Here is a 54,331-nt window from a genome sequence, read left to right on the forward strand (position 1 = left end):
TGGGGGTTGAGCTCTCTCCCGTCACCCCCGGGGCACAGGGGGCGGGGCGGGCCGCCCACCAGGGCAGCCGGCCCGGCCGGGCGTCTCCGCCGAGGAAGGCACGTACCACCGATGAACCCACCCACCCCCCAGCCCGGCGGAAAGCTGCTGCGCCTCGGCCTCGGCGCGGCCGCGCTCGGCGTGCTGGTGCTCTACAACTCGGTGGACGCCAAACCGGTCGACGGAGCCTCCGCCCCGGCCGCGTCCACCTCCGTCTCCGCCCCCGCCACCCCGTCCGCCGCCGCGGCCGCCCGCGGGCCCCGGACGCCCGCGCTGCCGCGCTCGCAGCCCACCCGGATCCGGATCCCGCAGATCGCCGTCGACGCCCCCGTCACCCAGCTCGGCCTGGAGGCCGACGGGAGGCTCGCCGCGCCGCCCGTCGACAACCGCAACCTGGTCGGCTGGTACAGCGGCGGCGCCGCCCCCGGGGAGGCCGGCAGCGCCGTGATGGCGGGCCACGTGGACACCAAGAACGGGCCGGCGGTCTTCCTGCTGCTGAGCCTGCTGATCCCGGGCAACGCCGTCGACATCACCCGGGCCGACGGCTCGACCGCCACCTTCGTCGTCGACAGCGTGGAGACCTTCGCCAAGAACGCCTTCCCCGACGACCGGGTCTACGGCGACACCCCCGACGCCCAGCTGCGCCTGATCACCTGCGGCGGCGTCTACGACCACAAGGCCAAGGACTACACCGCCAACGTGGTCGTCTTCGCACACCTGAAGGCGTGAGGCGGCAACGCCGGAGGGGCCGCGCACGGCGCGGCCCCTCTCGCGTTGCCCGGGTCGGTCAGACCGTGCACTCGAAGGCGTGCAGGTACGGGTTGACGGGCTCGACCGCGTGCAGCCGCAGGCCGGACTGCTCGATCAGCGCGGTCATGCTGGCGGTGGTGTGCTTGGCGCCGCCGACGTTCAGCAGCAGGAGCAGGTCCATCGCGGTGGTGAAGCGCATCGAGGGGGTGTCGTCGACCAGGTTCTCCACGATCACCACCCGGGCGCCGGGCCGGGCCGCCCGGATCACGTTGGCCAGGGTGCGGCGGGTGGAGCCGTCGTCCCACTCCAGGATGTTCTTGATCAGGTAGAGGTCGGCCCCGACCGGGACGTCCTCCCGGCAGTCGCCCGGGACCAGCCGCGCCCGGTCGGCGAACTCGCCGCCGGGACGCAGCCGTTCGTCGGCCTGGGCGACCACCTGCGGCAGGTCCAGGAGCGTGCCGTGCAGGCCCGGGTGGGCGGCCAGCAGGTTGGCCAGCACCTGGCCCTGGCCGCCGCCGATGTCCGCGACCGAGGAGACACCGGTCAGGTCAAGGAAGGCGGTCAGGTCCTCGGCGGACTGGCGGCTGGACTGGCTCATCGCCCGGTCGAAGACGGCCGCCGAGTCCGGGGCGTCGTCGTGCAGGTACTGGAAGAACTCCTTGCCGAAGGTGTCGGTGAAGACGCTGCGCCCGGTGCGCACCGCGTCGTCCAGGCGGGACCAGGACTGCCAGGTCCACGGCTCGGTGCACCACAGCGCGATGGCCCGCAGGCTGCCCGGCTCGTCCTCGCGCAGCAGCCGGGAGAGCGGGGTGTGCGCGTAGCGGCCGTCCGGGGTCTCGGTGAAGACGCCGTAGCTGGCGAGGGCGCGCAGCAGGCGGCCCAGCGGGCGGGCCTCGACCCCGAGCGCGGCGGCGAGTTCGGCGGGCGTGGCGGGCTGCTCGCCGAGCGCGTCGGGCAGCCCGAGGCGGGCGGCGGCGCGCAGGGCGCCCGCGCAGGCGGCGCCGAAGACCAGCTCGCGCAGCAGCATCGAGGGCGGGGCGGCGGCGGTGGTGTCGGGGGCGGTGGCGGTGGCCATGGGGTGCGGCCTCCTTCGGTCGTGGGCGTGTCGTGGGCGTGGCGTGGCGTGTCTGGGTGTGGCGGGGGGTGTGGCGTGGGGGTCCGGGGCCGGTCAGCAGTGGCCGGCGGGCAGGGAGGTGCGGCAGGCGTTGCCGTCCAGCAGGTTGCCGGAGCCGGTGTCGCGGTCGGCGAGGTCGGCCGGGCCGTTGCCGCTCAGCAGGTTGCCGGTCACCGTGGCACCGGAGTTGGGCGCACCGACCAGCGAGTGGAACAGCACGATGCCGCCGGACATCGGCGAGGCGCCGGTGTTGCCAGTCACCCGGTTGCCGGTCACCACGGTGTCCTCGGTGCCGGTCAGCAGGATGCCGGTGCCCTGGATGAAGTCCAGGCGCGGATTGGGCGCGCAGTAGCGGTTGTTGGCGTCCACCGTGTTGTCGCGCACGGTCAGTGCGCCGGCCCGGGGCACGCCCTCGTCGCCGACCACGAACACCCCGCCGCAGTTGTCGCCGATCAGGTTGGCCTCGACCGTGATGTTCCGGACCCGGCGCAGCACCACACCGATCCGGTTGCCGGTCAGCCGGTTGCCGGAGACCTCGCTGCCGCCGGTGTCCAGGGCGCCGCCCTCGTGGTCCACCGAGTTGGCGACGAAGATGCCCGCCTGCCCGTTGCCGCTCGCCTGCACGGCGGTCAGCAGCGAGCCGGTGGACGCGTCGGTGGAGACGCCCTGCTGGCCGTTGGCCCGGGCGGCGACGGCGCGGACGGTCAGGGCGTCGGTCTGCGAGGCGTGCAGACCGTCCTTGGTGAAGCCCTCGACGGCCAGCGCCTCGATCCGTACGCCGTGCACCGGGCTGCCGGGCAGGCCGGTGACGCACAGCCCGTGCCCGGCGGCGGCGCAGGCACCGGTCGCGCCGGCGTCGGGGCGCAGCACCGTCCGGGCGGGGCCCTGGCCGCGCAGGGTGAGCCGGTCGACGGAGACGGTCAGGCCGCCGGGCACGGTCCCGGCGGGAAGTTCCACGGTGTCGCCCGGACGGGCGGCGTCCAGCACGGCCTGGACGGCCTGCGGGGTGACGCCCGCCCGCAGGCGGTGGACGGTGGGACCGGCCGCCTGGGCCGGTGCGGCGGGGAGGGTGAGCAGTGCGGCGGCCAGCAGGGCGGCCGGGGCGAGTCGTGCAGTCATGGGCGGATGACCCGCTTCGCTTCGGAGACGTGGGAACGCGGCCCGGTCGGGGCCGCCAGGTCGAAGCTAGGGTCGCCTCCGGGCGGGTTGCCACTTCTGTACAGCCGCAAGGGCGCTGCCGGTACCCCGGTCCGGCGCGTCATACACCCGATCGGGCGTCACCACGGCCCCGTTCCGGGCAGTGACGGGCGATCGGAGGGATCATGGGTGCATGGACACGCACAGTGGACGGGTCATCGACGAGCAGACCGAACTGGACGGCCTCCTGGCCACCTCCGCCTCCGAAGCCGACGCCGAGCCGGGTCTGGAGGCCCTCGCGGCCGACACCCTCCCGGACGTCGGCGACTACGAGGACGTCATCCTCCGCTCGGTGAACTGACCCTCAGCAGTAGACGCAGACCAGCTCGACGACCGGGGTGTCCCCGAGCATCCCGCCGACGGTCTCGCTGTACGGCTGCCCCGCCGCGATCGGCCGGTGGCAGTCCGAGCAGGCCAGACCGCCGGGGAAGTCCTCCTCGGTGACGAGGGCGTACGACAGCTGCACGGCGGTGCCTCCTTCGGGCGATGGGCGGACAACGGTTCGTCCACCCACGTAAGCAGGCGTGCGGCGGCCCTGTCGAACGCTCGGGCCGCGATGTGAGCAAGAGCTCAGGCGGCGGGTCACCGCGCGCGCCGCGCCGCCTAGGATCGTGCCCTGTCAGAGTGGGGAGCTCGGCGGGGGAGGCGCGGCGTTGCCGACAACGGGTACGACAGCGGGTACGACGACGGGTCCGGCGGCCGCGCCGGTCGAGGAGCGGGTGCGGGCGGCGTTCGCCGCCGGGGCCGCGATCGACCTGCGCGAAGGCCCGGACGAGGACGTCAGGGCCGGCGGAGGGTGGGGCGAGGAGCGGACCGTACCGGCCCGGCTGCTGCGGGAGTTGCTGCTGGGGGACGCCCCCGGGGCGCTGCGGCTGGCCGGGGCGCGGATCACCGGGGCGCTGGACCTCGGTGACGGCGCGGTCGCGCACGCGGTCATGTTCACCGGATGCCACTTCGAGGAGCCGGTGGTGCTGCGCGGGGCGTCGATGCGCTCCACCGGGCTGGTCGGTTGCCTGGTCCCCGGGCTGGACGGCTGGCTGCTCAAGGTCGACGGCAACCTGTTCTTCGAGAACTCGGTGATCGACGGGCGGCTCACCCTCACCCGTGCGCACGTCACCGGCGAACTGCGGCTCAGCGGCGCCCGGCTCACCGCCCGCGAGCTCCTGGACGGCGGACAGCCCGCCGAGGGCCAGGACGTGTGGGCGCTGTGGGCCGGCGGCATGGTGCTGGACGGCGGCTTCTTCGCCCGGCACGGGTTCGTCGCCCGCGGCGGACTGCGGCTGGTCGGTGCCCAGTTCAACGGCGGGCTGTTCATGGAACGGGCCGTGCTCGACAACCCCGGTCGGGAGGCCTTCAGCGGCGACGACCTGAGCGCCACCACGATGGTCCTCGCCGACGGCTTCGTCGCCCGCGGCGCCGTCCGGCTGCCCGGGGCGAGCGTGCGCAGCCTGCTCTCCCTGGACCGCGCCGTGCTCGACGGCGGGCTGCACGCCGGCCGGCTGCAGGCCGGCGACCTGCGGCTCACCGTCGCCGCCACCCCCACCGGGCCGGTCGACCTGGAGGAGGCGCAGGCCGCCGTGCTCCACGACAACGAGCACAGCTGGCCCGCCGACACCCGGTTGGACGGCTTCACCTACACCTCCATCCACCGGCCGTCCGGCGCGAGCGACCCGGTCGGGCGGCGCCTCGCCTGGCTGGCCGCACTGCCCGGGTACGCGCCGCAGCCGTACGAGCAACTCGCCGCCTGGTACCGGAAGATCGGGCACGACGACGACGCGCGGCGGGTGCTGCTGGCCAAGCAGCGCAGGCGGCGGCGCACCCTCGGGCCGCTCGGGCGGGCGTGGGGGCGGCTGCTGGACGTCACCGTCGGGTACGGCTACCGGCCGTGGCAGGCGGGGGTGTGGCTGCTGGTGCTCACCGCCGCCGGCACCGTGCTGTTCCGGCATGGGCACCCGACGCCGGTGCAGGCCGGGCAGGCGCCGCCGTTCAGCGCCTTCGTGTACACGCTCGACCTGCTCGTGCCGATCGGCGGCTTCGGGCAGCGCACGGCCTGGTACTGGACCGACTACCACCAGTCGGTCGGCTACGCACTGATCGCCGCCGGCTGGGTGCTCACCACCGCCGTCCTGGCGGGCGTCAGCCGCTCGCTGAACCGCGCCTGACGGACGCTCACGGCGCCCCCAGCAGGCCCTCCAGGAGCGGCGCCGCCACCAGCGCCGGCACGCCGGCGGCGGCCGTGAGGACGGCCGCCGTGACGCCGAGGACCAGGATGCCGGTGAACCCGCCGGGCGGGACGTCCTCCGGTACGGCGAGGTCGGGGCGGCCGGGGCGGTGCCGGACGGCTACCCGCGCACCGGGCGGGTGGCGGTGGGCGGTGCGGACGTGGTGCTGCTCGCCGTCCGGGGAGGTCAGGCACAGGGTGTCGGGGGCCACCGCGAGGGCGACGGCGCGGACCGAGGTCGCGGCCCATCGCCGACGCTCGTTGCGGACCCAGGCGACGGTGCCCACGAGCAGGACCGGCGCCGCGGCGAGGGCGGTCCAGCCCGCCACCGCGAGGGCGGTGGGAACGGTGTGCACGACTTCCCCCCTCCGGGCCCGGCGGGCCGCACGGGTTCAGTGTGCGGCGGCCGGGCCGGGAGGGGGAGGGGTCAGGCGACGAGCTGCCTGTTCTCGGCGGGGGCCGGGTCGGCCGGGGTGGCCGGGGCCTTCGGGGTGCGCAGGAAGTGCCAGCAGAGGGCGGCCGCGGCGAGCAGCAGGGCGGTGGCCAGCCAGGCGGCGACGTTCATGCCGTGGACGAAGGACGTCCGGGCGCCGTCCAGCAGCTGGTCGGCGAGCGGGCCGGGCAGGGTGCCGGCGGCCTCGACCGCACCGCCCAGCGACTCCCGGGCCTGCTCGCCGGCCTCGGCCGAGGCGCCCGCCGGGACGCTGAAGCCGCCCGCGTAGATGGCGGTCACCACCGAGCCGACCAGCGCGATGCCGAGCGCGGTGCCCAGCTCGTACGCGGTCTCCGAGACGGCCGAGGCCGCGCCCGCCTTGTCGGCCGGGGCGGAGCCCAGCACCAGGTCGGAGGCGAGCGTGTAGACCACGCCCTCGGCCGTGCCCACCACCAGGAAGGACGTGCCGAACAGCAGGTACGCGCTGTCCTGTCGGATCAGGCCGAGCAGGGCGATGCCCGCGCCCATCGCGAACAGGCCGCCGGCCAGCGCCGCCCGGGTGCCCGCGCGCCGCGCCAGCCGGGCGGTCAGCAGACCGCCGACCACCGCGCCGACGAAGGCCGGCATCTCGGCCAGCCCGGCGGTGAGCGGGGTGTAGCCGCGGACCAGCTGCAGGTACTGCGAGACGCAGAAGATCACACCGGACAGGCCGATCAGCGCGGTCAGCGAGGCCACCACGGCCGCGGTGAAGCGCCGGTCGGTGAACAGCCGGACGTCCAGCAGCGGGGTCTCCAGCCGCAGCTGGCGGCGGACGAACCAGAGCAGCGCGCCGGCGCCGAGCAGCAGCACCAGCGGGGACGACCAGGAGGACAGGCCGTCGGCGGCCAGCTCCTTGATCGCGTACACCACGCCGATCACACCGGCCATCGAGAGGAACACGCTCAGCACGTCCCAGCGGCCCGGCCGCGGGTCGCGCGACTCCGGCAGCAGCCAGGCGCCGAACACCAGCAGCAGGGCCAGCACCGGCAGGTTCAGCAGGAAGACCGAGCCCCACCAGAAGTGCTCCAGCAGCACGCCGCCGACCAGCGGGCCGAGCGCCGCGCCGGCGGTCGCGCCGGCGCCCCAGATACCGATCGCGGTGGCCCGCTCGCGGGCGTCCGGGAAGAGCGTGCGGATCAGGGAGAGGGTGGACGGCATGATCGTCGCGCCGGCCACGCCGAGCAGGGCGCGGGCCAGGATCAGCCAGCCCGGGCTCGGGGCGTACGCGGCGAGCAGCGAGGCCGCGCCGAACGCGGCCGAGCCGACCAGCAGCACCCGCTTGCGGCCGAGCCGGTCGCTGAGGGCGCCCATGGAGACCAGCAGGCCGGCCAGGACGAAGGAGTAGATGTCGCCGATCCACAGCAGCTGGGTGCCGCTGGGGCGGAGGGTCTCGCTGATGGACGGGATGGCAAGGGACAGCACCGTGGCGTCGACCGCGACCAGGGTGACGGCCAGGACGAGGACGCCCAGGCCGGCCCAGCGGCGGTTGGTGACGGGCAGGTTGGTGCTCATGGTGTATCGGGTCTCCGTAGGCTGCCGCCGAGGAAGAGCTCGGCGAGCGAGAAGGCACTGTCGCGCGGGGCGAGGCGTCCGTCCTGGACGGCCCAGCCGATGCCGGCCACGAGGTCGAAGAAGGCCTCGCTGAGCCAGCCGGTCGAGAGCTCCACCCGGAAGACGCCCTGCTGCTGGCCGCGCAGGAAGAGCGCGCGGACCCGGGCGTCCTGGAACTCCCAGAGATCGTTGATCTCCTGGTCGTCGTAGAGCTGGTTCTCGCCGGCGAGGAAGGCGCACAGTGCGGCGTCGGGCACGACCGCGTCCACCAGGCGGCGGAAGGCCTCCTGGGCGTCGCCCTCCTCGATCCGGGCGGTGTCCAGGGCGGCGGCGAAACGGCGCAGGCCGAGCGCGCCCACCTCGCGGATCAGCGCCTCGCGGCCCGGGAAGATCCGGTGCAGCGTGGCCCGGCTGATGCCGGCCGCGCGGGCGATCTCGTCGAGGTGGGCGGTCGGGCGTCGCGAAAGCACGCCGACGGCGGCCTCCAGCACCGAGTCGCGGTCAGTAGCCATGAGACCAGTGTAGGGCAGATGAGACGTCTGTGTCTCATTTTATTGATGCGGGTCTCAGGGGAGACTCAGGCGGTCGCTGTGCGGTAGTCGTGCAGGGTGCGGTCGAGGGCCTCGTCGAGCGGTGTGGCGCGGCCGCCGAGCTCGGCGCTGAAGCGGGAGCTGTCGACCACGAACGGCTCGGCGAACTCGTAGCGCATCTCCACCAGCTCGCGGACGGTCCGGTCGACCAGGCCGAGGGCGAACAGGGCGGCGGTCGGGACGGTGCGCAGCCGCACCTCCGGGCGGCCGGCCAGGCGGTGGACGGTCGCGACCAGCTCGCGGGTGGTGCGGGTGGCCGGGTCGTTGGGCAGGTGCCAGATCCGGCCCGGCGCGGCGGGATGGGTGGCCAGGGCGGCCAGCGCCTCGCCGATGTCCGGGACGAAGGAGTAGGTGTGCGGCTGGTCCGGATCGCCCAGGACGGACGCCGGGCGGCCCGCGAGCACGGGCGGGAAGACCCGGTCGCCGAGGTTGGACTGGGCGCCGCCGCCCGGGCCGAAGTAGTCCGAGGCGCGGCCGATCGCCACCTCCACCCGGCCCGCCCGGTGCGCGGCGAGCAGCTCGCCGGCCATCCGCGAGCGCAGGCGGCCCTTGCGGGTGGTGGCGTCGTCCGGGCTGTCCTCGGTGAACGCGCGGCCGGCCGGGCGGCCGTACATGTAGACGTTGTCCATCGACACCAGGCGCGCGCCGGCTGCCTCGGCGGCCGCCAGGACGCCGGCCTGGAGCGCCGGGAACTCCTGCGGCCAGCGGTGGTACGCCGGGTTGAGGATCTGGTGGACGACGGTCGCGCCCGCGGCGGCGGCGATCGTGAAGCGCGGGTCGCGGGCGTCGCCGGCCACCACCTCGACGCCGTCCGGGACGGGGGCGCGGCCGGAGCGGTTCACCGCGCGGACGCGCTCGCCGCGGCGGTGCAGGGCGCGGACGGTGGCCAGGCCGACGGCGCCGGTGCCGAAGACGACGTGGAGGGGGTCGGTCCGGCGGGTGGTGCTGCTCGGGGCGGGGCGGTTCACGGGGTGGGCTCCGTTCGGGGAGTGGCGGCGGCGGTGGTGGCCGTCGTCGCTGTCGGTGCGGTCCGGGCGGGGAGGAGGGGGTGGGCGAGCAGGGTGACGGTGAGGGCGCCGGTGGCGCCGAAGACGGCGTAGTGGGCGTCGACGTCCACCCCGGCGAGGGTGGTGACCGTCCAGCCGAGGGCCCACAGGGGCGGGCCGGCGAGCGCCCAGGCGGCGCGGCGGCGGGTGCGGGTGCCGGGCGGCAGGGCGAGGGCCTGGGCGAGGCCGAGCGGGATGCCGGTGAGGGCGCCGGCCGCGGCGAGGGCCGGGAGGGTGGTCCGGTAGCCGGTCAGCGGGGCGGCGAGGGCGAGCCCCACGGCGAGGCCGAGGGCGGTGGCGGGGATCCAGCGGCGGGCGTCCAGGCGGCTGCCGGCGGCGAGCGACTGGCCGACGCCCAGCAGCAGGCCGGCGACGGCGCCGCCGAGGGCGGCCGCGGCCGGGTCGGTGATCGGGCCGGCGGCGGCCCGGGCGGCGAGGCCGGCCACCGGGAAGGCGAGGAAACCGGCGGTCCAGCGGAGGTTGAAGGTCCGGCGGAGGGTGGAGGTGGTGGCGCGCATGGCTGTCACGCTCATTTCTGTACGGCGTGCAATTTGTGCTCTCGCTCGCAAATGTACGGCGTGCAAAAATGGGCGTCAATCGGTGGTGGCGCATGAAGGGCGGCGGCGGTGGCGGAGCACGGCGAGGCGGCGGCAGGGGCGGCGACGGGTGCGGCGGCAGGGGGCGCTGCGGCGCGGGGCCGGGGCCGGCCGGGCCGGCGGCGGGTGCTGAGCGAGGCGGAGATCCTCGACGCGGCGCTCGGGCTGCTGGGGGAGAAGGGCGCGGAGGCGGTCTCGGTGCGCGGGATCGCGGCAGCGGTCGGGGTCGCCCCGAACGCCGTGTACACCTACTTCCCGGACCGGGCCGCGCTGGTCGGGGCGCTGGTCGAGCGGATCCTCGGCGAGCTCGACCGCGCCGCCTTCGCCGACCCCGGACGCCCCTGGCGGTACCGCGTGCACGCGGTCGCCGCCCAGTTGCGCGAACGGCTGATGGCCCGGCCCGGCGCCGTCGACCTGCTGCTCTTCGGTCCGATGGACGGACCCAACGCGCTGGCGCTCGGCGAGACCCTGCTGGAGATCCTCGCCGAGGCGGGCCTGACGACGGAGGACGCGGCCCGCGCCTCGTACCTGCTGATCGTCCAGGTGCTCGGGTTCGTCGCACTGGAGGCCGCCGAGGTGGACCGGGCGGCGCCGGTGCCGTCCGAGGCGGAGCGGGTCGCGGCCCGGGCGGCGGCGCTGCGCGCGGTGCCGGCCGAGGCGTACCCGAGGACGGCCGCGAGCGCGGGGACCGTCGCGCGCTACGTCACCGGGGAACAGTTCCGCTGGGGCCTGGACCGGGTGCTGGACGGGCTGGTCGCGGGCCGCTCGGTCAAGTAGCGCGCCGGCCGAGCGTGGGGGCCGGGGCATGCGTGAAGGCCGGGCGCCGCGTCAGGCGGCCCCCGGCCCGGGGTGGTGAGGGCGGGTCAGCTCTGGTTGTAGAAACCGGAGTCGTCGAGCGGGCGGTCGATCACCATCACCTCGACGTCCGCCGGGGTGAGCAGGAACACGCGGCGGGCGATCCGCTCGATGTTGCCGCGGGTGCCGAAGATCAGGCCGGACGCGAAGTCGACCATGCGCTTGGCCTCGGCCTCGTCCATCTCGGTGAGGTCCATGACCACCGGGGTCGCGGCGCGGATGTGCTCGCCCACGGTGCGGGCGGCCTCGAAGCCGGTCGGGCGCAGCGAGACGATCCGGGCGGGTGCGGGCTGGGCGCTCGGCAGAGTGTCCTCACCGTCCCACTGATCCTCGTACACGGCGGCCGGGTAGCTGCCGGAGGGCATCAGCCATCCGTTGTGGTGCTCGTCGCGCAGTGCTCCCATTGCCGCGGCCTCCCTGTCTCGTCCCGTACTGGTCCCCCGGGGCGACGGGTCGTTTTGACACGTCATCCACTTGTTGGAACTGTCCGAGTATCGCACTGATCATCGCTCTGGTGCCCGCTCGCGACCGCCGGACGGGTCGTGGCGTGCAGGAAATACCGGAAAGTCCGGACAAAAGCCTGTGACGCCGCTGGTCGCCCGACGGTTGCGCGCGTAGACCATATCGGTGGAGGTCAGACCGCAGTTGACTGTCTGTCAACAATCACGTAACGGGTTCACTCCCCGGTGGCGCCGTCGATCCGCTCGCGGAGCAGGTCGGCGTGTCCGTTGTGGCGCGCGTATTCCTCGATCATGTGCACCAGGATCCAGCGCAGCGAAACCTTCTCGCCGCGCCGCTCCCGCTTGCCGACGGCGTCCAGCGGCAGGCCGGCGGCGGCCGCGCGGGCCAGCTCGATCTGCTGCCGCCACACCGCGAAGTCGGCGGCCGGGTCGGCGGTGTCGACGTTGTTGAAGTCGCCGTCCTCGTCCTCGCGGGTCCAGTAGATGCCGTCCTCGCCGAGATCCTGCCCGTCCAGGATCGCCAGGAACCAGAACTGCTCCACCTCCGCCATGTGCCGGACCAGGCCGAGCAGGGAGAGCGTGGACGGCGGGGTGGATCGTTCGCGGAGCTGCTCGTCGCTCAGGCCCTCGCACTTGCGGGCGAGCGTCGCGCGGTGGAAGTCGAGCCAGCTGGTCAGCATGGTGGTCTCGTCGGCGGACAGGGGAGGGTCTACGCGCTGCGTCGTCGTGGTCATGACGGCCAGTCTGGGGCAGGTGGCGGGCGTCCTGCCAGTGGATTTGCCGGGAGCCCCTATCCTGTCCGGGCGCCGGCGGCGAGGGACCGGCCGGCGCCCGGACGGGGAACCGAGGGGGAGCTGTGCGAGGAGTACTGACCGGGGTCAACCTGGTGGGACGTTTCCTGCTCGAACTGGCGGCGCTCGCCGCCCTCGCGGTCGGCGGGTACGCGGTGCCCGGGCCGACGGCAGTGCGGGTGCTCGTCGCGCTGGCGCTGCCGGTCGGCGCGGCGGTGCTGTGGGGCCGCTACGCGGCGCCCAAGCGGTCGGTGCCCGACGCGGTGGCCGCGTGGTACCTGACCCAGGCGGTGGTGTGGGGCGGCGCCGTCGCGGCGCTCGCCCTGAGCGGGCACGGCACCTGGGCGGTGGTGCTGGCGGTGCTGATGGCGGTCAACACGGTGGCGCTGTGGGCGCTCGGGGAGTGGAGTCCGTCGGTGCGGCGGTGAGCCGACGAAGCGGGCAGGGGGCAGGGGTCAGGCTGCGGTCGACGCCGTGGTGGCCGGTGCGGTGGTGGTTGCTGCCGTGGTGGCGGTGCGGCTGCGGCGCCGGGCCCGCCAGAACGAGTAGCCGCTGAACAGGAACATCGCGACGATCACCGAGGACGAGATCAGGAAAGCCGGCGAACCGGGGTGGCCCGCGCTCGCGCCCGCCACCACGTGCGCGGTCGTGGTCGGGATCACGCCGAGCGCGGTCGCCGCGATGTACGGCAGGAACCGCACGCCGGAGAACGCGCAGACGAAGTTGCCCGCCTGGAACGGCGCCCCCGGGAACAGGCGGATCAGCAGGACGCTGCGGAAACCCTGATCGGTGAGACCGCGGTCGATCGCGGTGAGCACCCGGCCGCGCAGGAACCGGCGCAGCGCGTCCCGGCCCAGCCCGCGCCCCAGCCAGAACGACACCGCCGCCGCCAGGACCGAACCCGCCACCGCCAGCGGCACCCCCCACACCGCGCCGAACAGCAGGCCCGCCGCCGCGTTCAGCGCCGGGCGCGGCAGGAAGGCGACGGTGCCGAAACCGTACGCCGCCAGCGCGATCGGCATCCGCCACGGGCCGGTCGCGGCGGCCAGCACCTGCGCGGGATCCCAGAGCAGCAGGGAGGCCGCCGCTGCGGCGAGGACGACGAACAGCAGCGCGAGACGCAGCCAGGGGGAGCGGAGCACAGGCGTGAGCCTAACCCGGGCGGGAAGCCGGCCACGTTCCGGGGAAGGCGGTGGCACCGTACCGGCCGCTACGCGCGGAGTGACTTGAGGGTGGCGATGTCGCGGGCGTGCAGGGCGCCCTCGACCCGGTCGGGGTCGTGACGGCCGTCCGGGGTCTCGATGACGAGGGGCACACCGGCGGTGGCGGGGTGGGCGAGGAGCTCCCGGAACGCGGACCTGCCGATGTGGCCGGCGCCGATGTTCTCGTGGCGGTCCTTGCGGGCCCCGGCGACGTCCTTCGAGTCGTTGGCGTGGATCAGCCGCAGGCGTCCGGGCCCGACCGCGTCGGTCAGGGCGTCCAGCATCGCCGCGACACCGCCCGGTGCGGCGAGGTCGTGGCCGGCGGCGAACGCGTGGCAGGTGTCCAGGCAGACGCCGAGCAGCGGATGGTGGTCCAGCGCCTCGGCGTACGCCGCCAGGTCCTCCATCCGCGAGCAGAGCGAACTGCCCTGGCCCGCGGTCGGCTCCAGCAGCAGGCGCGGGGCGTCCGGGCCGAGCCCGTCCAGTTCGTCGAGCAGCGGCAGGACGCTCTCGCGGACCATCGCCAGCGCCTCGGCGCGGGTCCCGCACAGCGCGGAACCGGTGTGCACCACGGCGCCCTCGGCGCCGATCGCGTGGGAGCGGTGCAAGGAGTGCCGCAGCGACTCCGCGGACCGCTCGCGGGTCGCCGCCGAGTCCGAACCGAAGTTGATCAGGTACGGCGCGTGGACGAAGGAGCGGATGCCCTGCTCCGCGCACGCCGTACGGAACGCCTCGTCCTGCGAACGGTTGCCCGCCGGAGTCGCCCAGCCGCGCGGATTGGCGACGAACACCTGCACCGTCTCGGCGCCCACCCTGGCCGCGTACGGCAGGCCGGTGCCGGCCAGACCGCGTCCCGCCACGGGGATGTGGGCGCCGATCGGATTGCGCAGTTCAGGGCTGTTCACGGCGGTGAGCATCGCACGGGGCACGGCCGGCGGGGGAATCGGGTGGTCAGTGGTCAGTGGGCGGCGAGGCGGTGGGTGGTCCAGGCGGTGTGGCGGGCACGGAGGTCGGCGGTGGTCAGGTCGATCCGGCCGAGGTCGTGGTAGTTGGGGAGCCACGTCTCGACGGAACGGTGGGAGTTCGCCAGGGCGAACAGGTCCCACAGGGCGAGGTCGGCGACGGTGGTGCCGGCCGCGCGCTGGTAGGCGGCGAGGAAGGAGCCGGCGACGTCCGGGCCGTGCAGGACGGCGAGGTCCAGGCGGCACCAGCTGACGTCGAAGCCGCGAGGGGCGCGGCAGGCGCCGGACCAGTCGACGACGCCGGTCAGCTCGGGGCCGGTCCACAGGACGTTGCCGGTCCAGAAGTCGAAGTGGGTCAGGACGGGCGGCTGCGCGGCCAGCCGGTGCCGGCCGGCGGCAACCGGCGGGCCCGCCGGGCCGGCGTCCGGGGCGGGGCGCTGAGCGGTGTTCGGGGCCGCCATCGCGTCGCGGAGGGCCGGGAGGCGGGAGAGCGGGACGGCGTGGACCCGGGCGAGGGCGGCGCCGAGAAGGGCGGCGGCCGCGTGCGGGTCGCGCGGGGTGATGTCCGCGCGACCGCGCAGCCGGGAGATCAGTACGGCCGGGCTGCCCGTCCGGCTGCCGTCCGGGTCGGCGGCGACCAGGCGCGGCGCCCAGCCGTCCAGGCCGTCGAGCCCCCGCAGGACCAGGGCCTCCTGCACGGCCGCGGCGTCCCCGGCGGGGAAGCGGCGCAGCACCAGGTCGGCTGCGCCGATGCGGAGCAGGTGGGTCGCGGCATGGGCGCCACCGGCGAGTCGGCGGACGGTCGAGGCTGAGCCGGGACGGCCGCCCACGGCTTCGGCGGCCCAGGCGAGCGCCGCATCGGACGGCGGGGAGACGATCACCCGAGCATGCTGCCCCGCGGGGCAGGCCGGTGGCCAACGGGTTTCGCGGCGCGACGCGCTGCCGTTCGGCGTGCAGGGTGTGGGCCGGTCTTCGGCCCGGGGCCGCACAGGCCTGGGAGGGCAGCCCGCGGGTGGCGGCAGGTGGGGCTGGTGAGGGCGCCCGGCGGAGGGCCTGGGCGGTGGGGGAGGTGGGGAGCTGGGCCTGGGTGGGAGCTGTCGCGGGCGGGTGGCCGTCGGGTACCGGGGTGTAGGCCGGCCTCCGGCCGGGCGGCCTGGGCCTGGGAGGGCGCCTGCGGGTGGCGGCGAGGTGGGCCTGGGGTGGGGAGGCCCGGGTGGACCGGGCGGGGCGGGGCGGGGCGGACGGGGTGGGGAGTTGGGCCCGGTCGGGGGTGGGGGCGAGGTGGCGCCATGGGCCGGCGGGGTGGGTGGCGGTCGGGCGGGTGGTCGGCGGTGGGGGCGTGCCTAGGGTGGGGGGAGGTGAGTGGGAGGAGCGACGGATGGGTGGCGGGCTGGGGCGGGTGCAGCGGGAGCACTGGCAGCGGACGTATGCCGAGCATCCGGGGATGTACGGGGAGGAGCCGTCGGAGGCGGCGGTGTTCGCGGCGGGGGTGTTCGCGCCGGGCGGGGTGGTGGTGGAGCTGGGGGCGGGTCACGGGCGGGACGCGTTGTTCTTCGCGCGGGAGGGGTTCGCGGTGCGGGCGGCGGACTTCAGCGCGGTGGGGCTGGCGCAGCTCGCGGAGCGGGCGGCGGCGCAGGGGCTGGCGGTGGAGTGCGCGGTGCAGGACGTCCGGGAGCCGTTGGGGTGGGCGGACGGGTCGGTGGACGCGGTGTTCGCGCACATGCTGCTGTGCATGGCGCTGTCCACGGCGGAGATCGAGGCGCTGGTGGGGGAGGTGCGGCGGGTGCTGCGTCCGGGCGGGGTGTTCGTGTACACGGTGCGGCACACCGGGGACGCGCACTTCGGGGAGGGGGTGTCGCACGGGGACGACATCTGGGAGCACGGCGGCTTCGCGGTGCACTTCTTCGACCGGGCGCTGGTGGACGGGCTCGCGTCGAAGGGGTGGGCGTCGGTGGACGTCCACCCCTTCGAGGAGGGTGCGCTGCCGCGCCGGCTGTGGCGGGTGACCCAGCGGCGGGCGTGAGCCTCAGACGCGCTCGGGGACGTTCGCGGCGACCGGGCGCTCGCTGCTGCGGCGGCGCAGGGCGGTGGCGCTGGGGACCAGGGCCGCGGTGAGCACGGTGACCACGGCGAAGGAGACGGTGAGGGAGGTGGCCTGGGCGATGCCGCCGATGACGGCGGGGGCGACCAGGCCGGAGGTGTAGGTGATGGTGGCGACGCCGGCGATGGACTGGCTGGGGTTGCTGCCGGCCCGGCCGGCGGCGGCGAAGGCCAGCGGGACGACGACGGCGATGCCGATGCCGATCAGCGCGAAGCCGGGGATGGCGAGGTACGGGGTGTCGGCGAGGACGACGAGCAGGCCGCCGGCGGTCGCGACGGCGCCGCTGATGCGGACGGCGCGGACCGGGCCGAGGCGGCGGACCACGGCGTCGCCGCAGAGCCGGGCGAGGGTCATGGTGGCGGCGAAGGCGGTGTAGCAGGCGGCGGCGGTGGAGGCGGAGGAGCCGGTGACGTCGCGCAGGTAGACGCCGGACCAGTCGGCCGAGGCGCCCTCGGCGAACACCGCGCAGAACCCGACCAGGCCGATCAGCAGTGCCTCCTTGGGCGGGAGGGCGAAGCGCGGCGGCGCCTCCTCCTCCGCCGCGGGGCGGACGTCGAGGACGCCGCGGCAGACGATCTGGGCGAGCACCGTGAGGACGACGGCGGTGACGGCGAAGTGCACGCGCGCGTCGAGGTGCTGGTGCGCGGCGAGCACGCCGAAGGCGGAGGCGACCAGTCCGCCGAGGCTCCACATGCCGTGCAGGCCGGACATGATGGAGGTGCCGAGCCGCTCCTCGACCTCGACGCCCTGGGCGTTCATCGCCACGTCGGACATGCCGGCGGTGGCGCCGAAGAGGAAGAGGCCGAGGCAGAGCAGCGCCAGGTTGGGCGCGAGGCCGGGCAGCACGATGGCCAGGCACCAGAGGGTCAGCAGGCCCTGGAGCGCGGCCCGGGCGCCGAAGCGGTGGACGATCCGGCTGGCCAGCGGCATCGCGAGCGAGGCGCCCACGGCGGGGAAGACCAGGGCGAGGCCGAGCTGCCCGGGGCTGAGGTCGAGGTGGTCCTGGATCCACGGGATGCGGGTGGCGAACGTACCGGTCACCGCGCCGTGCACGGCGAAGACCAGCGCGACGCTCACCCGGGCGCGGCGTACGTCCTTCAATGCGTCACCCATGGCTGGGCTTTCCCCCTACTGCGGTGCTTGTGGGTGGTTGTGATGCCGATAAACTATCAGGAAGGGATCCTGATAGAAACCTCTGGAAGGATGCAGGCTCATGACGACCGCGCGTACGGCCACGCCGAGCACCGCCCGCGCCATCAACGACCGGCTGGCTCTCGACCTCCTGCTGGAGCGGGGGCCGCTGACCGCGTCCGAGCTGCGCACCCTGACCGGGCTCTCCCGGCCCACCGTCGCCGACCTGTTGGAGCGGCTGCAGCGCGGCGGCCTGGTCGCCCCGGCCGGGGAGAGCGCGCAGCTGCGGCGCGGGCCGAACGCCCGGCTGTACGCGCTGGTCGCCGACCGGGCGCACCTGGCGGGCATCGACGTCCGCTCGACCGGCGTGTCGCTGGTGGTCGCCGACCTGACCGGGCGCACCCTCGCCACGGCCGAACTGGCCGCGGAGGCCGACGACGCGGACCTGCCGGAGCGGGCGGTGAAGGCGCTGCTCGCCGCCGCGGAGGATGCGGGCGCGCGCGAGCTGCACACGGTGGCGGTCGGCATCCCCGGGCTGGTCGACCCGGCGACCGGCGAGCTGAACAACTCGGGCAAGCTGCCGCGCTGGCACGCCGGGCTGCTGGAGGCGCTGCGCTCCCGGCCCGGCACCGACGTGATCCTGGAGAACGAGGTCAACCTGGCCGGGATCGCCGAGCACCGGATCGGCGCCGCCAGCGACCGCGACGACTTCGCGCTGCTCTGGCTCGGCCTCGGGGTCGGCGCGTCGGTGGTGCTGGGCGGTCGGCTGCGGCGCGGCGCGTCCGGCGGCGCCGGCGAGATCGGCTTCCTGCCGGTGCCGGGCGCGGTCGGGCTGCCGAGCGCGACGGGGTGCGAGGGCGGCTTCCACTCGCTGGTGAGCAGCGCGGCGATCTGCGCGCTCGGCCGGCGGCGGGGCCTGACCGTGCCCGAGGGCGGGGTGCTGGCCGCGGCGACGGCGCTGGTGACGGCGGCGGTCGCGGGCGGGGCGGAGGAGTTCCTGGAGGAGCTGGCCGGGCGGATCGCGCTCGGCGTCTCGGCGGTCACCGTGGTGCTCGACCCGGGCTGCGTGGTGCTGGGCGGCGAGCTCGGCCGGGCCGGCGGGCCGGTGCTCGCCGCGCGGGTGGAGCGGCAGTTGGCGGCGCTCGGCCCGATCCGCACCGAGGTGCGGGCCGGTACGGCGGGCGGCGGCGCGGTGCTCGCGGGGGCGGTGCTCACCGCCGGGGACGCGGTGCGGCGGGAGCTGTTCGGCGGCGTGGAGGCGTAGGCCCGGGTGCGGCGAGGGAGGCCGACGGGGCGTCAGGGGCGGGTGTGTCGCCCGGCCGGGGCCCGGTAGGGCAGGATGGCGGCGAGCGGCGGGGATCCCGCCGCACCCCCGACACGCAGGAGCAGCGCGCCATGGCCAAGCCCGACCGGCCGGTCCACTCGTACCGCATCGGCGAGGCCGCCGCGATGCTCGGTGTCAGCGCCGACACGATGCGCCGCTGGGTGGACGCGGGCCGGCTGCCCGCGGAGCGCGACGAGCACGGCCACCGGATCATCGGCGGTGCCGAACTGGCGACGTTCGCCCGCGAGTTGGCCAGGCCCGAGACCGCCGAGGCGGAGGGCCGCTCGTCGGCCCGCAACCGCTTCCCCGGGATCGTCACCAACGTGGTGCTCGGCGACGTGGCCGCGCAGGTGGAGGTGCAGGCCGGGCCGTTCCGGGTGGTCTCGCTGATCAGCCGGGACTCCGCGGAGGAGCTGGGCCTGGTGCCGGGGGCGCCCGCGACCGCCGTGGTGAAGTCCACCAACGTGGTGATCGAGCGGCGCTGAGCGATGGAGAGAGGTCTGCTGCCCCCCATGTCCCGTACCGTCCTGGCGGTCGCCCACCGCGGCGACCCGTACCGGTACCGCGAGAACACCCTGCCCTCGATCGTCTCGGCCCTCGCGGCCGGTGCCGACCTGGTGGAGGTGGACGTCCGGCTCACCCGCGACCGCGTCCCGGTCCTGCTGCACGACCCGACGCTGGAGCGCCTGTGGGACGACCCGCGCCCGCTGGCCGGGGTCACCGCCGAGCAGCTGGCCGATGTCGGCAGCCCCGGCCTGCGGGTGCCCACCCTGGCCGAGGCGCTGGAGACCGCAGCGGCGAGCGGCGGCCGGCTCCTGATCGACCTGGACGACGCCGGCCCGGTCGCCGCCACCTGGCAGGCCGTCACCGAGCTCGGCGCCGAGGACCGGGTCGGCTTCTGCGGCCCGGTCGGCGCGATGCTGGCCGTCCGGGAGCTCGCGCCGCACGCCGAGCTGTCGCTGACCTGGAAGCAGCCCCGGCTGCCCGGCCGGACCCTGCTGGACGAGCTGCGCCCGCACTACCTCAACCCGCCGTTCGCGATGGCCGAGCCGCGCCTGGTGGATGCTGCGCACGACGCGGGCCTGCGGGTCTCCGCCTGGACCGTCGACCTGCGGCGGACCATGAACCGCCTGCTGGCCGCCGGCGTCGACTCGCTGACCAGCAACCGCCCCGCGCTGCTGCGCTCGACCATCGACCGGCAGGCGGCCGCGCGGTGAGCGCGGTGCTCGGCCGACGGGCGCTCGGACGGGCGCTGCTGGCCCGTCAGCACCTGATCGAGCGGGTCGACCTGCCGGTCGGCGCGATGCTGGAGCACCTGGTGGGCCTGCAGGCACAGGCCGCGCCGGAGCCGCCGTACCTGGGGCTGCTGGCCCGGATCGACGGCTTCCGGCCGGAGCCGCTGAGCGGGTTGATCGAGCGGCGGGAGGCGGTCCGGGTCGCCCTGCAGCGCGGCACCATCCACCTGGTCACGGCCGAGGACTGCCTGGAGCTGCGCCCGCTGGTGCAGCCGGTGCTCGACCGGGCCATGCGCGGCAACTGGGGCAAGCAGCTGCCCGGGATCGACTACTCGGCGCTGGCGGCGTCCGCCCGGAAGCTGGTGGAGGCCGAGCCGCTGACCTTCCAGCGGCTCGGCGAGCTGCTGGCCGAGGAGTTCACCGGCCTGCCGGCGGCGGCGCTGGCGCAGGCCGCGCGGTCCGAGCTGACGCTGGTCCAGGTGCCGCCGCGCGGGCTCTGGGGCAGGGGCGGCCCGGCCGCGCACACCACGGCCGAGCTCTGGCTCGGGCGGACGGCGCCCGCGCAGGAGCCGTCGCTGGAGCGGCTGGTACTGCGCTACCTGGCCGCGTTCGGCCCGGCGAGCGCCGCGGACGTGCAGAAGTGGTGCGGCCTGACCGGCCTGGCCGCGGTGCTCAAGCGGCTGGCACCCGACCTCGTCCGGTTCGAGGACGAGGCGGGCCGCACGCTGTACGACCTGCCGGACGCGCCGCGGCCGTCGGCGGACCTGGCGGTGCCGGTCCGGCTGGTCGCGCCGTTCGACAACCTGATCCTCTCGCACGCCGACCGGACCCGGGTGCTGCCGGAGGAGTACCGGCCGCTGGTGATGACGCAGAACGGGCTGGTCGCCGGCACCGTCCTGGTCGACGGGCTGGTCGCCGGGCAGTGGTGGCTGGACCAGGACCGGGTGCGGGTGCGGCCGTTCGCGCCCTGGGGGAGCGCGGTCGACCGGCAGGTGGCGGCGGAGGGCCGGCGGGTGCTGGAGTTCGCCGGGCGCGAGGGCCCGGTGGAGGTGCAGGCGGGCTGACGGCCCGTCGGCGGGCACGCCCGGTACGGGGCGATTCAGGGCATTCGATCTCTTGTGTGCTGATATGTCTTCATGAGAGACCGGCTGCCGCCCCCCGTACGCCTGGCCGCGGCCTGGTCCGCGGCGGTGATCCTCTTCATCGCCGTCGCCGCCTTCGTCGTCTACGCCTTCGTCGCGCTGCGGGCCGCCACCATCCCGGTGATCATCTCGCTGCTGGCCACCTCGCTGCTCTACCCCGTGATGCCCTGGCTGGTCGAGCACCACGTCCGCCGCGGCCTCGCCGCCGGACTGACCTGCGCGGTGCTGGTGCTGGCGGTCGGCGGCGTGCTCGCCCTGCTGGTCAACTCCCTGGTGCACAGCGCCCCCGAGATCGCCTCCGCGCTCACCGAGGCGGGGGAGCGGATCGCCGAGTGGCTCGGCCCGCTCGGCGACCGCATCCAGCAGGGCATCCAGCAGAGCGCCGGCAGTGGCAGCACCCTGGTCACCCAGGTGGCCAACGGCGTGATCTCCGGGCTCGGCTTCGTCACCCAGCTGGCCACCGGAGGCGTACTGGCCCTCGCCCTGGTCTTCTTCTTCCTGCGCGACGGCCACCGCAGCGGCGACCTGGTCCGCGACGTCCTGCCGCCCGCCCAGGCCGAGACCGTCGTCGCCTGCGGCCGGCAGGCGTTCAACGCGATGGCCGGGTTCATGCGCGGCACCACGCTGATCGCCGCGATCGACGCAGTCTTCATCACCATCGGCCTGGTGGTCCTCGGCGTCCCCGGCGCGCCCGGGCTCGGCGCGCTGGTCTTCCTCGGCGCCTACATCCCGTTCATCGGCGCCTTCCTGTCCGGCACCGTCGCCGTCCTGGTCGCGCTCGCCGACGGCGGGCTCGGCACCGCGCTCTGGGCGCTCGGCGTGGTGCTCGCCGTGCAGGCCGTCGAGGGCAACGTGCTGCAGCCGCTCATCCAGAGCCGCACCGTGGAACTGCACCCCGCCACCATCATGATCGCCGTGGTGGCGGGGGCGGGCGTCGCCGGGATCATCGGCGCGCTGCTCGCCGTCCCGGTCTGTGCCGCGGGCATGGGCATCGTCTCGGTGCTGCGCGGCCGGACCGGGGAGGGCGGGCGGCGCGGCCGCCGCGGCGACGGGGGGACCGGGACGGCCCAGCCGGGCCCGGTCACGCCGTGAGCGGCTCCGTCACGGCGTGAGCGACTCTGTCACGGCGTGAGCGGCTCCGTCACGCCGTGAGGGCCTGCTCGCGCCAGTACTCGAACTGCTGCAGCGGCTCGCCGTCCAGCGCCCACGGCCAGGGTGCCACCGTCGCGCCGAGCACCTCGAACACCGTCGCCGCCTCGCGCAGCCGGCCCGCCTGCACCAGCGCGTACGCCAGCAGGTTGAGGTCGGCCGGGGCCCCGGCGTGGGTCAGCGCGTCCGGCAGCGTCCAGGTGAGCGCGCGCTCCAGCGCCGCCTCCGCGTCCGGCCGGGCCCAGCGGCGGCGGGCGCCCAGCGCGGTCACCCCGCCGGCCGCCAGGGTGGCCCGGTAGCGCTCCAGCAGCAGGGCCAGCTCCAGGCCGGCCACCGCGGAGTTCGCCGGGGCCGCGGCCCGGACCGCGTCCACGAAGTCCAGCGCCTGCGCGTGCGAACCGCACTCCGCCGGCGACAGGTACCCCAGCATCTCCAGGTGCGCGGCGCGGTTCCACGGGTCGCGCGCGCCGATCTCCCGGCACACCGGGTAGACCTCCTCCGCCGGGCGGCGCAGCAGGCGCAGCGCGCCCAGCTGGGCGATCCACGGCGTCGGGTCGGCCGGGACCAGGTCCGCCGCGCGGCGGCAGCGCTCCAGCAGGCCCCGCGGGTCCTCCACCGCGCCGTCCCGCCGGGCCTGGGCGAGCTCGGCCCAGACCTGGAAGACCAACGGGTCGGCGTCCTTCGGCCGCTGACGGCGCCACACCTGCGCCAGACCCGGCGACGCCGCCTCCGTCAGCACCGCCAGGCGGTGGGTGCGCAGGTCCCAGTCGGAGCGGGTGTCCCGCAGCAGCTGCTCCACCAGACCCGCCGACAGGTCGAGCTGCCCCTGCACCTGGGGGGCCGTCAGATGCTTGCGGACCCGGCCGAGCTCGGCGTCGTCCAGCTCGGGCGCCAGGCGCGGGGCGGAGGTGCGGCGTCGTCCAAAGATCGGCATGCCGAGGAAGCCTAGGCGCATCCGCAGGGCGCGCGACAGGGGAGATCGCGGAACGTTACCGACCTAATGCCTGGGGCCGTCAGGATCCGGGGCCGGTCGTCAGGACCCGGGGACGGTCGGCCGCGGGTCGTCCGCCAGCAGGCCGAACACCAGGTCGTCGGTCCACTCGCCCTTGAACCAGGTGTGCGCCCGACGCAGGCCCTCGCGCCGGAAGCCGACCCGCTCCAGCAGCCGCGCCGAGGACGTGTTGCGCGCGTCGCACTCGGCCGACACCTTGTGCAGACCGCCCGCGAAGAGCGCGTCCACCAGTGCCCGGACCGCCTCGCTCGCGTAGCCGTGCCCCTGCCGGTCGGCGGCCAGGGTGAAGCCCACCTCGGCCTGCCGCAGGTTCTCGTGCAGGCACACCCCGAGGTCGCCGATCAGTCGGCCCTCGGCGCGCAGTTCGATCGCGTACTGGAACCAGCCCGGCTGCCGAGGGTCCCCGGCGGCGTACGAGGCGACCTGCGCCTCGGCGGCCTCCGCGGAGAGCGGCGACTCCCAGCCCTGGTAGCGGGCCACCTGCGGGTCGGAGCGGTACGCGGCCATCGCCGGCGCGTCCTCGGGGCGGAAGCGGCGCAGCCGCAGGCGGGGCGTGTCGATCACCGCAGGAGCATGGCACGCCCGGCCAGGGTTGCCAATTGAGTTGCGGCGGGCGGATCGTGGTCGATAGCAATGTCACATGTTGCACGGAGAGAAGGTCGGGCTGCGAGCCCGCCACGACGAGGACGTCCCCGTCCTGCTGGACGAACTGCACGGTGACGTGGTCACCCGGACCCGGGGCGACGACCGCCCGTGGCGGCCGGTGGCGCCGGGCGCCACCACCGGCAACCCCTTCCGGGTCGACGACCTGCCCGAGGACGTGGTCTGCTTCTCGGCCGTCGACCTCGCGAGCGGCGAACTCCTCGGCGAGGCCGTGCTGTGGGGCATCGACCCGCACAAGCGCTCCGCGCACCTCGGCCTCGCACTGCGCCCCGCGCACCGCGGCAAGGGGCTGGGCACCGACGTCGTCCGGGTGCTCTGCGACTACGGCTTCGCCGTACGCGGCCTCAACCGGCTCCAGGTCGAGACACTCGCCGACAACACCCCGATGATCAAGGCCGCGGAGCGGGCCGGCTTCACCGTCGAGGGCACCCTGCGCAGCTCGACCTGGGTGTACGGAGGGTTCGCCGACGAAACGATCCTCGGCCTCCTCGCGGCGGAGTGGACGCGCTGACCCTTGCTACCGGACGGTATCGTCGGCACCGGGCGGGCCGGCAGGCGGCACGCCCGGTGAGGGGCACGGGAGAGAGCGCATGGAGTTTCGGACGGACATCCTCGGCGACCCCTACGAGGCCGTGGAACTGCCGCTCAGCCCCGACGAGGAGGGCGCCGTCTCCGCCACCCTCGTCCGGCGCCTCGTCCCCGGCTCGGAGAAGGCCGTGCTCTACGTGCACGGCTACGTCGACTACTTCTTCCAGACCCACCTCGCCGACCACTTCACCGCCGCCGGCTACTCCTTCTACGCGCTCGACCTGCGCAAGTACGGCCGCTCGCTGCGCCCCCACCACTCGCCGAACTTCATCCGCGACCTCGCCGCCTACGACGAGGAGCTCGACGAGGCCGCCCGGATCATCCGCGAACTCGACGGCCACCGCACCCTGGTGGTCAACGGCCACTCCACCGGCGGCCTGGTCACCGCCCTGTGGGCGAACCGGCGCGCCGGGCGGGGCATCGTCGACGGCCTGTTCCTCAACAGCCCGTTCCTGTCGATGCCCGCCGCCCCGGCCGTCCGCACCCTCGGCGCCCCGGCCGTCGAAGCGATCGGCCGGCTCTCCGCCACCCGCAAGCTGCCCACCACGCTCAACCCGCACTACGTGCACAGCCTGCACCGCAAGCACCGCGGCGCATGGGAGTTCGACCTCACCCTCAAGCCCGCCGAGGGCTTCCCGCTGTACGCCGGCTGGCTCGCCGCCATCCAGCGCGGCCACCGGCAGGTCCGGCGCGGCCTCGCCGTCGACTGCCCGATCCTGCTGATGTCCTCCACCAACTCCATCGCCACCACCAAGTGGCACCCCGCCCTGCACAGCGCCGACGCCGTGCTGCGCGCCGACGACATCGCCGCGCTCGGCCCCCGCCTCGGCCGGCACGTCACCGTCGTCCGGATCGAGGGCGGCGTGCACGACCTGGTGCTCAGCGGCGAGCAGGCCCGCGACCAGGTCTTCGCCGAGCTCGACCGCTGGCTCGGCGCGTACGTGCCGGGTGCGGGTGCGGGTGCGGAGTGAGTGACGAGAGCGAGGTGAGCGAGCCGCTGCCGGTCCAGCGGGCCGTCGCGCTCGGCACGGCGAAGCTGATGCCCGATCTGGACCGGGACGGCGGCTGGCTGCTCACCCTCGACGGCACGCCGCAGTCGTACGTCGACCTGGCCGACCCGACCCACCTCGAGTTCGAGTACGTCCAGCGGATCGCGCACCTGGTGGACACCGGGTTCCCCGCCGGCGACGCCGTCGACGCGCTGCACCTCGGCGGCGGGGCGCTCACCCTGCCCCGCTACCTGGCCGCCACCCGGCCCGGCTCGCGGCAGCGGGTCGCCGAGATCGACGGGCCGCTGATGGACCTGGTCGGCGAGGTGCTGCCCTGGCCGGACGGCATCGAGGTGCAGGTCGGGGACGCGCGCGAGGCACTGGCGGAGGCCGGTGAGGCGGCCTATGACCTGGTGGTCGCCGACGTGTTCCGCGGCTCCCGCACCCCCGGGCACCTGACCAGCGTCGAGTTCCTGCGGCACGCGGCGGCCGCGCTGCGCCCCGGCGGGCGGTACGCCGCCAACCTGGCCGACGGCCCGCCGCTCGCCTTCGCCAAGGCGCAGGCCGCCACCGTCCGGGAGGTGTTCGGGTACAGCTGCCTGGTCGCCGAACCCGGCGTGCTGCGCGGCCGGCGCTACGGCAACATCATGCTGCTCGGCTCCGACCGGCCGCTGCCCGAGGCCGAGTTGGCGCGCAAGGTCGCGGGCGACCCGTTCCCCGCACGGCTGGTCGGCGACGAGGAACTGGCCCGCTTCGTCCGCGGCGCCCGGCCGGTCACCGACGCCGAGGCCCAGGACTCCCCGCCGCCGCCCGCCGGGGCGTTCAGCGTCGGCTGAAAACCCGTTGGCCCCGGGCCGGGGAGCCGGTGAGAATCGGGCTCCGACGAGGAGAGGGGCAGCCGGGTTGGCGGTGTTCGGGTGCGGGGAGTGCGGTGCTCGGTTGACGGCGGCGGTGTCGGAGGTGGCCCTGCCGATCCATCTGGCCGGTACCCACTGGGAGCGGCTGCACCCGCCACTGCTGGAAGCCGGCACCTACGCCGTCGACCCCGATCCGTGGGGGCCGCCCTGGCGGCTGTGGGACGAGGTCGGCGAACGGGAGGCGGCCGAGCGCGGCTACTACCTGCCGCGCTACTCGGTGCCCTACGGGCCCGCCGGCAACCTCGTCCTGACACCCGGCGACACCCGCGGCACCGTGTTCCTCCCGGACCGCCTCGACGGCTACTGCATGGGCATCGACGGGCGGGCCGGACCCAACCTCGCGTGCGCCGGATGCGGACGCGAGGTCGGCTACCGGATCGACGACTGCGGGCACTGGCAGGTGGTCCGGCTGCTCGCGGGCGCGGTGCGACGGTTGCCCGGGCCGCAGGAGCGGCCGGTACTCGAGTGGGAGGACCTGTTCGAGGACGGCGTGCTGTGGACCCGGCCGGCCGACTACCGGGACATCCCCGCCGGCGTCGCGCTCGCCCACGTGGTGGCGGCATCCGGGGGCCGGCCGGTGATGCCGGCACCCGGACGGGTCGCCAGGCTGCTCGGGCGGGCGATCGAGACCCGGTTGCCCACCGGCGACGGTGGTCTGCGTCTCGACCTGGCCGGGCCGGGCATCGCGGAGCCGGACGCCGAACTGCTCCTGGTACCCGTCCACCCGCAGACGGGGGAGGTTTGGCAGCCGCGCGGCCCGGGGCTGGCCGTGCCGGTCGAGGCCGCGCTCTGGGCCGAGCTGGCCGCGCCCGCCGGATGGTCCCGGCGGCCGTGGCCCGTGCTCGGCAGGCTGCCCGCGGGCTGGGAGCCCGACGACCTCGTGCCGGACGTGCCGGTGGGCGCCGTGCTGCCCTCGGGAGAGGCGTACATCGGCACGCTGGAGCGACTGCCCGTCGCCCGGGAGCCGTGGCTCAGGGAACTGCTCCGGATCACCTGACCCGTCAGAGGGTGTGGCGGACCCAGACGTTCGGCTCCAGGTAGACGGCGCTGTCGGCGGCGAGGTCGCAGTGGACCGGGGCGAGGGCGGTCGGGACGGTGACCGGGCCGTCGGTGTCGAAGGGCAGACCCGTCCACTCGCGCCACTCCGCGAGCGAACCGGCGATGGTCATCGACGCCGGGGCGACCTTCTCCACGGTCGCACCCGCGCGGACGTGCACCCGCAGCCACGGGTCGTGCGGCAGCCCGTCCTGCTCGCGCACCCGGAACGCGTACTCCGACATCGGGGACTGCGGCTCCAGGTGCTTGGCGCTCGGACGGACCGGGGCGACCACCGCCGGGAAGCCGTGCCGGCGCGCGTTGTCCCGCATCGCGCCGAGCAGGACGCCGGACAGGCCGCGGCCCTGGAGGTCCGGGCGGACCGCGATCTCCAGCGCCGTCACCAGGTCCGGACGGTCGCCGCGGGCGTGGTCGGCGAACGCCCAGAGCAGCACCATGTCCCAGCCCCGGTCGGGGAGGCCGGCGGCGCGCTTCGGGTTCGCCTGGTGGAACGGGACGCTCAGGCCGCGGCCGACCAGCTCGCCGTCCGCGTCCGTCGCCACCAGCACGAACTCGGGGAACAGCTCCGGAACCCGGCCCAGATGGGCGCCCGCGACCGGGTCCTGCAGCATGAACGGCTGCCAGCTGTCCGGCATCTGCCACAGGGCCGGGGTGAGGTGCGGGCGGTCGGCGAGTGTGGTGACGGTGAGCGCGTTCATGAGCAGCACCCTAGGCGGGCCGGTGGAGGGCGGGCATCCGGTTTGTTCGCGTGGTGTGCGTCACTCCGTGGCTGTTCGGTCACCCAACGATCACAGTGGGGTTGTAATGTGACATTGCATTCGCCGGAAGGTCCGGAAATGCGAAGTTCCCAGGGGAGGACCCTTCTCATGTCTCGCAAGCTCGTGCTCGCGGCCGGTGCCGCCGGCCTCGCGCTGATCGCCGTCGCGCCCGCCACCGCGTCTGCCCAGACCGCCGCCACCACCACGGTGTGCGGCGCGTCCGGCCTGCAGGCCGGCCTCAACACCCGCGTCTGCGCCGACATCACCGGCGACCAGGTCGAGGTGTACGGCCGCGTCTCGCTCGCCGGCCCGCCCAGCCCCGGCAGCCCGTCGCCGTTCGGGCAGGAGCTGTTCACCACGCTGACCAGTGAGGCGCCCGCGGGGACGCTGAACCGGTCGGTGATCTTCAACTCCTCGATCGTCGAGGTGCGAGGGATTTCCGGGACGGTCGCGTGCGGCTCGACCGTGAAGGCCGGCTTCGCCGTGGCGAGCTACCCGTGGTCGCCGCGACCGGTCAGCCTGGAGACCACTGTCACCTGCTGACACCCGCACCCGCCGACCCGGCTCGCCCACCCCTCCGGAGGGCGAGCCGGGCCCGGCGTGGTCAGGGCTTGGGGGGTGGGGCGGTGGTGGCGCGGATGACGAGTTCGGGGTCGAAGAGGAGTTCGCCGAGGGGGACGTCGCGGCCGGTGACGAGGGCGAGGACGGAGCGGCCGACTTCGAGGGCGAGGCGGTCGGCGGGCTGGCGGACGGTGGTGAGGGGCGGGTTGGTGAACTCGGTGATCGTGGTGCCGTCGTAGCCGACGACGGAGACGTCGTCCGGGACGGTGCGGCCGTGGCGGCGGATGCCGCGGATCGCGCCGAGGGCCATGAGGTCGCTGGCGGCGACGATCGCGGTGGCGCCGAGCCCGAGCAGGGTGGCGGCGGCGGCCTGGCCGCCTTCGACGGTGTAGGACTGGCGGATCACCCAGCGTTCGGCGTCCTCGATGCCGCGTCGGCGCATCGCGGCGAGGAAGCCTTCGACGCGCCGGTCGGCGGGGTGGTTGCCGGCGGGGCCGGAGGCCATGCCGATGGTGCGGTGGCCGAGCCGGTGGAGGTGGTCGACGGCGAGTTCGGCGGCGAGCCGGTCGTCGGTGGAGTAGACGGGTGCCGGGTGGCCGTCCGCGAACGGGCCGTTGATGCCGATGTACGGGATGCGGCGGTCGCGCAGCATGCCGTAGGTGGCGGTGTCGGCGCCGACGAGGGTGTTGCTGGCGGAGAGGAAGACGACGGCGGCGATGCCGCGGTCGACCAGTTCGGCGATGAACTCGCGTTCCTGGACGCCGCCGGGGAACGCCGGGCAGAGCACCGTCTTGAGGCCGTGCGGGGCGAGCGCGGACTCGATGCGTTCGGCGACGTCGGCGAAGAACGGGTTGGAGATGTGCTCGGTGACCACGGCGATCAGCTGGCCGGGCCGGGGGCGTTCGTAGCCGAGTTCGGCCATCGCCTCCTCGACGGCGTCGCGGGTCTTCTTGGCGACGCCCTGCCGCCGGTTGATCACCCGGCTGACGGTCGCCTCGCTGACTCCGGCGCGTGCGGCGACCTCGGTGATCCCGACCTTCATACGACCCCTTCCACGGCGGCGGTGACCTGCATCATACGGCTGCCGGGCGACGCGTGACGGACTCGGGGAGGCTGCTTGCAGAGCGTGGATGAAAGTTTTCAACACTCAAAGCTATGAATGTGAGAAAGATTCCACCGATCCATTGCAGGCGCCCGAGCGTCGCTGTTAGCGTCCCTCGCGGTCCACCCACCGTCACCCTCACGTCCGGGAGAACCCATGAGGCGCGCACGCCTGCCGCTGCTCACCGCGATCGCCCTGCTTGTCCCGCTCGCGCCGTACACCGCCGCCACCGCCGCGCATGCCGCGCCGGCGAAGGGGGTGGTGCCGCTGACCGTCGCCAACCCCGGGTTCGAGAAGGGCACCAAGGGCTGGAGCTTCAGCGCCGGCACCGGTGTCGGCACCAACTACCCGCACGGCGGCGCCCGGCAGGCGTACCTGGACGGGGGTGCGGGGAAGCGGGTCAGTCAGACCGTCACGGCGGCCGCCTCCGGGCGCTTCGACATCTCCGCGTGGATCGCCACCGGCGGTCCGAACGGCCGGTTCACGGTGAAGGTGAACGGTGTCGGGGCCGGCTCGGTGGCCCTGCCGGCGCGCACCGCGTACGCCCGCTACACGGTGAGCCGGGTCGCGGTGGAGCGCGGCGACCGGCTGGAGATCGCGTTCGAGTCCGGTGACGCCTGGGTCAACGCGGACGACGTGATGGTCTCCCCGGCGGCTCCGGCCGACCCGGTCGCGACCTCCTCCGACCCGAGGGTCGTCGAGATGTTCGACTGGGCGAAGCGCAAGGCCAACTCCTGGGTGCAGCTGCCCGGCACCGTCGGCGCGATCAACGTGGACGAGAACCGCACGACCGGCAGCGGCACCGGCGCGTACGGGCCGTCGTACTGGGCGGGCTACGCCAACCGCAGCGGCTACTACTCGCGCGACATGACGCACCAGCTGGTCGGCGCCCAGGTGCTGGGCCTGAACGCCGAGAACCGCGCCATGCTGCGGTCCTTCGCGGCTTCGGCGACCGCGGCGCACAAGTACTACCCGGTGTGGGCGCTGAACTTCGACACCACCACGTACCTGGCGATCGACTACCAGAACTCCGGCAGCTTCGTGCGGGAGGTGCCGGCCACCTTCGAGCTGGTGGAGAAGGCCAACCAGGCGTACCGGTGGAGCGGCGACCGCGCGTACGTCGAGGACCCGGCGCTCTGGGACTTCTACCGGCACGCCACCCAGGAGTTCATCGACCTGCACAACGGCGCCAAGGACAACGGCCCGGGCGTCGCGGTCGCGGAGGGCACCGGCGGCGGGATCTTCCAGGGCACCGCCAGCTACGACGAGCAGGGCGGCGAGAGCCTGGCGGAGGCGGGCGACGGCATCGCCTCGCAGTACCAGGCGCTGCTGGCGGTCGCCTCGCTGGCGCGCGGCCGCGGTGACACCGCGGTCGCCGAGGCGTACGACGCCCGGGCGGCCGCGTTGAAGGCGTACTTCAACGACGACTGGAGCGGCGCCGGCTCGGGCGCGGAGATGGTGCGCGGCTACTCCACCGACGGCCGGGTGTTCACCGGCTGGGGCAAGGAGAACAGCTGGTTCATGCCGATGAAGCAGATCATCGACCCGGGGCCGCGCAACGACGCCTACCTCGACTACATCGACCAGCAGGCGCAGGGTCCGGCCCGCCCGCGGAACATCGAGGCGTACACCTACCTGCCCGACACCTTCTTCGCCAACGGCCGGCCCGACACCGCGTGGAAGTGGATGGGCTACGTCTACGACCAGCGCGACACCCAGCACATCAACGCCGCGCAGGGCCCCAACGGCGACTACCCGGAGGTGTCGTTCACCCTGGTCGGCCAGACCGTGGCCGGCCTGCTGGGCCTGACGCCCGACGCGCCGAACCGGGCGCTGACCACCGTCTCCCGGCTGCCGGCCGGCATGGGCTGGCTGCAGGTGGCCGACATCCCGGTCGGCGGGGACACCGTCACGCTGCGCCAGGACGGCGCGACCGGCACCACCCTCACCAACAACTCGGCGACCGGGGCGTACACCTGGGAGGCCCGCTTCCCCGGTGCGCACGCCACCGTCACGGTGGACGGCGTGGTGCGGCCCGCCGTGGCCGGCAGCGACCACGGCGTGGCGTACAGCTCCGCCACCGTCACCGTCGCCCCGGGCGCCACGGTCACGGTGACCGTCGGCTGATCGTCAAAGGCGCCTGACGCATCGTCAACCCCCGTTCGCCGGACATCTGTTCGGCGGGCGGGGGTTCTTTCCTGTCGGGAAAGTCCGTGCTACTTTCCTGAGAGGAAAGTTGACTCCGACGCCGCGGAAGGCGGGCAGCCGTATGAAACCCGACGAGGCTCGAGCCGCGCTCGACGACCTGCAGTACCGGCACCGGCAGACCCGCGCCGCCTCCACGCGGTACGGGTTCTCCGGGGCGAACGTGCTGGTCGCGGCGGTGGCCCTGTTCATCTCCCTCGCCTCCTTCGACCTGCCCAACCCGTGGGGCGGCGCCGTGCTGTTCCCCGCGGTGGGCCTGCTGGCCGTGCAGCTGACGGTCTGTCTGCGCCGGGCCCCGGTGCGGGTGCCGCTCGGCGGGCGGCAGGCGGTGCTGGCTTCGGCGGCGGGCGTCGCCCTGGTGGCCGTCTTCCGGCTGCTGGCGGGTGCGGCGGACGCGGCCGGGGTGCCGGCGCCGCACGCGGTCGCGGCCGCCGCGGTCTGCCTGGCCGGCCTGGCGGCGGCGGGCCGGGTGCGGGCCGCGGCGACGGTACCGGGCCGGGCGCCCGCGGAGCCGGATCCGGGCACCGATGGACAGTGACTTCGACGAGTTCCTGCACGTCCCGGCGCGGCTGGCGATCGTCGCCCTGCTCGCGCCGGCCGGCTGGGCCGAGTTCGGATTCGTCCGGGACGCGGTCGCCACCAGCGACTCGGCCCTGTCCAAGCAGCTCGCCGCGCTGGCCGGCGAGGGCTACGTGGAGATCCGCAAGCAGAACGCGCCGGGAGCGCGCCGGACCCAGGTCCGGCTCACCCCGCAGGGCCGGGAGGCGTTCCGGCGGCACGCCGCCGTCCTGGAGCGGATCGCCGCCGCGGCGAGAGCGGGCAGCGCGTGATGGCCGTGTTACCGACACGATGGGGGCAGACGTGATCGAGGTACAGCGACTCACCAAGTACTACGGGCGGACCCTGGCCGTCGACGACCTCAGCTTCCGGGTCGAACCGGGCCGGGTGACCGGGTTCCTCGGCCCCAACGGCGCGGGGAAGTCGACCACCATGCGCGCCGTCATCGGCCTCGACCGGCCCAGCTCGGGCCAGGTGCTGATCGGCGGCCGGCGCTACCAGGACCTGGACGCGCCGCTGCGGACCGTCGGCGCGCTGCTGGACGCCCGCTCCGCGCACGGGCGGCGCACCGTCCGGGCCCACCTGCTGGGGCTGGCCCGCAGCAACCGGATCCCCGACCGCCGGGCCGACGAGATGCTGGAGCTGGTCGGCCTCGCGGCGGTCGCGGACCAGCGGGCCAAGGGCCTGTCGCTCGGCATGGCCCAGCGGCTCGGCGTCGCCGCCGCGCTGCTGGGCGATCCGCAGGTGCTGCTGCTGGACGAGCCGGTCAACGGGCTCGACCCCGAAGGGGTGCTGTGGATCCGGCAGTTGATGAAGGGCCTGGCCCAGGAGGGGCGGGCGGTGCTGGTCTCCAGCCACCTGATGAGCGAGATGGCACTGACCGCGAGCCACCTGGTGGTGATCGGCCGGGGCCGGCTGCTCGCGGAGATGTCGGTCGAGGAGTTCGTGTCGCAGGGCTCCCGCGGCGGGGTGGTGGTCACCACGCCGCAGCCGGAGCGGCTGCGCGAGGTGCTGGCGGCGCGCGGCCTGGAGCTGCGGGACGGGCCCGAGCGCAGCGTCGTCGAGGTGCACGGCGCGGACGTCCGGACGGTCGGCGAACTGGCCGCCGAGCACCAGGTCGTGGTCTACGGGATCAGCCCGGCGACGGTGTCGCTGGAAGAGGCGTTCATGGAGTTCACCGCCGGTGCCGTCGAGTACCGGGCGCGGCAGCAGGGGGCGGAGTGATGGCGGCGACCGTGGAACGGCTGAGGCCGGCCGTGGCCTTCGAGTGGACCAAGGTGCGCACCCTGCGCTCGCTGTGGTGGAGCCTGGTCTGGTACGTCCTGCTGAGCGTCGCGGTGGGGCTGCTCACCGGCCTGCTGCTGCGCCGCAGTTACGCCGACCGGCCGGCGCCCGCCTCGTTCGACCCGATCTCCGCGGGCCACAGCGGCCTGCGGCTGGGGCTGATCGCGCTGGTGGTGTTCGGCGTGCTGATCGTCACCAGCGAGTACGCCTCCGGGACGATCCGCAGCTCGCTGGCGGCGGTGCCCCGGCGCGAGGTGTTCTACACCGCCAAGCTCGCCACCGGGGCGGCGGCCGCGCTGGCCGCGTCGGCGGTGGCGGTGCCGGTCGCGTTCTTCACCACGCAGGCGACCGCGGGCGGCGCGCCGACGGCCGGCCCGGCGGACACCGGCGTGCTGCGGTCGCTGGTCGGGGCGGTGCTGTACGCCACCCTGCTGTGCCTGTTCTGCATGGGCCTGGCGGGCGTGCTGCGCAGTTCGGCGCTGACCCTGGGCGTCCTGCTGCCGCTGTTCTTCACGGTCTCCACGATGCTCAGCAACCTGCCCGGGGTGCGGGTGGTGGCGCAGTTCCTGCCGGACGTGGCGGGCGGGCTGGCGCTGTACCGCGACCCGCCGGGGGACACCGTGCTGGGCCCCTGGAGCGGTCTGGGCGTGCTCGCGGTGTGGACGGCGCTGGCGGTGGCCGCGGGGTACGCGGCGGTGCGGCGCAGGGACGCCTGAGCGCGGAACGACCGCAGGGGCCCGGGGAGTTCGCTCCCCGGGCCCCTGCGCGTGCGTGCGGTCAGCCGTGGATGATGCCGGAGATGCCGACGGCGGTGGTCTCCGCGTCGGAGCCGGGGCCGTACTTGGCGCGCCGGCGGGCCTTGCGGGCGGCCTTCTCCTCCTGCCGGCGGCGGGCCTCGTCGGCCTGCTGCTCGGAGCCCCCGGCGGTCTCGGAGTTCTTGGACTTCTTTCCGAAGCCGAACATGATCGCATTTCTCCTCGTGCGCGACGGTGCGGTCTCCGGAGTTCTACCCGCCCGTGCGCGAACCCATTCACGGCGAACTCGAGCGGAACTCGAATACCAATTGAATTCCGCTGTGTGATCGGCGTCACATGACACTTTCCGTTGTGTCGAGTGTGAACGGCATGTAACTTCATTTCCGGCGGCCTGACCGAGGCGCGTCAAACGGAATTCGGGATTCGAATCGGAGGTGATTTCCCATGGCTTTCGACGGCGACGTTTCTCTTGTCGAGGAGATCGCGGAGCAGGACTTCGACGGTGTCGCGTACGGCGCGTGCACCACGAACACGTTCTCGCTGAGCGACTGGCTCGGCAACAAGGGTGGCTGGTGCACCCTGACCAAGGAGTGCCAGCCGAACTGCAACTGACGTTGCGGTGCGGCAGGTCCGGAATTCAACTCGGCTGAGGAGTTCGACAATGGAGAAGCAGGATTTCCTGGGCGCCTGGGACGAGCTGGAGCTGATCGAGCTGGGCGAGGAGGACGCGCACGGCGGTACCACCACCGTTCCGTGCTCCATCGCCATCACGGTCGCTGCCAGCAGCGCCTTCTGCCCCACCACCAAGTGCACCAGCAAGTGCTGACGCACTCCCGGTGATCCAGGCATGAGAAAGCCGGTGGAGTGGGGATCCCGCAATGATCCCCACTCCACCGGCGGACTGTTTCCCTTCCGCGCCCACGTCTGACGGAGCACAGAACAGGTGAATTCTCTCAACAGTTTTTATCCGGAGTTCGACAGCGCGGAAATCCAGGAGACCATCGAGCCGCTCGCCGCCTTCGACGGCGACGTGCTGCCGTATCTCACCGCCGCGCACATCCCTCCACCTGACAGTCTATCACCGACCGTTCGCACATGGACCGGTGCCGACGAGGCGTACCCGTTCCAGCGGATCGTCCGCGCGCTCGCCGCCGGCGTCCTCGCACCGGACCCGGTGAGCCGGTACGCGGCGCTGTTCCACGACCCCGAGCAGGTCACCCGGGAGCTCCTCGCCCGCGCCGAGGCGCGGCTGAAGGACACCTGCGCCCGCGCGCTGGTCGCGGCCGTCAACAAGGCGTCCGCCGAGGGCCGGCTGACCGGAGACACCCCGCAGGACCGCTACCGCTGCTTCGTCACCGGGGCCTGGCAGGACTCCCTCGCCGACTTCCCGGTGCTCGGCGCGGCGGTCTCGCACATCGTCCGCAACACCGTCGACGCCTTCACCGAGCAGTGCGAACGGCTGACCGCGGACCGCGCGGCGCTCGCCGAGCACTTCGGCATCGCCGCCGACGACCCGGTCGCCTCGATCGGCCGCAGTGACGGCGACAGCCACGCGCACGGCCGCAGCGTCGGCGTCCTCACCTTCGCCTCCGGCGCCCGGCTGGTCCTCAAGCCCCGCGACGTCTCCGGCGAGGCCGGGTACGAGCGGATCGCCGCCCACGTCAACCGGACCGCCGGCACCCGGCTGCCGGCCGCCCGCACCCTGGTGCGGGCCGGCTACGGGTACGTCGAGTTCGTCGAGGCCGAGGACGTCCGGGACGACGCCGAGCGCTTCATGCGGGCCTGCGGCGAACTCGGCGCGCTGCTGCACCTGGTGGACGCCCGGGACATGCACTTCGAGAACATCGTCGCCACCCGGCGCGGCCCCGTCCCGGTCGACCTGGAGACGCTGCTGCACCCCGCCCGGGTCCACGCCGGCGCCCGGCCGGAGGCCGAGGGCAACGCGTACGACACCATCGCCCGCTCGCTGTACGGCGTCGGCATCCTGCCGCTGGTGCTCGCCGGGAAGGACGGCGACGCCGGCCACGTCGACCTCGGGTTCCTCGGCGGCGACAACCAGGGCACCGCGCCGTTCAAGGGGCTGACCTTCGAGGAGCCGTTCACCGACCGGGTCCGGATGGTCCTGCGGGCCCAGCCCGCCGAGCCGCGCGGCACCGTCGTCCCCGCCGCCGACGAGCAGCAGATCCTGCGCCTCGCCGACGCGATGGCCGAGGGGTTCACCGCCGTCACCGACGCGGTGCGGCGCGACCCGGACGGCTGGGCCGCGATGCTGCGGGAGGTCGCCGCGACGCTGCGGGTGCGCTACGTCCACAATCCGACGGCGCTGTACGCGCAGACCCTGCGGATGACGGCCTCGGCCGCCGCGATGGCCGACCCGGCGACCAACCTCGCGCTGCTCAAGCGGATCGCGATCGCCTCCAAGACCAGCGACCGCGGCATCGTCGCGGCCGAACTGCGCCAGCTCGCCGAACGCGACGTCCCCTACTTCACCGCCGAGGCGACCGGCACCGCGCTGTCCGACGCCGACGGCACGGACACCGGCGCCCGGCTCGACGCCTCGCCGCTGGACCGGGCGCTGGCCAAGGCGGCCGCCCTGGACGAGGTCGCGGTGGAGCGCCAGCTGACGCTGCTCTACTCGACCTTCTGCGCCCGCTTCCCCGACAACCACCTGAGCGGCGCCGCCGCCTGGAGCGCCCACCGGGCGCCCGCCGAGCAGCGGGACCTGCGCGGGCTGGCCCGCCGGATCGCCGACGAGCTGGTGGCCACCAGCCTGCCCGACAAGTTCGCCCACCTGCCGCGCACCTGGATCGGCCCGCTGGCCTCGGCCGCCGCGCAGCGCCCCTGGCCGTGCGGGGTGCTCGGGTACGACCTGTACACCGGGCGCAGCGGCCCGGCCCTCGCGCTCGCCGCGGCCGGCCGGCTGCTCGGCGAGGAGCGGTACGCCGACGTCGCCCGGCAGATCTTCTCCACCAGCGCCGACATCCTCGCCTCCCAGCGCTACGAGCAGCGCAGCGTCGAGCAGACCGGCCCCGGCGCGTACACCGGGATGACCGGCCTGCTGTTCGCCCTGCACGCGGCCGGGGAGCTGCTGGACGAACCCGCCTGGACCAAGGCCGCGCAGGAGGCGCTGCCGCTGGTGCTCGCCCAGCTCCCCGCCGACGGCGGGCCGGCCGACGTGATCGGCGGTCTGGCCGGCACCGCGCGGGTGGTCGCCGCGGTCGGCGGCCCGCACGCCGCCGCCGCGCTGCCCGGGCTGGTCGGGCGGCTGTGCGCGGCCGTCGAGCGGCCCGACCCGGCGTGGGCCGGGCAGTCCGGGTTCGCGCACGGCGTCGCCGGGATCCTGCACGCGCTGGGCGTGCTGCGCGCCCCGGCGGGCGAGGAGGCGGCCGGGCGGGTCGGGGCCGCGACCGGCCTGCTGCTGGAGCGCCTGGAGGCGTTCCACGACCCCGCGGTGGGCGACTGGTTCTCCAACACCGCGACCCCGGACCGGTTCTCCACCGGCTGGTGCCACGGCTCGGCCGGCATCGCGCTGGCGCTGGCCGCGCACCCCGGCGCGCCCGACCGGGAGCGGCGGCTGGAGCAGGCGGTGGCCAACACGCTGCGGGTCGGCTTCGGCCGCAACCTCACCTGGTGCCACGGCGACCTGGGCAACCACGACGTGCTCACCGGCATCGCCGCCGCCCGCGGCGACCGGGAGCTGGCCGGCCGGCTGGCGGGGGTCGAGCGGGACTGGCTGCGCGCCGAGGTCTTCGAGCGCAAGCTCGCCGACCGGCACAGCCGCTACGCGCACACCAACAGTGTCATGGTCGGCACCTCGGGCGTGCTGCTGCACCTGGTCAACCGGCTCGCGCCGGAGCTGCGGACCTCGCCGCTCGCGCTGACCGGCGGGGGTGCCCGATGACCCGCCGGGTCCCCACGGTCACCCAGGTCACCCAGACCGAGTGCGGCCTGTGCTGCTGCATCGCGATCATGCGCCACTGGGGGCGCACCGAGGACTTCGTCACCGTCCGGCAGGACCTGGAGGCCGGCCGGGACGGGCTCGGCGCCAAGCAGCTCGCCGACTTCCTGCGCTCCCGCGGCATGCGGACCAAGATGTTCCGGGCCCGGCACATCGACGCGCTGAAGGGCTTCACCACCCCGGTGATCCTCTACTGGGAGGAGTACCACTTCGTCGTCCTGGAGCGCTTCGACGGCCGCACCGCGACCGTGATGGACCCGGCGGTCGGCCGGCGCCGGCTGACCCGCGCCGAACTGGAGCGCGGCTTCAGCGACGTGGTGATCGCCCCCGAGCCCGGCCCGGAGTTCCGCCGGCAGACCCTGCCGGCCACCCGCGACTGGCGCACCGTCCCGCTGTTCGCCGAGAGCTCCCGGCCGCGGATGGCCCTGGTGGCGCTGCTGTCGCTCGGCGGGTACGGCGCCGTGCTCGGCGTCCCGGCACTCACCAAGTGGGCGGTCGACCGGCAGGAGCACTGGCAGGACGCGGCCGGGCTCGCGGTGGTGATCGGGGCGCTCGGCGCGGCCGCCGCCGGCTACCTGCTGCTGTGGCTGCTGCGGGTGGTGGTGCTCTCCTCGCTGATCTCGGTGATGGGCCGTCACCTGATGGCGCACACCTTCCGCCGGCTGCTCGCGCTGCCGTACAAGTTCTTCACCACCCGGCAGCCCGGCGAGCTGCTGTTCCGGCTCAACACCGTCAACGCGGTGCGCGACCTGCTCTCCTCGCGGATCGCGCAGGGCGTCCTCGACGTCGGCACGCTGGTCTGCATCGGCGGCTACCTGTTCTTCGTCGAGTGGCGGCTGGGGCTGGTCGCCGCCGGGCTGTTCGCGGCCAACGCGCTGCACCTGTGGCTGACCCGCACCCGGGTCAAGGAGGTGACCGACGCGGAGATCAGCCAGGTCGGCCGCAGCCAGTCCACCCAGCTGGACGCGATCGTCTCCATCCCGACGATCAAGATGGGCGGCTACGCCGAGCAGTTCGCCGACGAGTGGGAGCAGACCTACCGGGCCTCGCTGGACGCGATGCGCGCCCGGATGCGGCTGCAGCAGGGCTGGATCGCCGGACTCGCCGGCACCACCCAGATGTTCGGGCCGCTGGTGCTGCTGCTCGCCAGCCTCTACCTGGTCTCCCGCGGGCAGGTGACGCTCGGCTCGGCGATCGCCGTCCAGTCGGTGTCCGCGACCTACTTCTCGCTGTCCGGCTCGGTCTTCCAGATGTTCACCGAGTTCTCCGAGGCCTCCCGCTACATGGCCCGGATCAGCGACATCACCACCCACGAGCCGGAGCCCGCCGGCGGCGGGCTCACCGTGCTCGCCGACACCTCGATCCGGCTGCGCGAGGTCGGCTTCCGGTACACCCGGCACAGCGACCCGGTGGTCAAGGAGGTGTCGCTGGACATCCCCGCCGGGGCCCGGATCGCCCTGGTCGGCGCCTCCGGCTCGGGCAAGTCCACCCTCGGCCGGCTGATCTGCGGGCTGCACCGGCCGACCGGCGGGGCGATCGAGTTCGCCGGCCGCCCGGCGGACGACTACGACCGCACCTTCCTGCGCCGCCAGATCGGCTACATCCCGCAGGAGGTCCACCTGCACAACCGGACCATCCTGGAGAACCTGACCCTCGGTCAGGACATCGACCCGGCCACCGTCCGCGAGTACTGCGCCTCCGTCGGCATCCTCGACTTCATCGACGACCTGCCGATGGGCCTGAAGACCCTGGTCTCCGAACTGGGCGCCAACTTCTCCGGCGGCCAGCGCCAGCGGCTCGCCATCGTCCGGGTCCTGCTCCAGCGGCCCAGGATCATCGTCATGGACGAGGCGACCGCCTCGCTGGACACCCTGAACGAGCGCCGGGTCGCGCAGATCATCGAGGAGCTCGGCGCCACCCAGGTGATCATCGCGCACCGGCTGGCCACCATCCGGCACGCCGACCGGATCTACGTCTTCAGCGGCGGCCGGGTCGTCGAGCACGGCACCCACGAGGAACTGATGGACAACCAGGCGGCCTACGCCGCCCTGTACACCGACGCGGACACCACCACTCTCACGGGCGGGACAGCATGACCGAGCCAGCCGTCACCATCCGGGCCTTCCTGCCCTTCTACACCCGGGCGCTGCCGCTGCCTCGGCTGCGCGAACTGCTCGGCGCCGACTTCGAGGACGCCGTGGCCGCCGAGCACCGCGACGCGGTCGCCCACCGGCTGTGGGAGGTGGCCCTGTCCACCGTCGAGGGCCACGCCTACCGGACGCTGATCGCCGAGTTCCACCGCCACCGCGAGGCACTGGGCCTGCCCCCCGACCCGGACGGTGCCACCGCCCTCGACGCCTTCACCGCCGAGCCGACGGCCGACCGGCGGTACGCCGAAGTACTGGAACGCCACCCCGTGCTCGCCCGGCGCCTCGCCTCGGTCACCCGCAACACCGCCGCCGCGTACGGCGAGATGTTCACCGCCCACCGCAAGGACCGCGCCCTGCTGGCCGCCGCCCTCGGCCCGGCCGCGGCGGGGCGGATCGCGGCGGTCGAGCCCGCCGGGTCCGACCCGCACAACGACAACCGCAGCGTCCTGTTCGTCACCACCGAGGGCGGCCGGCGCCTGGTGTACAAGCCGCGGCCGCTCACCGCCGACGACTTCGCCCGCGACCTGCTGGCCGCCGCCCAGCCCCACCTCGCCCACCCGATGGACGGCTGCGTCCCCGACTCGGTCACCGCCGACGGCCACGGCTGGCAGCTCTTCACCGCACCCGAGCCGATGCGCGCACCCGACCAGCCCGCCCGCTACTTCTACCGCTTCGGCGCGCTCACCTGCCTGCTCAGCGCGATCGGCGCCACCGACCTGCACGACGAGAACCTGCTGGCGCACGGCGAGCACCCCTGTCTGATCGACACCGAGACCCTGGTGCGGGCCGACGCCGGCGTGGACAACGACACCCTGTCCAACACCCTGATCAACCACATGAAGAACTCGGTCACCTCCACCATGCTGCTCCCGGTGGTCAACCCGGGCGCCGTGATCGACGTGATGGTCTCCGGCGCCGGCGTGCTCGGCGAGCAGCAGTCGAACATGCGCAAGCCCCAGGTGGTCGACGCCGGCACCGACGCCGTCCGCGTCGAGTGGGGCGGCATCAGCTACAGCCACCGCCTCAACGTGCCCCGGCTCGGCGACACCGCCCTGCCGATCACCGCGCACGTCCCGGACCTGATGGCCGGCTACCGCGACGCGCTGGCCTTCCTGCGCTCCGGCGGCGCCGAGCAGGTCCTGGCCCGCCACCCCGAGCTGCCGGTGCGCTGCGTGCTGCGCACCACCGAGGTGTACGCCCGCTACCTGGACGCCTCCACCCACCCCAAGTACCTGGTCTCCCAGGCCGAGACCGACCGGCTCCACGGCCACCTGCACCGCTTCCCGCGGAAGCTGGAGAGCCGGCAGGCCGCCTGGCTGCGCCGGGCCGAGGCCGAGTCGCTGGACGGCGGGAACATCCCGTACTTCCTGACCCGCGGCAACTCCACCGGGCTCGCCGCGCACACCGGGGACATCGAGGACTTCTTCACCGTGTCGGCCCTCGACAACGCCCGCCGGGGCGTGCGGATGGCGGCCGGCCGGCACGAGCACTACCACCAGTTCCTGATCGAGGAGTGCCTCGGCGACCTGACCGGCACCCCGGAGGGCCTGTCCGCGCACGGCGTCTTCCACGGCGCGCCCCTGACCATGGCCGCCCCCGGCGCCTGGGGCCCGCGGATCGCCGAGGTGATCGCCGACCTCGCCGTACGGATCGACACGCCCGACGGCCCGCAGGCGGGCTGGCTCGGCAGCATCGGCCCCGACCGGGGCGCGGCCACCGTCACCCCCGGCAACCACATCGCCTTCCACGACATGGGCGGCATCGCCCGGCTGTACCGCACCGCCGCCCGCCGCGGCGCGCGGTTCGCCGAGCTGCGCGAGGCCTCCGACCGCGGCCTGGCCGCACTGGTCGCGGACTACCCGCACACCCTCGCCACCATCCCCGAATCGGTGTTCTCCGGCCTCGCGTCCCTGCTGCTGGCCCGCCCGCACGCCGTCGACCGGGCCTGGCTGGACGCCCTGGTCCACGAACTGGAGCAGCGCGGCGAGAAGCTGGAGGCCGACGTGGCCAACGGCCCGGCCGGCGTCCTGATGGTGCTGCTCTCCCGCGCCGAGCGCGGCCTGCCGGTCGACCGGGCGCACCTGGACGCCGTCCGCCGCCTCGCCTTCGCCCCCGACCGCGCACGGCCCAGCGGCGCCCCGATGGAACTGGCCCACGGCGAGCTCGGCCTGTGGTGGGCCCGCGCCCGGGCCGGCCGGGTGCTCGACGAGCCCGCCGCGGCCCGGGAGGCCTTCGACTGGCTGGCCGAGCGACTGCCCGGCCACCGGTCCGCGGTCACCGGCTGGTGCAAGGGCGCCGCCGGGGTACTGCTGGCCGCCGCCGAGATCTGCCGGGCCGCCGGACGCACCGACTGGCTGACCCGCGGCCCGCTGGCCGCGCTGGTCGCCGCGGCCACCGAGCTCCCGGACGGGCCGGTGGAACTCTCGGTCTGCCACGGCAGCAGCGGCGTCGTGCAGTCGCTGCTGGCCGCCGCCGCGCTCACCGGCGAGCGCACGCTCGCCGAGCAGGCCCTCGCCCACCAGGGCCGGGTGATCGAACTGGCCCGGAAGCACGGCCACTACACCGGCGCCGCCGGCCGGACCTCGCTGATCGGCTACCTGCTCGGCTGGTCCGGCGTCGCCGACACCGACCTGATGCTGCTCGACCCCGAGGGCCTCGTCCACGGGATCCCGGCCGCCCTGACCTGTTAGGAGACCCGACCGTGCGCCACTCGATCGTGCTGCCGATCACCGCGGTCCGGCCGGAACAGGCCGTCCCGTTCGCCAACCTGGTCCGCTGGACCCGCGCCGCGCGGTTCTGGCAGGGCCAGTCCCAGGTCATCGACAACCACCAGCTGGTCAGCTGGCTGGCGGGCATCGGCATCCGGGTGCCCAGCGGCTTCGGCGTGAACCTGACGCCGCTGCGCTCCCCGTACCACGCCGCGATGGAGGCCCGCAGCACCGCCCTGACCACCGGGCAGCAGGTGCTCGCCGCGTACGGGCCCGGCGCGGTGGACTACCAGCGCGGCATCCTCGGGCGGCCCTACCGCAGCCCGCTGACCGCCGTGCGGGAGTACGTCACGACGGTCCGCGCGCTGGTCAACGGCGAGTTCGTGGAGAGCGAGGGCGCGTACTACCCGACCACCGCCCGGATGGTGCCGATCCGCTCCGCCGACGTCCGGATCGGCCTCGGCGTGCTGCGGCCCAGGATGGCCGAGCTCGCCGGGGAGATCGCCGACGACGCGGTCGCCTGGCTCTGCCCGCCCGACCACCTGCGCGACGTCCTGGTGCCCGCCGTGCGCAAGGGCAGCGCCGCCGCCGGCCGCGAACCCGTCCCGGTCACCGCCATCGTGCCCTGCGCGCTCGCCCGGGACGGCCGGGACGCCGAGGAGCTCGCCTTCGCCACCTGCGGCATGCACCTCCAGGCGCCGCACTACCAGGACACCCTGCGGCAGGCCGGGATCCGGGTCACCGGCGAGCGCTCCGACGCCCGCAAGCTGATCGACGCCGGACTGTTCCCGTACGGCACGGCCAAGGACGTGCGGGACGCGCTGCGCCGCTTCGCCGACGCCGGGGTGGAGGAGGTGGTGCTCAACGTCGTCGGCGTGGCCGCCACCCTCGGCGCCCGGGCGGCGGCCCAGGACCTGGAGGACATCCTCACGGAGGTGTAGCCGCCGTACACCCCGAGGACGATCTTTCGGACCGGCGGAACTGGGGCGGTCGGGTAGGTGGTGAGAGCGGTTAGTCTGGCCCCACCCGCCCTTCCCGACGGAGGTACTCCGCCTTGCTGCACCTCGACCAGTGGATCGAGAGCGTCCCACCGACCTCGGTGTACGCGCTCATCGGACTGATCATCGGCCTGGAGAGCCTCGGCATCCCGCTGCCCGGCGAGATCGCCCTCGTCACCGCCTCCCTGCTCGCCGCCCAGGGCGTCGTCAGCCCCTGGGGCGTCGCCCTGTGCGCCATCGCCGGCGCGATCATCGGCGACACCATCGGCTACGCCATCGGCCGCAAGGGCGGCCGGCCGCTGTTCGAGAAGCTCGGACGGCGCTTCCCCAAGCACTTCGGGCCCGAACACCTGGCGACCGCCGAGCGGGCCTTCGACAAGTGGGGCATGTGGGCGGTCTTCTTCGGCCGCTTCATCGCCCTGCTGCGGATCTTCGCCGGGCCGCTGGCCGGCACCCTGAAGATGCCGTACTGGCGTTTCCTGATCGCCAACGTGCTCGGCGGCGTGGTCTGGGCCGGCGGCACCACGCTGCTGGTGTACCAGGTCGGCAAGGTCGCCGAGGAGTACCTCAAGGGCGCCTCCTACATCGGCCTCGGCGCGGCCGTGGTGTTCGGTGCCGGCTCCGCGCTGGTCCTCAAGCGCCGCGCCGCCAAGTCCCGGGCCGCGCACCCCGAGCAGTCCGGCGGCCCGAGCGGCGAGCCGGTGCCGCCGATGCAGCCCGCCCAGCCCGTCGAGCAGCCCGCCGACTGACGGGCTGTCGCCGCCGGCCGTGATCGCCCGTCGGCTAGGGTCGGGGGTCGACGGAGCGCACACGGAGCCAGCCCTGGAGGCAGCGGTGAGCCAGCAGCAGTGGACAGCGGTCGACGAGTACTTCAGCGAGGTGCTGATCGGCCACGACGAGCCGCTCGAAGCAGCCCTCGCCGCGGCCGACGCCGCCGGGCTGCCGCACATCAACGTCGCCCCGAACCAGGGCAAGCTGCTCCACCTGCTGGCCCGCACCGCCGGCGCCCGGCGGATCCTGGAGGTCGGCACCCTCGGCGGGTACAGCGCGATCTGGCTGGCCCGCGCGCTGCCCGAGGACGGCCGGCTGATCACCCTGGAGCTCGACCCGGCGCACGCCGCCGTCGCCACCGCCAACCTGGCGCACGCCGGCTTCGCCGACACCGTCGAGGTCCGGGTCGGCCGCGCCGCCGACAGCCTGGAGCAGCTGGTCAAGGAGGGCGGCGAGCCCTTCGACCTGGTCTTCATCGACGCCGACAAGCCCAGCAACCCGCTGTACTACCAGCGCGCCCTGGAGCTCACCCGCCCCGGCTCGCTGATCGTCGTCGACAACGTGGTGCGCGGCGGCGCGGTCGCCGACGCCGACAGCACCGACCCGGCGATCGTCGGCACCCGGCACATGCACGACCTGATCGCCGCCGAGCCGCGGGTCAGCGCCACCTCCGTCCAGACCGTCGGCACCAAGGGCTACGACGGCTTCACCCTGATCCGCGTGGAGGGCTGACCCGTGCGCATAGGACTGCTCGGCACCGGCCCCTGGGCGGGCTTCGTGCACGCCCCCGCCCTCGCCGCACACCCCGGCGTGGAGTTCGCCGGCGTCTGGGGGCGCCGCCCCGAGGCCGCCCGCGAACTCGCCGAGGCGCACGGCGTGCGCGCGTACGGGAGCGTCGAGGAGCTGCTCGCCGACGTGGACGCGGTCTCCATCGCCCTGCCGCCCGAGGTCCAGGCGCGGTACGCGGTGCAGGCCGCCGAGGCCGGGCGCCACCTGCTGCTCGACAAGCCGGTCGCGGTGACCGTCGCCGACGCGGCCGCGGTCGCCGGCGCGGTGGAGAAGCGCGGCCTCGCCTCGGTGGTCTTCTTCACCGTCCGCTTCGGCGGCGAGCAGGCGCCCTGGCTGGCCGAGCAGGCCGCGCGCGAGGACTGGTTCACCGCCCGCTGCGAGTGGATCGGCGCGGTCTTCACCACCGACAGCCCGTACGCCGCCTCCGCCTGGCGGCGGGAGAAGGGCGCGCTGTGGGACGTCGGCCCGCACGCCCTGTCCGTCCTGCTGCCGGTCCTCGGCGACGTCGAGAAGCTGACCGCCGCGCCCGGGCCCGGGGACACCGTCCACCTGGTGCTGCGGCACGCCGGCGGCGCCTCCAGCACCGTCACCCTCAGCCTCACCGCCCCGCCCGAGGCCGCCGTCGACGGCGTCGCCTTCGAGCTGCGCGGCGCCGGCGGCGTGAGCGCCATGCCGGGGCGCGGCGAGCACCCGACAGCGGCCTTCGGCCGGGCCGTGGACGCGCTGCTCACCGCCGCCGACGGCGGCCCGGCGCACCCGTGCGACGCCGCCTTCGGGCTGCGGGTGGTCGAACTCCTCGCCGAGGCCGAGCAGGCGCTGACCGCGTAGCGGGGATCAGTCCGAGGGGCGTTCGAAGACCAGGTCGCCCGCCCGGGCCAGCACCTGCGGACGGGTGCGGCCCGGGTGGTCGGCGGCCAGCCAGTGGTGGCCGATCGCCACGCAGAAGGCGATCAGCGCGCGGGCCTCCACCTCGTCCGGGTCGGCGCAGAAGCCGCCGATCGCCTCGCGCAGCAGCGCCATCCGCCGGTTGTCGACCCGGCGCAGCCGCTCCGCCACCCCGGCGTCCCGCCGCGCCCAGTCGCGCACCGCCAGGTCGACCGGCAGCAGCCGCTCGGAGAAGGTCAGCGAGCCCGCCCGGGTCGCCCGGGTCCGCGGGTCGCCGCCCTCGCGCTCCACCTGCGCGACCACCTCGTCGACGCTCTCCCGCTCCCAGGCGTCCAGCACCTCGGTGAGCAGGGCGTCGCGGTCGGCGAAGTACCCGTAGAAGCCGCCCTTGGTGACGCCGATCCGCTTCGCGAGCGCCTCGACGCGCACCGCGTCCGGCCCGCCGTCGGCCAGGGCCCGCAGGCCCTCCTCCACCCACCGCTCGCGCGGGGTGCGCGCTGCCGCTGCCACGGCCCCTCCTGCCTTCCTCCCGCCGCCCGGCGGGCCGGTGTACGCCACCGTATACATGGGTCTAGCCTGGTTCTGTACGCAAGCGTATACATGGGGGAGGCAGTCATGAAACGTGCCCGCACGGCCTACACCGCGCAGCCCTGGCGGATCCACGAGTACACCCGCGACTTCCGGGTCGAGGACGTCTGGTCCTTCCGCACCCCCGGCGCCGGGCCCGAGGACTTCCCGGTGATGCTCGACGCGATGCGCTCCGACGGCGGCTTCGGCCGGCAGACGCCCGCCGCGCGCTTCCTGTTCGCGGTGCGGTGGAAGCTCGGCGCGCTGCTCGGCTGGGACGACGACCGGGCCGGCCTCGGCGCCCGGGTCCGGTCGCTGCGCGAGCGGATCCCCGAGGAGCTGCGCCGCACCACCGAGGGCGTCGCCTCCGACGGCACGCCGTTCAGTCCGGTGTACCTGCTGCCGACGGAGTCCGCCGCCGAGATCGCCAACCGGACGGTCCACGCGGTGATGCACCTCGGCTGGGCGCCGGCCGACGCCGGCGGGTACGAGCTGCGGATGGCCGTCCTGGTCAAGTCCAACGGGCGGCTCGGCCGGCTGTACATGGCGCTGATCGCCCCGTTCCGGTACCTGGTCGTCTACCCCGCGCTGACCCGGCAGTGGGAGCAGGCCTGGCGGGAGCGGGGGCGCGGTCGGGGTTAGGGCTTCGGTCGGCGGTCCGCGGGGCGGCGGGGCGGGATCGGGACGGACGGGAAGTCGCGGGCGCCGGTCCACAGGGCCGGCACCGCGTCGCTGCGGCGGGCCAGCTCGTACACCAGCGCCTCGTAGTTGACCCGCCAGCCCCGGAAGTGCGGCCACGCCTCCTCGGCGGTCCGCTCCTTGCGGAAGCCGCTGGCCACCACCATCGCCACCGCCGCGTCGAACTCGTGGAAGCTCAGCCGGATCGGGCCGTCCGGGTCCGGGTCCGGGTCGAAGTCGATGCGCAGCGTCCGGGCGATGTCGCGCAGCGCGGTGAAGCCGGCCCGCAGCACCAGCCGGGCCTCCGGCGGGGCCGTGCGCGGGTCGAGGGCCAGCTGCATCGCGGCCGCGTCCAGCACCGCGGTCAGGCCGACCACCCAGCTGCGGTGCGGCTGCGGGGAGCGGAAGGAGATCAGCACCGGGTAGTTGGAGTGGCTCTCGCCGAGGTCCGCCGCCAGTCGCTCCCAGTCCCGGTACAGCTCCGGCAGCGCGGTCTCGGTCGACACCAGCGACTGCCGGGCCAGCAGCTCCGGCCCCCAGGCCGGCTCGCCGGCCCGGGACTGCAGCAGGGTGACCTCCAACTCCCGCCGGTTGTACGCGCCGTACAGCGTCGGCAGGTAGGCGATCAGCAACGCGATGATCAGCGGGCCGGTGGCCGCCGCCATGAAGTCGATCACCGACAGGTGCAGCCGGTCGCCGCTCGCGAAGCCCAGCGTGAACAGGCTCGACCCGGCCTCCCGGAAGGACACCGACCAGCTGAGGTCCGAGGTGCCGTGCAGCAGCAGCGTGTACGCCAGCAGCATCCCGCCCAGCCAGGTGGTCAGCATGCCGACCAGGATCAGCGGCGCCAGCCAGGTCTGCGCCCGGTCGATCGCCGGGTACCCGCCGCCGAACGGCGTCGTCGCCAGCCGCAGCCCGCCGCGCAGCAGCGACCAGATCCGGAACACCAGCGCCGAGTACAGCCCGCGCGGCACCACCAGGGTGCGCAGGATGCCCGCGATGGTGATGCCGAACAGGGCGAGCCCGGCCAGGGTGAAGATCACGCTCATGGCGCCATTGTGTCGTGTCCCGGTGCGAGGGCCGAGGTCAGGCGGCTCCGACCGGCCAGACCACCGTGCCCCGGCGGGTCAGCAGCGGCTCGGCGACCTCGCTCGCCGGCGAACGGAGCTGGCCCAGCACCACCGGGCCCTCGATCCCGGTCAGCCCGGCGAGCTCCGCCAGCAGCTCCCCGAGCGGCCCGAACTCCTCGGCGCGGACGCTCCGATGGGCCGTCAGCACCCAGCCGTCGGGCACCTCGGTGAGCTCGCCCGCGCAGTCGAGCAGCGCGGGGGAGGACGGTGCGGCGTCGAGCGTGGCCAGGGAGCCGGGATCCCCGAGGTGGCCGCGGAGGGCGGCCAGCCGGTGCTCGGGGGTGGTGGCGGGGAGGCGGACGGACAGCGTCAGCTCGTAGGCGTCGGTCATCCGGCTCACGTTAGCCGCTGGGCGGCCAGCGCGGCGGCGTCCGGCCACACCAGGCGGAGCTTGTACGGGGTGCCGGCGAGCCGCCCCGGCACGCCGCCGGGCGGGGACACCGCGACGCGTTCCGCGACCCTGCCGCCGAGGGACCGGTAGAACGCCTGGGCCGCGATGTTCGGCTCCAGCACCCACAGGTACAGGGCGGGCCCGGCGGCCCGCTCGGCGGCCGCGGCGGCGGCGCGGGTGAGCAGTGCCCTGCCGAGGCCGGAGCGGTGGCGGCCGTGGACGACGTGCAGGTTGTCGACCAGGCTGCCGTGCACCGCGTCCTCGTCCGGCACCAGGTGGACGAAGCCGAGCAGCGACCCCGGCGGATCCTCGGCGAGCAGCGTCACCGTGCCGGCCGGGGCGGCCAGCCGTGCGGACCAGACCGTGCGGCGGTCGGAGAGGATGTCGCCGTCCAAGTATGCGTCGGCGTACGCGCCGCGGTAGTGGCGGCGCCAGCTGTCGGTGTGCAGCAGCGCCACCTGCTCGGCGTCCTCGGGGCGGGCGGGGCGGAACTGCGGCGTCGCCGGCATGGGGCGGGTCCTCCTCGGCGGTCCGGGGTTTCGCCGCAGGCTAGGCGGGGTCTCGGTGGGGCGTCCACGCAGTTTCGGTCCGTGGAACGGCAGCTGACGTGTCGTCGGCCGCCCGTGCAGGAATCTGTCAGGTGTGCGTCAGACCCATTGACCGCTCCGCCGGCGGACCGGAAGGATGCCCGCCAATCCGCTTTCCCGTCTCCGACACCTTCGGACGGTCCCATGACTACGCGCGTAAACCTCCTTCCCCGCTGGCTGGTTCGGCCGCTGCGGTGCGCCGCGGTGCTCTCGGTGCTCGCCTCGTTCGCGGTCTTCTTCGCCGGTGTCCAGCAGGCCCAGGCCGCCCCCGCCTGCGCCGTCCTCTCCTCCGGCGCCGCCCCGCAGGCCGAGGCCGCCGTCCGCTCCGCCTGCGGCCTGATCGGCACCCCCTACTCCTGGGGCGGCGGCCACGGCGCCACGCCCGGCCTCACGTACGGCATCTGCGACGCGTCCAACGGCGCGCCCAACGACTGCAACGTGCGCGGACTCGACTGCTCCGGCATGGTCCGCTACGCGTACTACCTCGCCGTCGGCAGCGACGTGATCAACGGCACCACCCGCACCCAGTGGCCGTCCTCACGGGCCGTCGCCCGCTACTACCGCGGCGACGGGACGGCGCCGCTGCTCCCCGGCGACCTGGTGTTCTACGGCGACACCGCATCGACCATCCACCACGTCGCGATCTACCTCGGCCAGGGGTACATCGCGGAGGCCCCGTACTCCGGCGGCCACGTCCAGGTCGCCACGCTGTACTCGCACGGCGACTACTACGGATCCATCCGCCTGTACGGCCCCGGTGGCGGCGGCACCACGCCGCCGCCGTCCACGCCGGGCCAGTACTGGGTGGACACCTTCGCCAACGCCTCGGTCTACGGTTCGCCGACCAGTACGGCGGCGACCGGGACGCTGTACCAGGGCACCAACTACGTGTTCTGCAAGGCCTGGGGCCGGGAGATCTCCAGTGGTGGGAGCTTCAACCACTGGTGGTTGAAGACGGATCCGGACGTGGGTCCGGGTGGTCAGTGGGTGTCGGCGTACTACCTGTCGCGGTGGGGCAACGACGTGGCCAAGGACAACAACGGCGTGACCGTCCCCGACTGCGCAGGGGGCGGCGCCCCGCCCGCCACCGGCAAGTACTGGGTGGACACCTTCGCCAACGCCTCGGTCTACGGTTCGCCGACCAGTACGGCGGCGACCGGGACGCTGTACCAGGGCACCAACTACGTGTTCTGCAAGGCCTGGGGCCGGGAGATCTCCAGTGGTGGGAGCTTCAACCACTGGTGGCTGAAGACGGATCCGGACGTGGGTCCGGGCGGTCAGTGGGTGTCGGCGTACTACCTGTCGCGGTGGGGCAACGACGTGGCCAAGGACAACAACGGCGTGACCATTCCGGACTGCTGAGAGGTGGGTGGTCCTCCCGCTGATCCGCGGGAGGACCACCCGCGTCAGCGGGCCGGTTCGTGGTGTCGCGGCCGGGTGACGGTGTGCCAGGGCCAGCGGGCGGACAGCCAGCGGTCCAGTTCGGCGGCCAGCTCGCGCTCCAGCGCGGGGCCGTGGCCGTCCGCCGTCCAGTAGGCCAGTTCGGCGTCGGCGGTGCCCTCGGTGACCGGGTCGAGGTAGACGCAGCCGAGCTGGCGGCCGTCGCCGGGGGCGGTGAGCGCGTAGGCGAAGGAGGTGCGGCGGGTGAACTCCTGCTGGTGCCAGGCGAGCTGGATGAGGTCCTGCTCCTCGCTGAGGCTCGGTGGCGGCCACTGCCAGGAGTCGCCGAACCGCTCCCAGAGGCGGTCGCGGGAGGCCATCACCAGGGCGTGGTCCTGCGGGACGTCCCGGATGGTGATCGGGCGCAGCTCGAAGCGGGCGGTGAGCAGGCCCTGCGGCACGGCGAAGTCGACCGGGACGAACGGCCGGTGCCGATGCCGGCGCCGGGGTGCGGCCGGCGGGGCGGTCTCACCGGTGAGGACGGCGTGGTGCGCGGCGACCAGCGCCGGACCGGGGTCCATGCCCAGCTCCTCGGCCAGGCGGACGCGGGTGCGGCCGTACAGCGCCAGGGCCTCCGCCGAGCGGCCGGACGCGTGCAGGGCCCGGAGCAGCAGGGCGAGCGGCGCCTCGCGCAGCGGGTGCTCGGCGGCGGGCTGCCGCAGGAGGGAGAGCGCGGCCTGCGGGCGCCCGAGCAGCAGGGCCGCCTCGGCAGCCGCCTCGACCGCGGCCAGCCGCAGCTCCTCCAGCCGCTCGCACTGCCAGCGCAGCCGTACGGAGACCGCCTCCCCGCCCAGTGCCGGGCCGCGCCACAGCCGCAGGGCGGCGGCGAGCGGGCCGCGGGCACCCTCGGCGTCACCCTCCGCCAGCCGGGCGCGGCCCTCGCCGAGCAGGCGCTCGAAGCGCAGGGCGTCCACCTGCTCGGGGTCCACCGCGAGGCGGTAGCCTCCGCCCGGCTCGGCCAGCAGTTCGGGGGCACCGGGCTCGTGGGGCGGACTCGCGTCGGCGAGCAGGCCGCGCAGCCGGGAGACGTAGCTCTGCAGGGTGTTCACCGCGCTGGCGGGCTCGCGCCCGTCCCAGACCGCGTCGACCAGGTCGGCGAGCGGGACCGTCCGGCCCGCCGCGAGCAGCAGCGCGGCCAGCACCGCGCGCTGGCGCGCCCCGCCGAGCGGCAGCGGACGGCCCGCGGAGCGCACCCGCAGCGGCCCGAGCACGTCCAGCTCCCACGACCCGCCGGCCACCGTGCCACCGCCTTCCCGTCGCTCCCCGAGATCTCCGAGATCCCCGAGATCCCGGCGTCCAGTCTCGCAGGGCGCGTGAACGCCTTGCACGCGGATTGCACGCGACCCCGGGCACGCTGTCCCGGTAGCGACCCCTCAGCGACCCCTTACCCGAAGGAGCGAACCCGTGAGCACCGTACGCCCGGCCACCGTCGACGACGCCGAGGCGATCTGCGACCTCCTCAACCAGGTCGACCTGCTGGAGATCGGCCGCGCCGAGACCGAGCTGCACGAGGTCGTCGCCGACCTGAGCCACCCCGACGTGGACCTCGCCCGCGACTCCTGGCTGCTGATCGGCGGCGACGGCCGCCCGGTCGGCTACGGCCTGCTGCGCGACCCGTCCGGCGGCGGGCGGCTCGACCTCGACCAGTACGTGCTGCCCGAGCAGCAGGCCGGAGCGCTGCGCCTGTTCGAGCTGATGGAGGCCCGCGCGGTCGAACGCGCCGCCGCCAACGGCGCCGACCGGGCCGTCCTGCACCTGCTGCTGAACAGCGCGCCCACCGTGGACACCGCCGCGATGAAGGGCCGCGGCTGGCAGGCGGTCCGCCGCCACCACGCGCTCACCCGCGCCGTCGACCCGGCCGGCGACCCGGTGCCGGCCCCCGTGCCCGGCCTCACCCTGCGCGCGTGCCGTACCGAGGCCGACCGGCGGACCGCGCACCGGCTGCTCCAGGAGTCCTTCGCCGAGCACTTCGACTTCCAGCCGCGCGGCTACGAGCAGTGGCTGGCGGACATCGACGGCGCCCACGCCGACTGGACGCTCACCTGGATCGCCACCCTCGCCGACCGCGGCGACGTCGCGGTGCTGCGCACCCGCGACGACCGGGCGGCGTGCGGCTGGGCCTCCCAGCTCGGCGTCCTCGCGGACGCCCGCGGCCGGGGCGTCGGCGGGCACCTGCTGCGCTGGTTCTTCGCCCAGTACGCCGCGCGCGGCCGCGACCGGGTCGGCCTCGGCGTCGACACCGCCAACCGCAGCGGCGCGCCCGCGCTCTACCGGCGGCACGGCATGGCGGTCGACTTCGCCGTCGACACCTGGGAGCTCACCCTGCCCGTACCGGCCGTGGTATGACGGACCGTCGGTAGAGACGGACCGCCGGTGGCGGCGGAGCGGCGAGAGGACGGCGGTCGTGGGGCTGGATCTGTTGCGGGCGAAGATCTCCCGGGGGTTCGACCAGTTGGACGCGGACGGCGACGGGCGGCTCACCGAGGCGGACCACCGGGAGATGGGCACCGCGATGGCCCGCTCGCTGGGCCACCCGGAGGGCTCGGCCGAGGAGCGGAAGGTGGTCGACGCGTACCTGGGGATCTGGCGGGAGGTGCACCTGCCGCACCTGCCGCCCGGCGCGGACGCCGTCACCCGGGAGGTGTTCCTGCGCTCCACCGGCTCGCTCGCCGACCGCCCCGAGGTCGCCCGCGCGGCGCTCGGAGGGCTCGCCGAGACCTTCCTCGCCATCGCGGACACCGACGGCAACGGCGTGGTGGACGCCGACGAGTTCTTCGTCTTCCAGCGCGGCCACTTCCCGCTGCTGGAGCGCGCGGCGGCGGACGAGGCGTTCCGGCACCTGGACCGGGACGGCGACGGCGCGCTCTCCCGCGAGGAGTTCGTCACCGCCATCCTCGAGTAC

At 74.7% G+C, this 54,331-nt stretch carries 58 protein-coding genes (1 of these 58 cut by a window edge); 34 read left to right on the forward strand and 24 right to left on the reverse strand.

Annotation, left to right across the window (positions count from 1 at the left end):
• The first annotated feature begins 111 nt into the window (after positions 1–111).
• Complete coding sequence (locus ACGFX4_RS03240; RefSeq protein ID WP_393069789.1) at positions 112–768, forward strand: class F sortase; 657 nt, start codon at positions 112–114, stop codon at positions 766–768.
• 58 nt (positions 769–826) lie between these two features.
• Here ACGFX4_RS03240 and ACGFX4_RS03245 read toward each other — a convergent pair whose 3' ends face one another.
• Positions 827–1,864: a methyltransferase gene (locus ACGFX4_RS03245; RefSeq protein WP_393069791.1), complete on the reverse strand. Its 1,038-nt coding sequence runs from the start codon at positions 1,862–1,864 to the stop codon at positions 827–829.
• A 93-nt stretch (positions 1,865–1,957) separates the two neighbouring features.
• Positions 1,958–3,022 (reverse strand): right-handed parallel beta-helix repeat-containing protein, encoded by a 1,065-nt coding sequence (locus tag ACGFX4_RS03250; RefSeq protein ID WP_393069793.1) that lies wholly within the window; start codon positions 3,020–3,022, stop codon positions 1,958–1,960.
• 211 nt (positions 3,023–3,233) lie between these two features.
• Here ACGFX4_RS03250 and ACGFX4_RS03255 point away from each other — a divergent pair, with 211 nt between their 5' ends.
• On the forward strand, positions 3,234–3,401 hold the full coding sequence (locus ACGFX4_RS03255; protein WP_393069794.1) for a hypothetical protein: 168 nt from the start codon (positions 3,234–3,236) through the stop codon (positions 3,399–3,401).
• Between the two features lie 3 nt (positions 3,402–3,404).
• On the opposite strand, the gene ACGFX4_RS03260 is transcribed toward ACGFX4_RS03255, so the two are convergent.
• Positions 3,405–3,566: a hypothetical protein gene (locus tag ACGFX4_RS03260; protein ID WP_393069796.1), complete on the reverse strand. Its 162-nt coding sequence runs from the start codon at positions 3,564–3,566 to the stop codon at positions 3,405–3,407.
• A gap of 187 nt (positions 3,567–3,753) precedes the next feature.
• Here ACGFX4_RS03260 and ACGFX4_RS03265 point away from each other — a divergent pair, with 187 nt between their 5' ends.
• Positions 3,754–5,262, forward strand: a complete 1,509-nt coding sequence (locus ACGFX4_RS03265) for an oxidoreductase (protein WP_393069798.1) — start codon at positions 3,754–3,756, stop codon at positions 5,260–5,262.
• A gap of 7 nt (positions 5,263–5,269) precedes the next feature.
• Here ACGFX4_RS03265 and ACGFX4_RS03270 read toward each other — a convergent pair whose 3' ends face one another.
• The 5 genes from ACGFX4_RS03270 to ACGFX4_RS03290 all read right to left on the reverse strand — a co-directional run bounded on the left by ACGFX4_RS03270 (position 5,270) and on the right by ACGFX4_RS03290 (position 9,507).
• Positions 5,270–5,677, reverse strand: coding sequence for a hypothetical protein (locus tag ACGFX4_RS03270; RefSeq protein ID WP_393069800.1), 408 nt, complete (start codon positions 5,675–5,677; stop codon positions 5,270–5,272).
• 71 nt (positions 5,678–5,748) lie between these two features.
• On the reverse strand, positions 5,749–7,305 hold the full coding sequence (locus ACGFX4_RS03275; protein WP_393069801.1) for an MFS transporter: 1,557 nt from the start codon (positions 7,303–7,305) through the stop codon (positions 5,749–5,751).
• Entirely contained in the window at positions 7,302–7,856 is a 555-nt protein-coding gene (locus tag ACGFX4_RS03280) for a TetR/AcrR family transcriptional regulator (protein ID WP_393069803.1), read from the reverse strand. The genes ACGFX4_RS03275 and ACGFX4_RS03280 overlap by 4 nt, the downstream gene beginning before the upstream one ends.
• Before the next feature lie 65 nt (positions 7,857–7,921).
• Entirely contained in the window at positions 7,922–8,902 is a 981-nt protein-coding gene (locus ACGFX4_RS03285) for an NAD-dependent epimerase/dehydratase family protein (RefSeq protein WP_393069804.1), read from the reverse strand.
• Entirely contained in the window at positions 8,899–9,507 is a 609-nt protein-coding gene (locus tag ACGFX4_RS03290) for a hypothetical protein (RefSeq protein WP_393069805.1), read from the reverse strand. The genes ACGFX4_RS03285 and ACGFX4_RS03290 overlap by 4 nt, the downstream gene beginning before the upstream one ends.
• A gap of 99 nt (positions 9,508–9,606) precedes the next feature.
• Between ACGFX4_RS03290 and ACGFX4_RS03295 the strand changes: the two genes are divergently transcribed.
• Entirely contained in the window at positions 9,607–10,353 is a 747-nt protein-coding gene (locus tag ACGFX4_RS03295) for a TetR/AcrR family transcriptional regulator (protein WP_393069806.1), read from the forward strand.
• Positions 10,354–10,439: 86 nt separating this feature from the next.
• Here ACGFX4_RS03295 and ACGFX4_RS03300 read toward each other — a convergent pair whose 3' ends face one another.
• Positions 10,440–10,835, reverse strand: coding sequence for a cell division protein SepF (locus ACGFX4_RS03300; protein ID WP_345700810.1), 396 nt, complete (start codon positions 10,833–10,835; stop codon positions 10,440–10,442).
• Between the two features lie 272 nt (positions 10,836–11,107).
• Positions 11,108–11,626: a DinB family protein gene (locus ACGFX4_RS03305; RefSeq protein WP_393069808.1), complete on the reverse strand. Its 519-nt coding sequence runs from the start codon at positions 11,624–11,626 to the stop codon at positions 11,108–11,110.
• A 122-nt stretch (positions 11,627–11,748) separates the two neighbouring features.
• Here ACGFX4_RS03305 and ACGFX4_RS03310 point away from each other — a divergent pair, with 122 nt between their 5' ends.
• Complete coding sequence (locus ACGFX4_RS03310; protein WP_393069810.1) at positions 11,749–12,111, forward strand: YrdB family protein; 363 nt, start codon at positions 11,749–11,751, stop codon at positions 12,109–12,111.
• 27 nt (positions 12,112–12,138) lie between these two features.
• Here ACGFX4_RS03310 and ACGFX4_RS03315 read toward each other — a convergent pair whose 3' ends face one another.
• The 3 genes from ACGFX4_RS03315 to ACGFX4_RS03325 form a co-directional block, all read right to left on the reverse strand.
• On the reverse strand, positions 12,139–12,825 hold the full coding sequence (locus tag ACGFX4_RS03315) for a TVP38/TMEM64 family protein (protein WP_393069812.1): 687 nt from the start codon (positions 12,823–12,825) through the stop codon (positions 12,139–12,141).
• Between the two features lie 68 nt (positions 12,826–12,893).
• Positions 12,894–13,802 (reverse strand): deoxyribonuclease IV, encoded by a 909-nt coding sequence (locus ACGFX4_RS03320; RefSeq protein WP_393070265.1) that lies wholly within the window; start codon positions 13,800–13,802, stop codon positions 12,894–12,896.
• Between the two features lie 41 nt (positions 13,803–13,843).
• Positions 13,844–14,728: a phosphotransferase family protein gene (locus ACGFX4_RS03325; RefSeq protein WP_393069814.1), complete on the reverse strand. Its 885-nt coding sequence runs from the start codon at positions 14,726–14,728 to the stop codon at positions 13,844–13,846.
• A gap of 497 nt (positions 14,729–15,225) precedes the next feature.
• Here ACGFX4_RS03325 and ACGFX4_RS03330 point away from each other — a divergent pair, with 497 nt between their 5' ends.
• The gene (locus ACGFX4_RS03330; protein ID WP_393069816.1) at positions 15,226–15,870 is read left to right on the forward strand and encodes a class I SAM-dependent methyltransferase; all 645 of its coding nucleotides are present in this window, start codon (positions 15,226–15,228) and stop codon (positions 15,868–15,870) included.
• Positions 15,871–15,873: 3 nt separating this feature from the next.
• Here ACGFX4_RS03330 and ACGFX4_RS03335 read toward each other — a convergent pair whose 3' ends face one another.
• Positions 15,874–17,061, reverse strand: coding sequence for an MFS transporter (locus tag ACGFX4_RS03335; RefSeq protein ID WP_393069817.1), 1,188 nt, complete (start codon positions 17,059–17,061; stop codon positions 15,874–15,876).
• A gap of 100 nt (positions 17,062–17,161) precedes the next feature.
• Between ACGFX4_RS03335 and ACGFX4_RS03340 the strand changes: the two genes are divergently transcribed.
• From ACGFX4_RS03340 to ACGFX4_RS03360, 5 genes are all read left to right on the forward strand, one after another.
• On the forward strand, positions 17,162–18,343 hold the full coding sequence (locus ACGFX4_RS03340) for an ROK family protein (RefSeq protein WP_393069819.1): 1,182 nt from the start codon (positions 17,162–17,164) through the stop codon (positions 18,341–18,343).
• Positions 18,344–18,474: 131 nt separating this feature from the next.
• Entirely contained in the window at positions 18,475–18,888 is a 414-nt protein-coding gene (locus tag ACGFX4_RS03345) for a molybdopterin-binding protein (RefSeq protein WP_393069821.1), read from the forward strand.
• A 27-nt stretch (positions 18,889–18,915) separates the two neighbouring features.
• Complete coding sequence (locus tag ACGFX4_RS03350) at positions 18,916–19,620, forward strand: glycerophosphodiester phosphodiesterase (RefSeq protein WP_393069823.1); 705 nt, start codon at positions 18,916–18,918, stop codon at positions 19,618–19,620.
• Positions 19,617–20,702, forward strand: coding sequence for a winged helix DNA-binding domain-containing protein (locus ACGFX4_RS03355; RefSeq protein ID WP_393069824.1), 1,086 nt, complete (start codon positions 19,617–19,619; stop codon positions 20,700–20,702). Before ACGFX4_RS03350 ends, ACGFX4_RS03355 begins: the two co-directional genes overlap by 4 nt.
• Positions 20,703–20,774: 72 nt before the next feature.
• Entirely contained in the window at positions 20,775–21,872 is a 1,098-nt protein-coding gene (locus ACGFX4_RS03360) for an AI-2E family transporter (RefSeq protein WP_393069826.1), read from the forward strand.
• Positions 21,873–21,921: 49 nt separating this feature from the next.
• On the opposite strand, the gene ACGFX4_RS03365 is transcribed toward ACGFX4_RS03360, so the two are convergent.
• Positions 21,922–22,863: a hypothetical protein gene (locus ACGFX4_RS03365; protein ID WP_393069827.1), complete on the reverse strand. Its 942-nt coding sequence runs from the start codon at positions 22,861–22,863 to the stop codon at positions 21,922–21,924.
• Positions 22,864–22,962: 99 nt separating this feature from the next.
• Positions 22,963–23,505 (reverse strand): GNAT family N-acetyltransferase, encoded by a 543-nt coding sequence (locus tag ACGFX4_RS03370; protein WP_393069829.1) that lies wholly within the window; start codon positions 23,503–23,505, stop codon positions 22,963–22,965.
• Between the two features lie 76 nt (positions 23,506–23,581).
• Between ACGFX4_RS03370 and ACGFX4_RS03375 the strand changes: the two genes are divergently transcribed.
• The 4 genes from ACGFX4_RS03375 (at position 23,582) to ACGFX4_RS03390 (ending at position 27,095) form a co-directional block, all read left to right on the forward strand.
• On the forward strand, positions 23,582–24,115 hold the full coding sequence (locus tag ACGFX4_RS03375; protein WP_393069831.1) for a GNAT family N-acetyltransferase: 534 nt from the start codon (positions 23,582–23,584) through the stop codon (positions 24,113–24,115).
• A 79-nt stretch (positions 24,116–24,194) separates the two neighbouring features.
• Entirely contained in the window at positions 24,195–25,163 is a 969-nt protein-coding gene (locus ACGFX4_RS03380; protein ID WP_393069833.1) for an alpha/beta hydrolase, read from the forward strand.
• A gap of 14 nt (positions 25,164–25,177) precedes the next feature.
• Entirely contained in the window at positions 25,178–26,017 is an 840-nt protein-coding gene (locus ACGFX4_RS03385) for a spermidine synthase (RefSeq protein WP_393070267.1), read from the forward strand.
• Positions 26,018–26,141: 124 nt separating this feature from the next.
• Positions 26,142–27,095: a hypothetical protein gene (locus ACGFX4_RS03390; RefSeq protein WP_393069835.1), complete on the forward strand. Its 954-nt coding sequence runs from the start codon at positions 26,142–26,144 to the stop codon at positions 27,093–27,095.
• A gap of 4 nt (positions 27,096–27,099) precedes the next feature.
• Here the strand turns inward: ACGFX4_RS03390 and ACGFX4_RS03395 are convergent, their stop codons facing one another.
• Positions 27,100–27,852: an N-acetyltransferase gene (locus ACGFX4_RS03395; RefSeq protein ID WP_393069837.1), complete on the reverse strand. Its 753-nt coding sequence runs from the start codon at positions 27,850–27,852 to the stop codon at positions 27,100–27,102.
• Between the two features lie 168 nt (positions 27,853–28,020).
• On the opposite strand from ACGFX4_RS03395, the gene ACGFX4_RS03400 reads away from it, so the two are divergent.
• Positions 28,021–28,455 carry a hypothetical protein gene (locus ACGFX4_RS03400; protein ID WP_393069839.1) on the forward strand — a complete coding sequence of 145 codons (435 nt, stop codon included), beginning with the start codon at positions 28,021–28,023 and terminating at the stop codon, positions 28,453–28,455.
• A 61-nt stretch (positions 28,456–28,516) separates the two neighbouring features.
• Here ACGFX4_RS03400 and ACGFX4_RS03405 read toward each other — a convergent pair whose 3' ends face one another.
• On the reverse strand, positions 28,517–29,515 hold the full coding sequence (locus tag ACGFX4_RS03405) for a LacI family DNA-binding transcriptional regulator (protein WP_393069841.1): 999 nt from the start codon (positions 29,513–29,515) through the stop codon (positions 28,517–28,519).
• 216 nt (positions 29,516–29,731) lie between these two features.
• Here ACGFX4_RS03405 and ACGFX4_RS03410 point away from each other — a divergent pair, with 216 nt between their 5' ends.
• From ACGFX4_RS03410 to ACGFX4_RS03430, 5 genes are all read left to right on the forward strand, one after another.
• Positions 29,732–31,702: a hypothetical protein gene (locus ACGFX4_RS03410; RefSeq protein ID WP_393069843.1), complete on the forward strand. Its 1,971-nt coding sequence runs from the start codon at positions 29,732–29,734 to the stop codon at positions 31,700–31,702.
• Positions 31,703–31,844: 142 nt separating this feature from the next.
• Positions 31,845–32,318 (forward strand): hypothetical protein, encoded by a 474-nt coding sequence (locus tag ACGFX4_RS03415; protein ID WP_393069844.1) that lies wholly within the window; start codon positions 31,845–31,847, stop codon positions 32,316–32,318.
• A complete protein-coding gene (locus ACGFX4_RS03420) occupies positions 32,308–32,610 on the forward strand; it encodes a transcriptional regulator (RefSeq protein WP_393069845.1) in 303 nt (100 codons plus the stop codon). Before ACGFX4_RS03415 ends, ACGFX4_RS03420 begins: the two co-directional genes overlap by 11 nt.
• Positions 32,611–32,641: 31 nt before the next feature.
• Positions 32,642–33,562 (forward strand): ATP-binding cassette domain-containing protein, encoded by a 921-nt coding sequence (locus tag ACGFX4_RS03425; RefSeq protein WP_393069846.1) that lies wholly within the window; start codon positions 32,642–32,644, stop codon positions 33,560–33,562.
• Positions 33,562–34,338 (forward strand): ABC transporter permease, encoded by a 777-nt coding sequence (locus ACGFX4_RS03430; RefSeq protein WP_393069848.1) that lies wholly within the window; start codon positions 33,562–33,564, stop codon positions 34,336–34,338. The genes ACGFX4_RS03425 and ACGFX4_RS03430 overlap by 1 nt, the downstream gene beginning before the upstream one ends.
• Before the next feature lie 61 nt (positions 34,339–34,399).
• Here the strand turns inward: ACGFX4_RS03430 and ACGFX4_RS03435 are convergent, their stop codons facing one another.
• Positions 34,400–34,585, reverse strand: coding sequence for a hypothetical protein (locus ACGFX4_RS03435; RefSeq protein ID WP_393069850.1), 186 nt, complete (start codon positions 34,583–34,585; stop codon positions 34,400–34,402).
• Positions 34,586–34,821: 236 nt separating this feature from the next.
• Between ACGFX4_RS03435 and ACGFX4_RS03440 the strand changes: the two genes are divergently transcribed.
• The 9 genes from ACGFX4_RS03440 (at position 34,822) to ACGFX4_RS03480 (ending at position 46,579) form a co-directional block, all read left to right on the forward strand.
• Positions 34,822–34,989: a plantaricin C family lantibiotic gene (locus tag ACGFX4_RS03440; RefSeq protein WP_345700835.1), complete on the forward strand. Its 168-nt coding sequence runs from the start codon at positions 34,822–34,824 to the stop codon at positions 34,987–34,989.
• 49 nt (positions 34,990–35,038) lie between these two features.
• Positions 35,039–35,203: a class II lanthipeptide, LchA2/BrtA2 family gene (locus ACGFX4_RS03445; protein ID WP_345700836.1), complete on the forward strand. Its 165-nt coding sequence runs from the start codon at positions 35,039–35,041 to the stop codon at positions 35,201–35,203.
• A 117-nt stretch (positions 35,204–35,320) separates the two neighbouring features.
• Positions 35,321–38,278, forward strand: coding sequence for a type 2 lanthipeptide synthetase LanM family protein (locus tag ACGFX4_RS03450; protein ID WP_393069852.1), 2,958 nt, complete (start codon positions 35,321–35,323; stop codon positions 38,276–38,278).
• Complete coding sequence (locus tag ACGFX4_RS03455) at positions 38,275–40,431, forward strand: peptidase domain-containing ABC transporter (protein WP_393069853.1); 2,157 nt, start codon at positions 38,275–38,277, stop codon at positions 40,429–40,431. Before ACGFX4_RS03450 ends, ACGFX4_RS03455 begins: the two co-directional genes overlap by 4 nt.
• A complete protein-coding gene (gene lanM, locus ACGFX4_RS03460) occupies positions 40,428–43,175 on the forward strand; it encodes a type 2 lanthipeptide synthetase LanM (RefSeq protein ID WP_393069855.1) in 2,748 nt (915 codons plus the stop codon). Before ACGFX4_RS03455 ends, lanM begins: the two co-directional genes overlap by 4 nt.
• An 11-nt stretch (positions 43,176–43,186) precedes the next feature.
• Positions 43,187–44,134 (forward strand): LLM class flavin-dependent oxidoreductase, encoded by a 948-nt coding sequence (locus ACGFX4_RS03465; RefSeq protein ID WP_393069857.1) that lies wholly within the window; start codon positions 43,187–43,189, stop codon positions 44,132–44,134.
• A gap of 116 nt (positions 44,135–44,250) precedes the next feature.
• A complete protein-coding gene (locus ACGFX4_RS03470) occupies positions 44,251–44,940 on the forward strand; it encodes a DedA family protein (protein ID WP_393070269.1) in 690 nt (229 codons plus the stop codon).
• A gap of 85 nt (positions 44,941–45,025) precedes the next feature.
• A complete protein-coding gene (locus ACGFX4_RS03475) occupies positions 45,026–45,694 on the forward strand; it encodes an O-methyltransferase (RefSeq protein WP_393069858.1) in 669 nt (222 codons plus the stop codon).
• A 3-nt stretch (positions 45,695–45,697) separates the two neighbouring features.
• Entirely contained in the window at positions 45,698–46,579 is an 882-nt protein-coding gene (locus tag ACGFX4_RS03480; protein ID WP_393069860.1) for a Gfo/Idh/MocA family protein, read from the forward strand.
• Positions 46,580–46,585: 6 nt separating this feature from the next.
• Here ACGFX4_RS03480 and ACGFX4_RS03485 read toward each other — a convergent pair whose 3' ends face one another.
• Positions 46,586–47,110, reverse strand: a complete 525-nt coding sequence (locus tag ACGFX4_RS03485; protein WP_393070271.1) for a TetR/AcrR family transcriptional regulator — start codon at positions 47,108–47,110, stop codon at positions 46,586–46,588.
• A 141-nt stretch (positions 47,111–47,251) separates the two neighbouring features.
• Here ACGFX4_RS03485 and ACGFX4_RS03490 point away from each other — a divergent pair, with 141 nt between their 5' ends.
• Positions 47,252–47,845 (forward strand): DUF2867 domain-containing protein, encoded by a 594-nt coding sequence (locus ACGFX4_RS03490; RefSeq protein WP_393069861.1) that lies wholly within the window; start codon positions 47,252–47,254, stop codon positions 47,843–47,845.
• Here ACGFX4_RS03490 and ACGFX4_RS03495 read toward each other — a convergent pair.
• From ACGFX4_RS03495 to ACGFX4_RS03505, 3 genes are read right to left on the reverse strand one after another with little or no spacing between them, the layout of a single operon-like run.
• Positions 47,842–48,930, reverse strand: coding sequence for a hypothetical protein (locus ACGFX4_RS03495; protein ID WP_393069863.1), 1,089 nt, complete (start codon positions 48,928–48,930; stop codon positions 47,842–47,844). The two genes, ACGFX4_RS03490 and ACGFX4_RS03495, sit on opposite strands and share 4 nt — an antisense overlap.
• Positions 48,931–48,967: 37 nt before the next feature.
• Positions 48,968–49,342, reverse strand: a complete 375-nt coding sequence (locus tag ACGFX4_RS03500; RefSeq protein ID WP_393069864.1) for a hypothetical protein — start codon at positions 49,340–49,342, stop codon at positions 48,968–48,970.
• A 5-nt stretch (positions 49,343–49,347) separates the two neighbouring features.
• Positions 49,348–49,911 (reverse strand): GNAT family N-acetyltransferase, encoded by a 564-nt coding sequence (locus ACGFX4_RS03505; RefSeq protein WP_393069865.1) that lies wholly within the window; start codon positions 49,909–49,911, stop codon positions 49,348–49,350.
• Between the two features lie 222 nt (positions 49,912–50,133).
• Here ACGFX4_RS03505 and ACGFX4_RS03510 point away from each other — a divergent pair, with 222 nt between their 5' ends.
• A complete protein-coding gene (locus tag ACGFX4_RS03510) occupies positions 50,134–51,351 on the forward strand; it encodes a C40 family peptidase (protein WP_393069867.1) in 1,218 nt (405 codons plus the stop codon).
• Between the two features lie 44 nt (positions 51,352–51,395).
• Here the strand turns inward: ACGFX4_RS03510 and ACGFX4_RS03515 are convergent, their stop codons facing one another.
• Positions 51,396–52,667: a GNAT family N-acetyltransferase gene (locus ACGFX4_RS03515; RefSeq protein WP_393069869.1), complete on the reverse strand. Its 1,272-nt coding sequence runs from the start codon at positions 52,665–52,667 to the stop codon at positions 51,396–51,398.
• 166 nt (positions 52,668–52,833) lie between these two features.
• Between ACGFX4_RS03515 and ACGFX4_RS03520 the strand changes: the two genes are divergently transcribed.
• Positions 52,834–53,775 carry a GNAT family N-acetyltransferase gene (locus tag ACGFX4_RS03520; protein WP_393069870.1) on the forward strand — a complete coding sequence of 314 codons (942 nt, stop codon included), beginning with the start codon at positions 52,834–52,836 and terminating at the stop codon, positions 53,773–53,775.
• Positions 53,776–53,833: 58 nt separating this feature from the next.
• A protein-coding gene (locus tag ACGFX4_RS03525) for an EF-hand domain-containing protein (RefSeq protein WP_393069872.1) crosses the window boundary here: on the forward strand, positions 53,834–54,331 show its 5' portion. It continues 66 nt past the right edge of the window; the window shows 498 of its 564 coding nt (coding positions 1–498); its start codon is at positions 53,834–53,836; its stop codon lies beyond the right edge, outside the window.

The sequence above is a fragment of the Kitasatospora sp. NPDC048365 genome, from assembly GCF_043200835.1.
Taxonomy (GTDB): domain Bacteria; phylum Actinomycetota; class Actinomycetes; order Streptomycetales; family Streptomycetaceae; genus Kitasatospora; species Kitasatospora terrestris.

What these genes read in the sequence shown, in the direction of transcription:
- ACGFX4_RS03240 (WP_393069789.1), top strand. Translation starts at nt 112, where the DNA reads ATGAACCCACCCACCCCCCAGCCCGGCGGAAAGCTGCTGCGCCTCGGC.
- ACGFX4_RS03245 (WP_393069791.1), bottom strand. Translation starts at nt 1,864, where the DNA reads ATGGCCACCGCCACCGCCCCCGACACCACCGCCGCCGCCCCGCCCTCG.
- ACGFX4_RS03250 (WP_393069793.1), bottom strand. Translation starts at nt 3,022, where the DNA reads ATGACTGCACGACTCGCCCCGGCCGCCCTGCTGGCCGCCGCACTGCTC.
- ACGFX4_RS03255 (WP_393069794.1), top strand. Translation starts at nt 3,234, where the DNA reads ATGGACACGCACAGTGGACGGGTCATCGACGAGCAGACCGAACTGGAC.
- ACGFX4_RS03275 (WP_393069801.1), bottom strand. Translation starts at nt 7,305, where the DNA reads ATGAGCACCAACCTGCCCGTCACCAACCGCCGCTGGGCCGGCCTGGGC.
- ACGFX4_RS03280 (WP_393069803.1), bottom strand. Translation starts at nt 7,856, where the DNA reads ATGGCTACTGACCGCGACTCGGTGCTGGAGGCCGCCGTCGGCGTGCTT.
- ACGFX4_RS03300 (WP_345700810.1), bottom strand. Translation starts at nt 10,835, where the DNA reads ATGGGAGCACTGCGCGACGAGCACCACAACGGATGGCTGATGCCCTCC.
- ACGFX4_RS03305 (WP_393069808.1), bottom strand. Translation starts at nt 11,626, where the DNA reads ATGACCACGACGACGCAGCGCGTAGACCCTCCCCTGTCCGCCGACGAG.
- ACGFX4_RS03320 (WP_393070265.1), bottom strand. Translation starts at nt 13,802, where the DNA reads ATGCTCACCGCCGTGAACAGCCCTGAACTGCGCAATCCGATCGGCGCC.
- ACGFX4_RS03330 (WP_393069816.1), top strand. Translation starts at nt 15,226, where the DNA reads ATGGGTGGCGGGCTGGGGCGGGTGCAGCGGGAGCACTGGCAGCGGACG.
- ACGFX4_RS03335 (WP_393069817.1), bottom strand. Translation starts at nt 17,061, where the DNA reads ATGGGTGACGCATTGAAGGACGTACGCCGCGCCCGGGTGAGCGTCGCG.
- ACGFX4_RS03340 (WP_393069819.1), top strand. Translation starts at nt 17,162, where the DNA reads ATGACGACCGCGCGTACGGCCACGCCGAGCACCGCCCGCGCCATCAAC.
- ACGFX4_RS03345 (WP_393069821.1), top strand. Translation starts at nt 18,475, where the DNA reads ATGGCCAAGCCCGACCGGCCGGTCCACTCGTACCGCATCGGCGAGGCC.
- ACGFX4_RS03350 (WP_393069823.1), top strand. Translation starts at nt 18,916, where the DNA reads ATGTCCCGTACCGTCCTGGCGGTCGCCCACCGCGGCGACCCGTACCGG.
- ACGFX4_RS03360 (WP_393069826.1), top strand. Translation starts at nt 20,775, where the DNA reads ATGAGAGACCGGCTGCCGCCCCCCGTACGCCTGGCCGCGGCCTGGTCC.
- ACGFX4_RS03365 (WP_393069827.1), bottom strand. Translation starts at nt 22,863, where the DNA reads ATGCCGATCTTTGGACGACGCCGCACCTCCGCCCCGCGCCTGGCGCCC.
- ACGFX4_RS03375 (WP_393069831.1), top strand. Translation starts at nt 23,582, where the DNA reads ATGTTGCACGGAGAGAAGGTCGGGCTGCGAGCCCGCCACGACGAGGAC.
- ACGFX4_RS03380 (WP_393069833.1), top strand. Translation starts at nt 24,195, where the DNA reads ATGGAGTTTCGGACGGACATCCTCGGCGACCCCTACGAGGCCGTGGAA.
- ACGFX4_RS03395 (WP_393069837.1), bottom strand. Translation starts at nt 27,852, where the DNA reads ATGAACGCGCTCACCGTCACCACACTCGCCGACCGCCCGCACCTCACC.
- ACGFX4_RS03400 (WP_393069839.1), top strand. Translation starts at nt 28,021, where the DNA reads ATGTCTCGCAAGCTCGTGCTCGCGGCCGGTGCCGCCGGCCTCGCGCTG.
- ACGFX4_RS03405 (WP_393069841.1), bottom strand. Translation starts at nt 29,515, where the DNA reads ATGAAGGTCGGGATCACCGAGGTCGCCGCACGCGCCGGAGTCAGCGAG.
- ACGFX4_RS03410 (WP_393069843.1), top strand. Translation starts at nt 29,732, where the DNA reads ATGAGGCGCGCACGCCTGCCGCTGCTCACCGCGATCGCCCTGCTTGTC.
- ACGFX4_RS03415 (WP_393069844.1), top strand. Translation starts at nt 31,845, where the DNA reads ATGAAACCCGACGAGGCTCGAGCCGCGCTCGACGACCTGCAGTACCGG.
- ACGFX4_RS03420 (WP_393069845.1), top strand. Translation starts at nt 32,308, where the DNA reads ATGGACAGTGACTTCGACGAGTTCCTGCACGTCCCGGCGCGGCTGGCG.
- ACGFX4_RS03430 (WP_393069848.1), top strand. Translation starts at nt 33,562, where the DNA reads ATGGCGGCGACCGTGGAACGGCTGAGGCCGGCCGTGGCCTTCGAGTGG.
- ACGFX4_RS03435 (WP_393069850.1), bottom strand. Translation starts at nt 34,585, where the DNA reads ATGTTCGGCTTCGGAAAGAAGTCCAAGAACTCCGAGACCGCCGGGGGC.
- ACGFX4_RS03440 (WP_345700835.1), top strand. Translation starts at nt 34,822, where the DNA reads ATGGCTTTCGACGGCGACGTTTCTCTTGTCGAGGAGATCGCGGAGCAG.
- ACGFX4_RS03445 (WP_345700836.1), top strand. Translation starts at nt 35,039, where the DNA reads ATGGAGAAGCAGGATTTCCTGGGCGCCTGGGACGAGCTGGAGCTGATC.
- ACGFX4_RS03455 (WP_393069853.1), top strand. Translation starts at nt 38,275, where the DNA reads ATGACCCGCCGGGTCCCCACGGTCACCCAGGTCACCCAGACCGAGTGC.
- lanM (WP_393069855.1), top strand. Translation starts at nt 40,428, where the DNA reads ATGACCGAGCCAGCCGTCACCATCCGGGCCTTCCTGCCCTTCTACACC.
- ACGFX4_RS03490 (WP_393069861.1), top strand. Translation starts at nt 47,252, where the DNA reads ATGAAACGTGCCCGCACGGCCTACACCGCGCAGCCCTGGCGGATCCAC.
- ACGFX4_RS03495 (WP_393069863.1), bottom strand. Translation starts at nt 48,930, where the DNA reads ATGAGCGTGATCTTCACCCTGGCCGGGCTCGCCCTGTTCGGCATCACC.
- ACGFX4_RS03500 (WP_393069864.1), bottom strand. Translation starts at nt 49,342, where the DNA reads ATGACCGACGCCTACGAGCTGACGCTGTCCGTCCGCCTCCCCGCCACC.
- ACGFX4_RS03505 (WP_393069865.1), bottom strand. Translation starts at nt 49,911, where the DNA reads ATGCCGGCGACGCCGCAGTTCCGCCCCGCCCGCCCCGAGGACGCCGAG.
- ACGFX4_RS03510 (WP_393069867.1), top strand. Translation starts at nt 50,134, where the DNA reads ATGACTACGCGCGTAAACCTCCTTCCCCGCTGGCTGGTTCGGCCGCTG.